This window comes from Agromyces sp. NPDC058126, assembly GCF_042884595.1.
Lineage (GTDB): Bacteria > Actinomycetota > Actinomycetes > Actinomycetales > Microbacteriaceae > Agromyces.
This window is the reverse complement of the sequence record NZ_JBHVTS010000005.1, coordinates 125918-180302: the sequence shown is the minus strand read 5'-3', so window position 1 is coordinate 180302 and position 54385 is coordinate 125918. Positions and strand designations below refer to the sequence as shown.

The 54385-nt window shown below is 72.3% G+C and carries 54 protein-coding genes and 1 riboswitch (1 of these 55 only partly in view); of the genes, 25 read left to right on the top strand and 29 right to left on the bottom strand.

Features of this window, described 5'->3' with window-relative positions; genetic code table 11:
• Window positions 1-114, bottom strand: the start of a protein-coding gene (locus tag ACFVTR_RS15800; RefSeq protein WP_376947432.1) for a sigma-70 family RNA polymerase sigma factor. The gene continues 393 nt to the left of window position 1, outside the view; only the first 114 of its 507 coding nucleotides appear in the window; its start codon is at window positions 112-114; the stop codon falls past the left edge of the window.
• Window positions 115-215: 101 nt separating this feature from the next.
• Here ACFVTR_RS15800 and ACFVTR_RS15795 point away from each other — a divergent pair, with 101 nt between their 5' ends.
• The gene (locus ACFVTR_RS15795) at window positions 216-731 is read left to right on the top strand and encodes a DUF2231 domain-containing protein (RefSeq protein ID WP_387038821.1); all 516 of its coding nucleotides are present in this window, start codon (window positions 216-218) and stop codon (window positions 729-731) included.
• Between the two features lie 24 nt (window positions 732-755).
• Here ACFVTR_RS15795 and gcvP read toward each other — a convergent pair whose 3' ends face one another.
• From gcvP to gcvT, 3 genes are all read right to left on the bottom strand, one after another.
• Window positions 756-3644 (bottom strand): aminomethyl-transferring glycine dehydrogenase, encoded by a 2889-nt coding sequence (gene gcvP, locus ACFVTR_RS15790; protein ID WP_387038820.1) that lies wholly within the window; start codon window positions 3642-3644, stop codon window positions 756-758.
• 12 nt (window positions 3645-3656) lie between these two features.
• Window positions 3657-4028: a glycine cleavage system protein GcvH gene (gcvH, locus tag ACFVTR_RS15785; protein ID WP_376947426.1), complete on the bottom strand. Its 372-nt coding sequence runs from the start codon at window positions 4026-4028 to the stop codon at window positions 3657-3659.
• 70 nt (window positions 4029-4098) lie between these two features.
• A complete protein-coding gene (gcvT, locus tag ACFVTR_RS15780) occupies window positions 4099-5274 on the bottom strand; it encodes a glycine cleavage system aminomethyltransferase GcvT (RefSeq protein ID WP_387038818.1) in 1176 nt (391 codons plus the stop codon).
• A 180-nt stretch (window positions 5275-5454) separates the two neighbouring features.
• Window positions 5455-5558, bottom strand: a riboswitch (glycine riboswitch).
• 167 nt (window positions 5559-5725) lie between these two features.
• On the opposite strand from gcvT, the gene ACFVTR_RS15775 reads away from it, so the two are divergent.
• Window positions 5726-9097 carry a hypothetical protein gene (locus ACFVTR_RS15775; RefSeq protein ID WP_387038817.1) on the top strand — a complete coding sequence of 1124 codons (3372 nt, stop codon included), beginning with the start codon at window positions 5726-5728 and terminating at the stop codon, window positions 9095-9097.
• Between the two features lie 14 nt (window positions 9098-9111).
• Here the strand turns inward: ACFVTR_RS15775 and ACFVTR_RS15770 are convergent, their stop codons facing one another.
• Together ACFVTR_RS15770 and ACFVTR_RS15765 are read right to left on the bottom strand one after the other, a co-directional pair.
• Complete coding sequence (locus ACFVTR_RS15770; protein ID WP_387038815.1) at window positions 9112-11121, bottom strand: multicopper oxidase family protein; 2010 nt, start codon at window positions 11119-11121, stop codon at window positions 9112-9114.
• A gap of 34 nt (window positions 11122-11155) precedes the next feature.
• Window positions 11156-11680: a DUF6220 domain-containing protein gene (locus tag ACFVTR_RS15765; RefSeq protein ID WP_387038813.1), complete on the bottom strand. Its 525-nt coding sequence runs from the start codon at window positions 11678-11680 to the stop codon at window positions 11156-11158.
• Between the two features lie 208 nt (window positions 11681-11888).
• On the opposite strand from ACFVTR_RS15765, the gene ACFVTR_RS15760 reads away from it, so the two are divergent.
• The 7 genes from ACFVTR_RS15760 to ACFVTR_RS15730 all read left to right on the top strand — a co-directional run bounded on the left by ACFVTR_RS15760 (window position 11889) and on the right by ACFVTR_RS15730 (window position 19425).
• On the top strand, window positions 11889-12596 hold the full coding sequence (locus ACFVTR_RS15760; RefSeq protein ID WP_376947416.1) for an NUDIX domain-containing protein: 708 nt from the start codon (window positions 11889-11891) through the stop codon (window positions 12594-12596).
• On the top strand, window positions 12593-13930 hold the full coding sequence (gene nadA / locus ACFVTR_RS15755) for a quinolinate synthase NadA (RefSeq protein WP_387038811.1): 1338 nt from the start codon (window positions 12593-12595) through the stop codon (window positions 13928-13930). Before ACFVTR_RS15760 ends, nadA begins: the two co-directional genes overlap by 4 nt.
• A 1-nt stretch (window position 13931) precedes the next feature.
• Window positions 13932-15512, top strand: a complete 1581-nt coding sequence (gene nadB, locus ACFVTR_RS15750; protein ID WP_387038809.1) for an L-aspartate oxidase — start codon at window positions 13932-13934, stop codon at window positions 15510-15512.
• Complete coding sequence (nadC, locus tag ACFVTR_RS15745) at window positions 15512-16423, top strand: carboxylating nicotinate-nucleotide diphosphorylase (RefSeq protein ID WP_387038808.1); 912 nt, start codon at window positions 15512-15514, stop codon at window positions 16421-16423. Before nadB ends, nadC begins: the two co-directional genes overlap by 1 nt.
• Window positions 16420-17565 carry a cysteine desulfurase family protein gene (locus tag ACFVTR_RS15740; protein WP_387038806.1) on the top strand — a complete coding sequence of 382 codons (1146 nt, stop codon included), beginning with the start codon at window positions 16420-16422 and terminating at the stop codon, window positions 17563-17565. Before nadC ends, ACFVTR_RS15740 begins: the two co-directional genes overlap by 4 nt.
• On the top strand, window positions 17562-17702 hold the full coding sequence (locus ACFVTR_RS15735) for a hypothetical protein (RefSeq protein ID WP_376947406.1): 141 nt from the start codon (window positions 17562-17564) through the stop codon (window positions 17700-17702). Before ACFVTR_RS15740 ends, ACFVTR_RS15735 begins: the two co-directional genes overlap by 4 nt.
• Window positions 17703-17886: 184 nt before the next feature.
• Window positions 17887-19425 carry a DHA2 family efflux MFS transporter permease subunit gene (locus ACFVTR_RS15730; RefSeq protein ID WP_387038804.1) on the top strand — a complete coding sequence of 513 codons (1539 nt, stop codon included), beginning with the start codon at window positions 17887-17889 and terminating at the stop codon, window positions 19423-19425.
• A gap of 151 nt (window positions 19426-19576) precedes the next feature.
• On the opposite strand, the gene ACFVTR_RS15725 is transcribed toward ACFVTR_RS15730, so the two are convergent.
• Window positions 19577-21313 carry a substrate-binding domain-containing protein gene (locus tag ACFVTR_RS15725; protein WP_387038802.1) on the bottom strand — a complete coding sequence of 579 codons (1737 nt, stop codon included), beginning with the start codon at window positions 21311-21313 and terminating at the stop codon, window positions 19577-19579.
• A gap of 233 nt (window positions 21314-21546) precedes the next feature.
• Between ACFVTR_RS15725 and ACFVTR_RS15720 the strand changes: the two genes are divergently transcribed.
• Complete coding sequence (locus ACFVTR_RS15720) at window positions 21547-22203, top strand: phosphoribosyltransferase (protein ID WP_387038800.1); 657 nt, start codon at window positions 21547-21549, stop codon at window positions 22201-22203.
• On the opposite strand, the gene ACFVTR_RS15715 is transcribed toward ACFVTR_RS15720, so the two are convergent.
• Window positions 22195-23022 carry a putative protein N(5)-glutamine methyltransferase gene (locus ACFVTR_RS15715; RefSeq protein ID WP_387038799.1) on the bottom strand — a complete coding sequence of 276 codons (828 nt, stop codon included), beginning with the start codon at window positions 23020-23022 and terminating at the stop codon, window positions 22195-22197. The genes ACFVTR_RS15720 and ACFVTR_RS15715 overlap by 9 nt on opposite strands.
• Before the next feature lie 188 nt (window positions 23023-23210).
• Here ACFVTR_RS15715 and ACFVTR_RS15710 point away from each other — a divergent pair, with 188 nt between their 5' ends.
• Window positions 23211-25139, top strand: a complete 1929-nt coding sequence (locus ACFVTR_RS15710) for an anthranilate synthase family protein (RefSeq protein ID WP_387038797.1) — start codon at window positions 23211-23213, stop codon at window positions 25137-25139.
• On the opposite strand, the gene ACFVTR_RS15705 is transcribed toward ACFVTR_RS15710, so the two are convergent.
• From ACFVTR_RS15705 to ACFVTR_RS15675, 7 genes are all read right to left on the bottom strand, one after another.
• The gene (locus ACFVTR_RS15705; protein ID WP_387038796.1) at window positions 25123-25743 is read right to left on the bottom strand and encodes a GNAT family N-acetyltransferase; all 621 of its coding nucleotides are present in this window, start codon (window positions 25741-25743) and stop codon (window positions 25123-25125) included. The genes ACFVTR_RS15710 and ACFVTR_RS15705 overlap by 17 nt on opposite strands.
• Window positions 25740-26333 (bottom strand): GNAT family N-acetyltransferase, encoded by a 594-nt coding sequence (locus ACFVTR_RS15700; protein WP_387038794.1) that lies wholly within the window; start codon window positions 26331-26333, stop codon window positions 25740-25742. Before ACFVTR_RS15700 ends, ACFVTR_RS15705 begins: the two co-directional genes overlap by 4 nt.
• A 25-nt stretch (window positions 26334-26358) precedes the next feature.
• On the bottom strand, window positions 26359-27219 hold the full coding sequence (locus ACFVTR_RS15695) for an Fpg/Nei family DNA glycosylase (protein ID WP_387038792.1): 861 nt from the start codon (window positions 27217-27219) through the stop codon (window positions 26359-26361).
• 83 nt (window positions 27220-27302) lie between these two features.
• The gene (locus ACFVTR_RS15690) at window positions 27303-28697 is read right to left on the bottom strand and encodes a hypothetical protein (protein WP_387038790.1); all 1395 of its coding nucleotides are present in this window, start codon (window positions 28695-28697) and stop codon (window positions 27303-27305) included.
• An 88-nt stretch (window positions 28698-28785) separates the two neighbouring features.
• Window positions 28786-29325, bottom strand: a complete 540-nt coding sequence (locus ACFVTR_RS15685; RefSeq protein WP_387038788.1) for an RNA polymerase sigma factor — start codon at window positions 29323-29325, stop codon at window positions 28786-28788.
• Between the two features lie 176 nt (window positions 29326-29501).
• Complete coding sequence (locus tag ACFVTR_RS15680) at window positions 29502-29759, bottom strand: DUF6458 family protein (RefSeq protein WP_387038786.1); 258 nt, start codon at window positions 29757-29759, stop codon at window positions 29502-29504.
• A gap of 36 nt (window positions 29760-29795) precedes the next feature.
• A complete protein-coding gene (locus tag ACFVTR_RS15675; protein WP_376947383.1) occupies window positions 29796-29978 on the bottom strand; it encodes a CsbD family protein in 183 nt (60 codons plus the stop codon).
• A 239-nt stretch (window positions 29979-30217) separates the two neighbouring features.
• Between ACFVTR_RS15675 and ACFVTR_RS15670 the strand changes: the two genes are divergently transcribed.
• The 3 genes from ACFVTR_RS15670 (at window position 30218) to ACFVTR_RS15660 (ending at window position 31809) form a co-directional block, all read left to right on the top strand.
• The gene (locus ACFVTR_RS15670; RefSeq protein ID WP_387038784.1) at window positions 30218-30574 is read left to right on the top strand and encodes a DUF4180 domain-containing protein; all 357 of its coding nucleotides are present in this window, start codon (window positions 30218-30220) and stop codon (window positions 30572-30574) included.
• Between the two features lie 62 nt (window positions 30575-30636).
• Complete coding sequence (locus ACFVTR_RS15665) at window positions 30637-30855, top strand: hypothetical protein (RefSeq protein ID WP_387038782.1); 219 nt, start codon at window positions 30637-30639, stop codon at window positions 30853-30855.
• A 45-nt stretch (window positions 30856-30900) separates the two neighbouring features.
• On the top strand, window positions 30901-31809 hold the full coding sequence (locus tag ACFVTR_RS15660) for a hypothetical protein (RefSeq protein WP_387038780.1): 909 nt from the start codon (window positions 30901-30903) through the stop codon (window positions 31807-31809).
• A 28-nt stretch (window positions 31810-31837) separates the two neighbouring features.
• On the opposite strand, the gene ACFVTR_RS15655 is transcribed toward ACFVTR_RS15660, so the two are convergent.
• The 4 genes from ACFVTR_RS15655 to ACFVTR_RS15640 all read right to left on the bottom strand — a co-directional run bounded on the left by ACFVTR_RS15655 (window position 31838) and on the right by ACFVTR_RS15640 (window position 35285).
• Window positions 31838-32719: a DNA-formamidopyrimidine glycosylase family protein gene (locus tag ACFVTR_RS15655; RefSeq protein WP_387038778.1), complete on the bottom strand. Its 882-nt coding sequence runs from the start codon at window positions 32717-32719 to the stop codon at window positions 31838-31840.
• Between the two features lie 62 nt (window positions 32720-32781).
• Window positions 32782-33258 (bottom strand): PPOX class F420-dependent oxidoreductase, encoded by a 477-nt coding sequence (locus ACFVTR_RS15650; protein WP_387038776.1) that lies wholly within the window; start codon window positions 33256-33258, stop codon window positions 32782-32784.
• On the bottom strand, window positions 33255-34934 hold the full coding sequence (locus ACFVTR_RS15645) for an ABC-F family ATP-binding cassette domain-containing protein (RefSeq protein ID WP_387038773.1): 1680 nt from the start codon (window positions 34932-34934) through the stop codon (window positions 33255-33257). The genes ACFVTR_RS15650 and ACFVTR_RS15645 overlap by 4 nt, the downstream gene beginning before the upstream one ends.
• A gap of 36 nt (window positions 34935-34970) precedes the next feature.
• Window positions 34971-35285, bottom strand: a complete 315-nt coding sequence (locus ACFVTR_RS15640) for an NIPSNAP family protein (protein WP_387038771.1) — start codon at window positions 35283-35285, stop codon at window positions 34971-34973.
• Window positions 35286-35373: 88 nt separating this feature from the next.
• Here ACFVTR_RS15640 and ACFVTR_RS15635 point away from each other — a divergent pair, with 88 nt between their 5' ends.
• From ACFVTR_RS15635 to ACFVTR_RS15615, 5 genes are all read left to right on the top strand, one after another.
• Window positions 35374-35952, top strand: coding sequence for a 1-acyl-sn-glycerol-3-phosphate acyltransferase (locus ACFVTR_RS15635; RefSeq protein WP_387038768.1), 579 nt, complete (start codon window positions 35374-35376; stop codon window positions 35950-35952).
• Between the two features lie 85 nt (window positions 35953-36037).
• Window positions 36038-36436 (top strand): hypothetical protein, encoded by a 399-nt coding sequence (locus ACFVTR_RS15630; RefSeq protein WP_387038766.1) that lies wholly within the window; start codon window positions 36038-36040, stop codon window positions 36434-36436.
• 80 nt (window positions 36437-36516) lie between these two features.
• Complete coding sequence (locus tag ACFVTR_RS15625; RefSeq protein ID WP_376947365.1) at window positions 36517-36993, top strand: DUF2975 domain-containing protein; 477 nt, start codon at window positions 36517-36519, stop codon at window positions 36991-36993.
• Window positions 36993-37241, top strand: coding sequence for a helix-turn-helix domain-containing protein (locus tag ACFVTR_RS15620; RefSeq protein WP_387038764.1), 249 nt, complete (start codon window positions 36993-36995; stop codon window positions 37239-37241). The genes ACFVTR_RS15625 and ACFVTR_RS15620 overlap by 1 nt, the downstream gene beginning before the upstream one ends.
• Complete coding sequence (locus ACFVTR_RS15615; RefSeq protein ID WP_387038762.1) at window positions 37238-41065, top strand: SCO7613 C-terminal domain-containing membrane protein; 3828 nt, start codon at window positions 37238-37240, stop codon at window positions 41063-41065. Before ACFVTR_RS15620 ends, ACFVTR_RS15615 begins: the two co-directional genes overlap by 4 nt.
• Before the next feature lie 13 nt (window positions 41066-41078).
• Here ACFVTR_RS15615 and ACFVTR_RS15610 read toward each other — a convergent pair whose 3' ends face one another.
• Window positions 41079-41684, bottom strand: coding sequence for a class I SAM-dependent methyltransferase (locus tag ACFVTR_RS15610; RefSeq protein WP_387038761.1), 606 nt, complete (start codon window positions 41682-41684; stop codon window positions 41079-41081).
• A gap of 142 nt (window positions 41685-41826) precedes the next feature.
• Between ACFVTR_RS15610 and ACFVTR_RS15605 the strand changes: the two genes are divergently transcribed.
• A complete protein-coding gene (locus ACFVTR_RS15605; RefSeq protein ID WP_387038759.1) occupies window positions 41827-42171 on the top strand; it encodes a LysR family transcriptional regulator in 345 nt (114 codons plus the stop codon).
• A 19-nt stretch (window positions 42172-42190) separates the two neighbouring features.
• On the opposite strand, the gene ACFVTR_RS15600 is transcribed toward ACFVTR_RS15605, so the two are convergent.
• On the bottom strand, window positions 42191-43699 hold the full coding sequence (locus tag ACFVTR_RS15600) for a hypothetical protein (protein ID WP_387038758.1): 1509 nt from the start codon (window positions 43697-43699) through the stop codon (window positions 42191-42193).
• Between the two features lie 120 nt (window positions 43700-43819).
• Between ACFVTR_RS15600 and ACFVTR_RS15595 the strand changes: the two genes are divergently transcribed.
• Window positions 43820-44569, top strand: coding sequence for a patatin-like phospholipase family protein (locus tag ACFVTR_RS15595; RefSeq protein ID WP_387038756.1), 750 nt, complete (start codon window positions 43820-43822; stop codon window positions 44567-44569).
• 21 nt (window positions 44570-44590) lie between these two features.
• On the opposite strand, the gene ACFVTR_RS15590 is transcribed toward ACFVTR_RS15595, so the two are convergent.
• Both ACFVTR_RS15590 and ACFVTR_RS15585 read right to left on the bottom strand, forming a co-directional pair.
• Window positions 44591-45139 (bottom strand): GNAT family N-acetyltransferase, encoded by a 549-nt coding sequence (locus tag ACFVTR_RS15590; protein WP_387038755.1) that lies wholly within the window; start codon window positions 45137-45139, stop codon window positions 44591-44593.
• Window positions 45140-45177: 38 nt separating this feature from the next.
• Complete coding sequence (locus ACFVTR_RS15585) at window positions 45178-45747, bottom strand: dienelactone hydrolase family protein (RefSeq protein ID WP_387038753.1); 570 nt, start codon at window positions 45745-45747, stop codon at window positions 45178-45180.
• 67 nt (window positions 45748-45814) lie between these two features.
• On the opposite strand from ACFVTR_RS15585, the gene ACFVTR_RS15580 reads away from it, so the two are divergent.
• On the top strand, window positions 45815-46396 hold the full coding sequence (locus tag ACFVTR_RS15580) for an ArsR/SmtB family transcription factor (RefSeq protein WP_387038751.1): 582 nt from the start codon (window positions 45815-45817) through the stop codon (window positions 46394-46396).
• Here ACFVTR_RS15580 and ACFVTR_RS15575 read toward each other — a convergent pair.
• From ACFVTR_RS15575 to ychF, 5 genes are all read right to left on the bottom strand, one after another.
• Window positions 46351-47067, bottom strand: a complete 717-nt coding sequence (locus ACFVTR_RS15575) for a CHAD domain-containing protein (protein WP_387038750.1) — start codon at window positions 47065-47067, stop codon at window positions 46351-46353. The two genes, ACFVTR_RS15580 and ACFVTR_RS15575, sit on opposite strands and share 46 nt — an antisense overlap.
• Window positions 47068-47270: 203 nt before the next feature.
• Window positions 47271-47723: a hypothetical protein gene (locus ACFVTR_RS15570; protein WP_387038748.1), complete on the bottom strand. Its 453-nt coding sequence runs from the start codon at window positions 47721-47723 to the stop codon at window positions 47271-47273.
• Between the two features lie 293 nt (window positions 47724-48016).
• Window positions 48017-48547, bottom strand: coding sequence for a VOC family protein (locus tag ACFVTR_RS15565; protein WP_387038746.1), 531 nt, complete (start codon window positions 48545-48547; stop codon window positions 48017-48019).
• Window positions 48548-48628: 81 nt separating this feature from the next.
• Window positions 48629-49297: a helix-turn-helix domain-containing protein gene (locus ACFVTR_RS15560; RefSeq protein WP_387038744.1), complete on the bottom strand. Its 669-nt coding sequence runs from the start codon at window positions 49295-49297 to the stop codon at window positions 48629-48631.
• A gap of 7 nt (window positions 49298-49304) precedes the next feature.
• The gene (gene ychF, locus ACFVTR_RS15555; protein WP_387038742.1) at window positions 49305-50378 is read right to left on the bottom strand and encodes a redox-regulated ATPase YchF; all 1074 of its coding nucleotides are present in this window, start codon (window positions 50376-50378) and stop codon (window positions 49305-49307) included.
• 109 nt (window positions 50379-50487) lie between these two features.
• Between ychF and ACFVTR_RS15550 the strand changes: the two genes are divergently transcribed.
• Window positions 50488-51159, top strand: coding sequence for a hypothetical protein (locus ACFVTR_RS15550; protein WP_387038740.1), 672 nt, complete (start codon window positions 50488-50490; stop codon window positions 51157-51159).
• A 16-nt stretch (window positions 51160-51175) separates the two neighbouring features.
• Here the strand turns inward: ACFVTR_RS15550 and ACFVTR_RS15545 are convergent, their stop codons facing one another.
• On the bottom strand, window positions 51176-51961 hold the full coding sequence (locus ACFVTR_RS15545) for a class I SAM-dependent methyltransferase (RefSeq protein ID WP_387038738.1): 786 nt from the start codon (window positions 51959-51961) through the stop codon (window positions 51176-51178).
• A gap of 142 nt (window positions 51962-52103) precedes the next feature.
• Here ACFVTR_RS15545 and ACFVTR_RS15540 point away from each other — a divergent pair, with 142 nt between their 5' ends.
• Both ACFVTR_RS15540 and rmuC read left to right on the top strand, forming a co-directional pair.
• Window positions 52104-52721 carry a 3'-5' exonuclease gene (locus ACFVTR_RS15540; RefSeq protein WP_387038737.1) on the top strand — a complete coding sequence of 206 codons (618 nt, stop codon included), beginning with the start codon at window positions 52104-52106 and terminating at the stop codon, window positions 52719-52721.
• Window positions 52722-52779: 58 nt separating this feature from the next.
• A complete protein-coding gene (rmuC, locus tag ACFVTR_RS15535; RefSeq protein WP_387038735.1) occupies window positions 52780-54243 on the top strand; it encodes a DNA recombination protein RmuC in 1464 nt (487 codons plus the stop codon).
• Window positions 54244-54385 lie beyond the last annotated feature (142 nt).

Genomic DNA, 54385 nt, shown 5'->3' with positions numbered 1-54385 from the left:
CACGATGTCGTCGGCGCCGGCGGCATCGCCGGTGAGGTGCACCACGTACCTCCAGACGGACGGCCCGTGCGCCTCGTAGAGCGCGACCAGCCGACGGTCGTCATCGAGCGGCATCCGCCACCTCCTGTCCTCTGCAGGGAGAACGAGAGGGGGCGGCGATTGGTTCAACTCGCGGCAGCGGTGAACCGGAGGGCCGTGCACGACGTGTTCTCGGCATGGATCCCTCGAAACTCGGGCCGCTCGCCGCGGAGGACCTCTTCCAGGTCGCGGGCCTGCCTCTGCACCCGCTCATCGTGCACGCGGTGGTCGTGCTCACCCCGCTCACGGTACTCGCCCTGCTGCTCGGCGCGTTCTGGCCGCGGGCAAGGCGTCGCCTCGGCATCGTCACGGCGCTCGGCGCGGCCGTCGTGCTCGCGCTCGTGCCGATCACCGTCCTCGCCGGGCGCTCGCTCGCGGAGCGCCTCGGGCCGATTCCCGCCGTGGCGCGGCATCAGCAGTTCGGCGAGATGCTCCTGCCCTGGGTGATCGCCCTCTTCGTCGTCGCCGCCGGACAGTGGGCGTGGTTCCGGTTCGCCGACGAACGGGTGCGCCGCACGTCCCCCGGCGCGGCGAGAGCCGTCCGGGTCGCGCTCGCCGCGGCATCCGTCGTGGTGGCGGCGGGCACGATGGTGCTGCTCGTGCTCATCGGCGACTCGGGAGCCCGCGCCGTGTGGGGCGGGCTCCCGAGCTGACGCGCCTCGAGCGAGCCGGCAGGCCTACGCGAAGGCCTCGACCGGCGGGCAGGCGCACACGAGGTTGCGGTCGCCGTACGCCTGGTCGATGCGCCGCACCGGGGCCCAGTACTTGTTGCGCACGAGCGAGCGCACCGGGTAGACGGCCTGCTCACGGGTGTAGGGGTGCTCCCACTCCCCCGCGATGACCGACTCGGCGGTGTGCGGGGCGTTGCGCAGCGGGTTGTCGTCGGCGGGCCACTCGCCGCGCCCGACGGCGTCGGCCTCGGCCTTGATCGCGACCATCGCCTCGACGAAGCGCTCGAGCTCGGCCAGGTCCTCCGACTCGGTCGGCTCGACCATGAGCGTGCCCGCGACGGGGAACGACATCGTCGGCGCGTGGAAGCCGTAGTCGATGAGGCGCTTGGCCACGTCGTCGACGCTCACGCCCGTCTCGGCCGTCAGCGGGCGCAGGTCGAGGATGCACTCGTGCGCGACCAGCCCGTTGTCGCCCGTGTAGAGCACCGGGAAGTGCTCGCGCAGGCGCGAGGCGACGAAGTTCGCCGCGAGCACCGCCGAGGCGGTCGCCTGCTTGAGGCCCTCCGAGCCCATCATGCGCACGTACGCCCACGAGATCGGCAGGATCGACGGGCTGCCGTACGGTGCAGCCGAGACCGGTCCGCCGCCGTGCACGAAGCCGCCGGCGTGGTCGGCGCGCTGCGCCATCGGGTGTCCGGGCAGGTAGGGCGCGAGGTGCGCCTTCGCCGCCACCGGGCCGACGCCCGGGCCGCCGCCGCCGTGCGGGATGCAGAACGTCTTGTGCAGGTTCAGGTGCGAGACGTCGCCGCCGAAGTCGCCGAAGCGCGAGTAGCCGAGGAGCGCGTTGAGGTTCGCACCGTCGACGTAGACCTGGCCGCCGGCGTCGTGCACGGCCTGCGTGATCTGCTTGACCTCGTGCTCGTACACGCCGTGCGTCGACGGGTACGTGATCATGAGGGCCGAGATGGATGCCGCGTGCTCGGCGATCTTCGCGCGCAGGTCGTCGAGGTCGACGTTGCCGAGCTCATCGGTCGCGACGACGACGACGCGCATGCCGGCGAGCACGGCCGAGGCCGCGTTCGTGCCGTGCGCGCTCGACGGGATGAGGCACACGTCGCGCTCGCCCTCGCCGTTGGCGAGGTGGTAGCCGCGGATCGCGAGCAGGCCCGCGAGCTCGCCCTGGCTGCCCGCGTTCGGCTGCAGCGAGACGGTGTCGTAGCCGGTGACCTCGGCGAGCCACGACTCGAGCTGCTCGACGAGGCCGAGCGAGCCGACGACGTCGGCCTCGGGCGCGAACGGGTGCAGGTTCGCGAAGGCCGGCCAGGTGACGGCCTGCATCTCGGTGGCCGCGTTGAGCTTCATCGTGCAGGAGCCGAGCGGGATCATGCCGCGGTCGAGCGCGTAGTCGCGGTCGGCGAGCTGCTTGAGGTAGCGCATCATCTGCGTCTCGGAGTGGTGCGTGTTGAACACCGGGTGCTCGAGGTACGGGCTCGTGCGGCGGAGCGCCTCGGGGATCGCCGTCTCGGTGATCGGGCCGTCGAGCTCGCGCTCCTCGGGTCCGCCGAAGGCCTGCGCGACCTTGTGCAGCTCGTCGAGCGTCGTCGTCTCGTCGACCGAGACCTGGACAGTCGCCTCGTCGGCCTCCCACAGCAGCACGCCGAGCTCGCGCCCGCGCGCCACGACGTTCTTCGCGAGGCCGGGCACGTGCACGCTCAGCGTGTCGAAGTACGCGTCGTGCGCGACGCGCTGCCCCAGGTCCTCGAGCCAGCCGGCGAGCAGCCTCGCCTTTCCGGCGGTCTGGGTGGCGATGGCGCGGATGCCGCGGGGCCCGTGGTAGACCGCGTACATCGAGGCCATCACGGCGAGGAGCACCTGCGCGGTGCAGATGTTCGAGGTCGCCTTCTCGCGACGGATGTGCTGCTCGCGCGCCTGCAGGCTGAGCCGGTACGCGGGGTGGCCCGCGGCGTCCTGCGAAACGCCGACCAGACGACCCGGCATCTGCCGCTCGAGGCCCTTGCGCACCGCCATGTAGCCGGCGTGCGGACCGCCGAAGCCCATCGGCACGCCGAACCGCTGCGAGGTGCCGACGGCGACGTCGGCGCCGAGCTCGCCGGGGCTCGTGATGAGCGAGAGCGCGAGCAGGTCGGCGGCGACCACGGCGAGGGCGCCCTGCGCCTTCGAGGCCGCGATGACCTCCGCCGGGTTCCAGACCCGCCCCGAGGCGCCCGGGTACTGCACGAAGACGCCGAAGTGCTCGCCGAGGGCGGCGACGTCCGTGCCGTCTGAGAGCGGGGCCTCGACGAGCTCGATGCCGACGGCCTCGGCGCGCGAGACGAGCAGCGCCTTCGTCTGCGGCAGTGCGTCGGCGTCGACGACGAAGCGGTTCGACTTCGACTTCGAGCCGCGGCGGGCCAGGAGCATGCCCTCGACGACCGCGGTGCCCTCGTCGAGCATCGAGGCGTTGGCGATGTCGAGGCCCGTGAGGTTCTCGACCATCGTCTGGAAGTTGATGAGCGCCTCGAGGCGTCCCTGGCTGATCTCGGGCTGGTACGGCGTGTAGGCCGTGTACCAGCTCGGGTTCTCGAGCACGTTGCGCTGGATCACCGCGGGGGTGATCGTGCCGTAGTAGCCGAGGCCGATCATGGGCGTGCGCACGGTGTTCTGCGAGGCCAGCGCGGCGAGCTCGGCGAGCGCCTCGCGCTCGGTCGCCGCAGCGGGGATCGCGGAGTTCAGCACCTCCCCCATGCGGATCGACGACGGGACCGCCGCCGACATGAGCCCTTCGAGCGAGTCGTAGCCGAGCTCGGCGAGCATGAGCGCGTGGTCGCTCGGGGTGGTGCCGATGTGGCGGCGCCCGAAGGCGTCGAGGTCGAAGGCGGAGGAGGGCGTGGTCATCGGGTCGGGTCCTTACTCGCCGGTGAGGGCGGTGTACTCGTCGCGCGTGAGCAGCTTCGGCAGGCTCGAGGTCGAGACCTTCAGCAGCCAACCCTCGCCGAAGGGGTCGCTGTTCACGAGCTCGGGGGTGTCGACGACGGCCTGGTTCGCCTCGACGACCTCGCCGTTGACCGGGGCGAAGAGCTCGCCGACCGACTTCGTCGACTCGATCTCGCCGACGACGGTGCCCTCGGTGATGGCGGTGCCCGCGGCGGGCAGGTCGACGTAGACGACGTCGCCGAGCTTCTCGGCGGCGTAGTCGGTGATGCCGATCGTGGCGACGTCGCCGTCGATCGCGATCCACTCGTGCTCTTCGGTGTAGTGCAGTGCGTTGAGGTCGGTCATGGGGTGCTCCTTGTGGTGTGGATGACTCGGGGTTCGCGCCGCCGGCCGTCGGGGCCGTGCGGCGCCGGGATCAGGAAGTGCGCTTGTAGAACGGCAGCGCCACGACGGCGGCGGGGATGCGGGTGCCGCGGACGTCGACGAACAGCTGGGTGCCGGCCTCGGCGAGCGCGGGGCTCACGAGGGCCATCGCGACGGGGTGGCCGAGCGTCGGCGAGAGCGCGCCGCTCGTCACGACGCCGACGCGGGCCGCGTCGGCCCCGTCGCCGTCGAAGACCTCGTAGTCGGCGCGGGGCGCCCGGCGGCCCTCGGCCGCGAGACCGACGAGCACCGGGGCATCCGCGACGGGGCCCTGCTCGATGGCGGCGCGACCGATGAAGTCGCCCTCCTTCGCGAGGGCGACGACGCGGCCGAGGCCGGCCTGCACGGGCAGGATGTCGCGGCTGAGCTCGTGCCCGTAGAGGGGCATGCCCGCCTCGAGGCGGAGGGTGTCGCGGCTCGCGAGCCCGCACGGCACGACGCGCGGTCCGCCGGTCTCGACGAGCGCCTCCCAGAGGCGCGCCGCGCGCTCGGGGGCGACGTAGAGCTCGAAGCCGTCTTCTCCGGTGTAGCCGGTGCGGGCGACGAGCACCGGCTGGCCCTCGAAGGTGGCGGGGAACGCGCGGTAGTACTTCAGCGCGGCGATCTGCGCGTCGAAGTCCTCCGCGTCGTTGCCGGGGCCGTCGACGCCGAACCCGGGGGTCTCGAGCAGCACGGCGCGGGCGTCGGGGCCCTGCAGCGCGACGAGGGCGACGTCGTCGCTCTCGTCGGAGACGACGGTGTCGAAGCCCTCGGCGCGGGTGCGCAGCTCGTCGGCGACGACCGCCGCGTTCGACGCGTTGGCCACGACCATGTAGCGGTCCTCACCGGTGCGATACACCACGAGGTCGTCGATGATGCCGCCGTCCTCGGCGAGCAGCAGCGAGTACTTCGCCTGGCCGATCTCGATCGCCGAGAGCTTGCCGGCGAGCGCGAAGTCGAGCGCCGCGGCCGCCTGCGGGCCGATCAGCACGATCTCGCCCATGTGGGAGAGGTCGAAGATGCCCGAGGTGGTGCGCACGGCGTGGTGCTCGGCGAGGTCGCTCGAGTAGCGCACCGGCATCTGCCAGCCGGCGAAGTCGGTGAAGCTCGCGCCCGCGGCGCGGTGCACGGCGTCGAGCGGGCTGAGGCGCTCCTCGGCGGGGGCGGTGGTACCGGGGTCGTTCGTCACGAGTTCTCCTTGACTGGCGGCTGCGGGTGCAGTGCGCGCGGTCGCGATTCGTGCGGCGGATGCCGCATGAGAACTCCCCCTCTGTCATGAGCCTGAGAGTTTCACGCGTTGACGCGCTTTCACCGTGGGCGGCCCCGCGGAGATTCGTCGATCTCGTGCGGGAGCACTTTTCAGAGTGGCCTCGTCGTCGCGGTGTGAGACCTGAGAGATTGGCAGGGAGGCTTGCTCCTTCGGTGCCGGCGCTGCTCTTCGAGCAGTGCTGCCGGCTCTCCCGCGACGCGTCGATGGCCCGGTATGAGGTTGTACCGTGATCCTAGCAGCGGCGCAGTCGTGCGGCCGCGACGGTGCGGGCACCGGAGGCTCGGCGATGCCCCGCGTGCGGGGGCTACACCGCCGGTGGAGACGGGGCTAGGCTCGGACCGTCCGGGGGGTTGCTTCGTTGGAGGCCGAAGTGTCGCAGCAGACAGCACCGACGCGCGCGTCGACGCCCGAGCGCGGGGAGTCGGCGGCCCAGGGGCTCGCCGACCCCGCATTCGCACCGTCGAGGCTCGACGCGCGATGGCAGGGCGCGGGCTCGTTGCTGTCATGGCTCGTGGCCGCGTCGCTCGTGGCGGTCGTGCTCGGCGAGCTCGACCGGCTGATCACGAGCGTGCCCGGTTCGGACGGCCGCAGCCACTCCCTCAACGTCCTGCTGACCCCGCTCTCGGTCACGCAGGGCGACAGCTGGTCGCGCTGGGCCGAGGCGCCGCTCCACGTCGAACTGGGGTTCTGGATCATCGCCTCGGCGGTGATCGACTTCGCCCTGGTGCTCGCGATCATCAAGCTCGCTCGGCGTGCCATCGGCGTGGTCGAGGGCCGGCCGCGTCGAGTGCCCGAGGTCGCCCTCGCCGTGTACCTCGTGAGCGAAGTGGCCGAGAACGCGGCGCAGATCGTCGCGGGCGGCGGCGTGATGGCCGGGTCGGCGGCCGTCGCGGCCGGGGCCGGCATGGTGATGATCATCCCGACGCTCTTCAAGGTCGTCGCCCTCGTCGTGCTCGTCGTCGCGATCCTGCGCCTGCCCGACTACCGGGCGGCCCTGCGCCCGCGGTTCGCGCGGCTCATGGAAGCGATCTGGGTGCACCGCCTCGCGACGCTCGCGATCGCCGTGATCGCGGTCCTGTCCTGCATCCCCGCATCCGACCTGCTCGACCAGCTGCCCGATGTCCAACGGCAGTGGGCCGACCGCTTCGGCTGGACCCACGCCATGTGGGCGGGCGTCGCCCTGCTCGCCACGGCGCTCGTGAACTTCGTCCTCGGTCGTCGACGCACCCGGCTCATGGTCGAGGTCCGGGTCCTCCGACTGCACCGGCGTCGGCCCGAGCGCCGCCGGGACGCGGCCGCACCGTGGTGCATCGCGCCCGGGATCGTGCTCGCCGCCGGTCTCGTCGCGCTCGTCGTCGGGCTCGCGACCGGCGGGCCGATCGGCATCCATCTCCCGACCTTCCTCAGCGTGTTCGTCATCACCGGCGCGGTGCCGGTGCTCGCCGCCGTCTTCCACCCGGCGAAGGACGCACCTCGCGAGGATCGGCTGGACTACGACCCGGAGCGTGCCGCGGCGGCCTGGATCGTCGGCGACGCGCTCGCCGTGCTGGTGATCGCCGTCGGCTCGATCGGCGTCGTCCGGTCCTTCTTCATCCCGTTCGTCCTCGGTATCGATCCCGGCGTGCCCTCGACGTTCATCTGGTCGGTGCCGGTCGTGCTGCTCGGCTCGGCGGTCGCCGTCGGAGCGCCGCGCCTCCTGACGCGCATGCGCCGCCTGAACTGGGGCGGAGCCGCCCTCGACCCGGTCTCGGCCGCGACGACGACGGTGAAGGCCGCGAAGTCCCCGGCGAGCGCGGCCGGATCCGACGACGCGGCGGACGGCGCCGGCGCCGTGGAGGTCGACTCCGACGGGCGACCGGTCGTCGAGGTCGCCGACGCCGGCGCCGTCGAGTGGATCGCGTTCATCGTCGGCGCGACCGTGCTCGCGCTCGCCCTCGTCGTGCCGAGCTGGCTCGGGTGGGGCATCGGAAGCGTCGCCGCCGCCCTCCTCGCGATCTCCGCGTGGGTGACGGTGTTCGGCGCGTTCACGCTCATCGTGCAACCGCGCGAGCTCATCGCGCCGTTCCGGTGGCTCGGGCTGAAGGCGCCGCCCGTCCTCACCCTCGGGTTCCTCGTGCCGTTCGTGGTGAACATCGTGGTGTCGTCGATCGCCGCCGACTCGGCGCTGCACGCCGTGCAGGTCTCGAACGACGGAGCGGCGCAGGTCACGAGCGGGCTCCCCACCACGATCGACGAACGGCTCGACGCACTCCAGCACGACGACTGCGCGATCGACATCACCGAGGACCTCGGCCTGTCTCCGAACGAGGGCGACGAGCCGGTCACCGTCCGCCCCGTGTTCCTCATCGCCGCCGAAGGCGGAGGCATCCGCGCCGCCTACTGGACCGCGGCGGCGCTCGCCGAGCTCGACGGCTGCGCCGCGACCTCGGGACTCGTCGCCAACGGCATCAGCGGCGGCTCCCTCGGGCTCGCGATCGCCTCGACGATCGATGCCGACCGGGTGGGATCCCTCGACGACCTCGACGACCCCGCCTCGGCGGCCGAATCGGCCATGGACGACGAGTTCCGTGCAGATGAGCGCTCGGCGATCCTCGAGGCCGCCCGCAAGACCTCCGGACCCGACGTCGTCTCGACCGCGGTGCTCGGACTCACCGTGGGCGACGCGTTCGCCGCGGGCACCGGCGTGCGCATCCCCTCGTTCCTCGAACTCGGCCCCGAGTCCGACGACCCCGTGCAGTGGCGCTGGCGAGACCGTGCCGCGTTCGTCGAGGCGCTCTGGGAGCGCGGCTCGCCGACGCTCGCCGAGCAGTTCTCGCCCGAGATCTCGCCGCTCACGGGATCGCTCATCCTGAGCTCGACCGATGTCGTGTCCCGATGCCGCCTGCTCGTCGACCAGGCGCCCTTCGTGTCCGAGGCGGCGGCCGAGGCCGGGGTCGCGTCCTCGCTGGTCGATCAGGCGTCCGACTGCGAGGCGGTCGGCGGCAACCCCTCGATGCTCGGGTTCCGCGACCTGCAGGTGAACGAGGAGAGCGACCCCGAGGCGATCTCGGAGTGCCTGATGTCGCTCGACTGGTCGACGGCGGTCATGCTGTCGGCGCGATTCGCCATCATCACGCCCACCGGCGGCCTTCCCGGTGCCGGCCGGTGCGACGTCGCCAAGGGCGCCCAGTTCGTCGACGGGGGTTATGTCGAGCCGACCTCGCTCGCCGCGCTCGCCGACCTCTCGCCGCTGATCTCCCAGAAGATCGCCGAGCACAACGGCGAGCGGGTCGAGGGCGAGCCCTGGCTGCTGCCGACGCTCGTGTACCTGCGCAACACCCAGGGCTACGACCTCGCCGAGGACGTCGCGCGGGCGGAGTCGGAGCCCCTCGTGCCCATCACCGGCGGGGCGGCCAAGACCAATCTGACCGCCGAGGACTCGTGGATCCAGCGGATCACGCTGGCGGCGGCCGGGGCATGCCCCGACGGCCCCGAGGGTGAGACCTGCGAGAAATCCCTCGGCTGGCTGCACGGCGACGAGGTGCTGCCCGGCGGCACCGTGGTCGTCGCTCCCGACTCCACGCCGGGTGTCGTGCCTCCGCTCGGCTGGGCCCTCTCCGACCTCAGCCGGGCGCGCTTCGACGCCGCGATCGCGAGCGATGCCGTGTGCCGGTACGACGAACCGACGGTCGTGTCGGGCGGGTACGCCGGCCTCGCGCGCCTCCTCGCCGTGATGCCGAACGGGCGCTGCGCCGGCGACTGAGTCGTGCCCCGGGATCACTCGGGGCGGTTGCCGTGCGCGTCGTGCTCGAAGGGCGTCACGACGCCGCGGTAGGCGAGGCTCATCATCATGCCCGCGGCGGCGTGCTCGAGGTCGTGACAGTGGTCCATCCAGATGCCCGGGTTGTCGGCGACGAGGAGCACCTCCCACACCTCGCCGGGGCGCACGTCGACGGTGTCGAGCCAGAGCGGCGCCCCGCGAGCAGGTTCGCCGTCGCGCGAGAGCACGAGCACGTGGTGGCCGTGCACGTGCATCGGGTGCACCTCGAATCCGCGGTTCGCGATCGTGAGCCGCACGACGTCGCCCTCGTCGACCTCGATGGGCTCGATGTGCGGGAACACGCGGCCGTTCACGGTGTACGCGTAGTTCGGCGCGCCGCCGACGAATCGGGGCATGCGGTCGAGCACGAGTTCTGCGGTGGCGGTGACCTCGCCGAACTCGGCGGGCACCTCGCCCGGCGTCGCCGACGGCCGGCCGTAGGCGAGAAGGTCGAGCTCGGGCAGTTCGGCGGGGGCGAGCGCGGATGCCCCTGGGCCGGCGCCGGGGCCGGCGGATCCCGCGGCCGGAACGACGCCCGTCCTCGGCCGGAACACGAGCGCCGAGTCGCCCGACGCATCGACGCCGAAGCGCACCTCGCCGTCGGGCATGGCGAAGACGAGGTCGGCGCGCGCCCCGGCGCCGAGCCTGACGGACTCGCCCGTCACGTCGCGGCCGCCCGCGAGGTCCCGTCCGTCGACCGCCACGACGCGGAACGGTGCGCCGCCCACCGCGACGCGCAGCGGCGTGCGGTCGGTGTTCGCGACGCGGAGCCGCACGGCGGTGCCGGGTTCGACCACCTGCACCTGTTCGCCGTCGTCGCCGCCGAGGAGGACGGCGCCGCCGATCGTGTGCACCGGGACCGCGAGGTCGAGCGCCTCGGCGACCCCGCCCACGGGTTCGACGACGAGCATGCCGTAGAGCCCTCGCCGCACACCCTCGGACGAGACCTGATGCGTGTGGTACCAGTAGGTGCCCGCGGTGTCGGCGATGAAGCGCGACACGAACTCGCCGCCCGGCATGACCGCGTCCTGGGTGACGCCGGCCACCCCGTCCTCGCCGTTCGGCACGTCGACGCCGTGCCAGTGCAGCGTGACGCCGTCGTCGATGTCGCGGTTGCGCAGCGTCGCCTCGACGAGGTCGCCCTCGGTCACCCTGATCTCGGGACCGGGCAGCCGATCGCCGAACGACCACGCCTCGACCTGGGTGCCGCTCGACAGGGTGAACTCGCGGTGCGCGGCGACGAGTTCGATGCCGAGCACCGGGGCGTCGACCGTGTCGGGGGTGCGGAGTTCGTCGACCGAGACCGCGGCGGATGCCTCGCCGCCCGTCCCGCCCTCGGGGTCGGCCGGGTCGGCGCCGGGCTCGCCGTCGGCGTGGGCGTGCGCGGCCGAGGCCTCGATCGACGGCGCGGCCGTGTCGGCGAGCCACACCCAGCCGATCGATCCGGCGAGCACGATCGCGGCGATGCCGGCGAACCCGGCGATCGCGCGGCGACCGCGGCGGGCGAGCACCGCCCAGGCGAGCCCGGTGCCGAGCAGCACGAGCACCGCGAGGAGTGCGGTGGCGACGGGCGACGGCGGGTATCCGATGATCCAGGACGCGACGGCACCGGCGGTGACGGCGAGTCCGCCGCCGAGGAGGAGCACGCGGGGGCCCGGAGCGACGGGTTCGCGGCGCCAGCGCACGAGGCCGACGATCGCGCAGCCGACGCCGACCGCGGTGAATGGCAGCGCCACGAGGAGTTTCTCGCCGGTGAACCACCACCCGCGCGAGGCGAGGAGCAGCGCGGCGAGCGTCGCGACGAGCACGGCGAGGGCGGCCCCCGCGACGAGCCCGACGACGAGCCGCCGTTCGCGGGCGTTCGGCGGGTGGGCGGCGCCTGCGGCGACGAATCCGGCGGCGAGCTGCGCACCGGCGGCGGCGAGGATTGCGACCGCGTACACGGCGAGGAGGGCGGCGGTGGTCATCGCGCCCTCCTCACCGTGATCGTGATCGGCGCGCTCAGCGGCTCGCCGCGGGGTCCGCGGCGGCGTCGACGGTCGGTTCGGTCGTCACGGCCGAGGTGGGCGCGGAGGCATCCGCACCGCTCTCGACCGCCGTCGAACCGGGGCGGCCTTCGCGGACGAGCTTGCGGGCCCGGCCGACGAGCACGATCGCCGTGATGAGGATGATCGCGCCGTTGAGTCCGTGCAGCGAGACCATGAGCGTCGCGCCGAGCGGCGGCGCGGTGTGGTCGTCGGGGCCGAGGCCGAAGACGACGCCGGTGAGGATGAACAGCAGCGTCTGCACGAGGAGCAGGGCGAGCGGCAGCGCGGACAGCCAGACGGTGCGCTTGCCGGCCTTGGCGAGGGCTGCGGTGATGATCAGCAGCAGGGCGAGGATCGGCAGCACGATGCGGCCGGTGGTGCCGTGGATCGCGAAGAGCTCGTCTTCGGGGTCGGAGAAGACGCCGACCGCGGCCAGGTAGAGCTGCAGCATGACGCCGGCGGCGAAGAGGATCGTGACGGTGAGATAGAGCTTGCGCATTACGGCGCCTCGCTTCCAGGGCGATCGGGTTCGGGATGCCCCATCGTGACCGTCGGCCGTTCGGCGCGGCATCAGTGGCGGCACGGATCCCCGCTCAGCGCGTTCCCCGAGTTCGCCTTCTGGTCATCATGACTGTAAGCTGACGTCGATCGCACTTCGAGTCATGCTGACTCGAAGCGCGGAGGACGCACAGGAGGAAGGATCGGGGATGCCGCACCAGCTCGACGCACCGACCAGGCTCGCCGTCTCGACGGTGATCTTCGCGCTGCGCCCCGACGCCGCCGGCCGGCCCGTGCTCTGGACCCCGCTCGTCCGCCGCACCCGCGAGCCCCAGCTCGGCCTCTGGGCACTGCCCGGCGGCTGGCTCCCCGTCAACGAGGAGCTCGAGGTCGCTGCCGCCCGCACCCTGCGCGCGACCACCGGACTCGCACCCAAGTACCTCGAGCAGCTCTACACCTTCGGCGAGGTCGACCGCTCCCCCGACGCCCGCGTCGTCTCCGTCGTCTACTGGGCGCTCGTGCAGAGCGACGAGGCGGCGCGCGCCGTCGCCGGCCCGAACGTGCGCTGGGTGCCCGCCGACACGCTGCCCGGCCTCGCGTTCGACCACAACCGCATCGTCGAGTACGCGCTCTGGCGGCTGCGCACGAAGGTCGAGTACACCGAGATCGCGCACGCGTTCCTCGGCGGCACGTTCACGCTCGCCGAACTCCGCGAGGTCTACGAGGCGGTCCTCCAGCGACCGCTCGACCCGGCGAACTTCCGCCGCACGATGATCGCCTCCGGACGGCTCCGCGAGACCGGCGAGCTCCTCGCCGGCGCGGCGCACCGCCCCCCGAAGCTGTACCGCTACGACCCCTCGGCCACCCGCACGGCCGAGGCCAGAGAACCGTTCCAGAGCGAGAGGCCCGCCTCATGACCATCACGAGCCCCGACGTCCGCCGCGCGGCATCCGTCGACCGCAGTCTGAAGCTCATCGCCGCGGGCGCGACCGAGGGCGCGAGCTGCGCGCCCGAGCTCGCGGCCGGCCCCTGGGAGTTCGACGCCGGCCCCGCCGGCTACGGCCCGGGCGCCTCGATGGGCGACGTCATCCCGACGGGTTCCCCCCGCCAGGGCGCCCTGCCCGAGGCCTACCGGCTCGCGAGCGACGACGAGCTGCACGCGCGCATCCGCGCCGCGAAGGCGACGCTCGGCGACCGCGTCGTCGTGCTCGGCCACTTCTACCAGCGCGACGAGGTCGTCGAGCACGCCGACTTCGTGGGCGACTCGTTCCAGCTCGCGAACGCGGCGCTCACCCGCCCCGACGCCGAGGCGATCGTGTTCTGCGGCGTGCACTTCATGGCCGAGACCGCCGACCTCCTCTCGGGCCCCGAGCAGGCGGTCATCCTGCCGAACCTCGCCGCCGGCTGCTCGATGGCCGACATGGCCGACGAGAGCTCGGTCGAGGAGTGCTGGGAGCAGCTCGCCGAGGTCTACGGCGACCTCGACGCGGTGGATGCCACGGGGCGGGTGCCGGTCATCCCGGTCACGTACATGAACTCCTCGGCGGCGCTCAAGGGCTTCGTCGGCCGGCACGGCGGCATCGTCTGCACCTCGTCGAACGCGCGCGTCGTGCTCGAGCAGGCGTTCGAGCGGGGGCAGCGGGTGCTCTTCTTCCCCGACCAGCACCTCGGCCGCAACACGGCGAAGGCGATGGGCGTGCCGCTCGAGCAGATGCCCATGTGGAACCCGCGGAAACCGCTCGGCGGCTCCTCGTCCGACGAGCTCGTCGAGGCGAAGGTCATCCTCTGGCACGGCTTCTGCTCGGTGCACAAGCGCTTCACGGTCGACCAGATCGCCGCCGCGCGCGCGTCGCACCCCGACGTGCAGGTCATCGTGCACCCCGAGTGCCCGATGCCCGTCGTCGACGCCGCGGATGCCGCGGGGTCGACCGACTTCATCGTGAAGGCCATCCAGGCCGCCCCCGCCGGGTCGACCTTCGCGATCGGCACCGAGATCAACCTCGTGCAGCGCCTCGCGGCCGAGCACCCCGAGCACGAGATCTTCTGCCTCGACCCCGTCGTGTGCCCGTGCTCCACGATGTACCGGATCCACCCCGGCTACCTCGCCTGGGTGCTCGAGGAGCTCGTCGCCGGACGCGTCGTCAACCGCATCCAGGTGCCGGCCGACGTCGCCGAGCCCGCGCGCCTCGCCCTCGAGCGCATGCTCGCGGCGAAGCCGCCCGCACCGGCGACCGCACCCGTCGGAGCCTGACATGACGCGCGTGCTCGTCATCGGCGGCGGCATCGCGGGCCTCTGGGCGGCGGTGCGCGCGGCCGATGCCGGCTGCTCGGTCGAGCTCGTCACGAAGACCGAGCTCGCCGAGACGAACACGAGGTACGCGCAGGGCGGCATCGCCGCGGCGCTCTTCCCCGACGACTCGGCCGCCCGGCACATCGCCGACACGCTCGCCGCGGGGGCGGGGCTCGCCGACCCCGAGGCCGTGCGGGTGCTCTGCGACGAGGGGCCCGCGCGCGTGCGCGACCTGATCCGGTTCGGCGTCGCCTTCGACCGCGGCGACTCGGGCCTGGAGCGCGGGCTCGAGGCGGCGCACTCGCGCGCCCGCATCGTGCACGCCGGCGGCGACGCGACGGGCGCGGCCATCGAGGCGGCGCTCGTCGGCACCGTGCGACGGCGCGCGGTGCGCATCGACGAGCGCACGATGCTCCTCGACCTCCTCGTCGACCCCGGCCCCGGCGGTCGACCGGCCGTCGTCGGCGCCCGCCTCCTCGACGAGCACGGCGCGATCGGCGAGCGACGCGCCGACGCGGTCGTGCTCGCGACCGGCGGCAGCGGACGCCTCTACCGGCACACCACGAACCCCGACGTGGCGACCGGCGACGGCGTCGCGGCCGCCTCGCGTGCGGGGGCGACGGTCGCCGACCTCGAGTTCACGCAGTTCCACCCGACGGCGCTCGGCGCCCCCGGCACGCCGCTCATCTCCGAGGCCGTGCGCGGCGAGGGCGCGGTGCTCCGCGACGCGTCGGGGCAGCGGTTCATGCCCCATGTGCACCCCGACGCCGAGCTCGCCCCGCGCGACGTGGTCGCCCGCGCGGTCTGGCGGCGCATGGCCGCGCAGGGCGGCGAGCCCGTGCGCCTCGACGCCACCGCGCTCGGCGCGGGGTTCCTCGCCGCGCGCTTTCCGGGGCTCGACCGCGTGGTGCGCGACGCCGGATTCGACTGGAGCCGCGAGCCCATACCCGTGACGCCTGCCGCGCACTATGCGATGGGCGGCATCGCGACCGATCTCGACGGGCGGGCGAGCCTGCCCGGGCTCTACGCCGTCGGCGAGTGCGCGCGCACCGGCGTGCACGGCGCCAACCGGCTCGCCTCGAACTCGCTGCTCGAAGCCGCAGTGTTCGCCGAGCGGGCGGCCCGGGCGATCGCCGCCGAGCCGGCCGCGACCGGCGAACTGGCTGCGGCCGGCCCCGTTCCGTCCGTCGGCAGTCCGGGGCGCCACGCCGAGCCGGCCCCCGCGCACCCCGGTGTGTCACGCCGCGGTGCCGACGGAGCGCACCCGACCGTCGACCGCGCCGCGCTGCAGGAGCTCATGTGGCACCGCGTCGGGCTCGAGCGCGACAAGCGGGGGCTGCGCGAGGCATCCGAGCAGCTCGACGGCTGGCGCGCCCCCGAACCCGTCGACCGCCGCTCGGCCGAGGACCGCAACCTGCTCGACCTCGCCCGGCTCACGGTCGCCGCCGCCCTCGCGCGGCGCGACAGCGTCGGCGCGCACTTCCGCACCGACGTCGCCGTGCCCGTCGCCGTCGAACCCGCGCCCGAACTGGAGGCCGCCTGATGACCGAAGCCCGTGAGATCGACCGCGTCGTGACGATGGCCCTCGACGAGGACGCCCCGTGGGGCGACCTCACCAGTGAGACGCTGATCCCGCAGTCGGCGCGCGCGACGGCCGAGCTCGTCGCCCGCGAACCGGGCGTGCTCAGCGGCATCGAGGTGTTCGCCGCGGCGTTCCGGCTCGTCGACGCCCGCATCGCGGTCGAGCCGCTCGCCGCCGACGGCGAGCCCTTCGCCGCGGGACAGGTGCTCGCGCGCGTGCAGGGTCCGGCCCGGGGCATCCTGCGCGCCGAGCGCGTGGGCCTCAACCTCGTGCAGCGCATGTCGGGCATCGCCACGCTGACGGCGCGCTACGTCGCCGCGGCCGAGGGCACCCGGGCCCGCATCGTCGACACCCGCAAGACGACGCCGGGCCTCCGCAGCCTCGAACGCCAGGCCGTGCGCGACGGCGGCGGGCGCAACCACCGCCGTTCGCTCTCCGACGCGATCATGGCGAAGGACAACCACCTCGCCGTGCTCACCGCGGACGGCACCGACCTCGCGGCGGCGCTGCGCGCGGCGCGCGAGCGGATGCCCCACACCGCGCACCTCGAGGTCGAGGTCGACCGCGTCGACCAGATCGACGCGGTGCTCGCGGGCGGCGCCGACACGATCATGCTCGACAACTTCACGACCGACGAGCTCGTCGACGGCGTCGCCCGCATCGCGGGCCGCGCGATCGTGGAGGCCTCGGGCGGGGTGTCGCTCGACACGGTGGCGGCGATCGCCGCCACCGGGGTCGACGTGATCTCGGTCGGAGCGCTCACGCATTCGGTGCGCTCGCTCGACCTCGGCCTCGACGTCGTCGTCGAGGCGCCGGCCCCGGCGCATGCCGCCGCCCGCGTCCCGGCCCCCGGCCCTGCGGGGACCCCGTGATCTTCCTCGACCACGCGGCGACCACGCCCGTGCGCCGCGAGGCGCTCGAGGCGATGTGGCCGTTCCTGACGGGGGCGTTCGGCAACCCGTCGAGCCGGCACGGACTCGGCGACGAGGCCGCGCGCGCGCTCGCCGCCGCCCGCCTCGCGGTCGCCGAGGTCGTCGGCGCCCGTCCTGGCGACGTCGTGTTCACGAGCGGCGGCACCGAGGCCGACAACCTTGCCGTGAAGGGGCTCTCACTGGCCTCCCCCCGCGGCCGCCATCTCGTGGTCTCCCCCATCGAGCACGAGGCCGTGCTCGAGTCGGCGGCGTACCTCGCGCGCCATCACGGCTTCGAGGTCTCCGAGGTCGCGGTGGACGGCGCCGGGCTCGTCTCGCCCGAGGCCCTCGCCGCCGTGCTGCGCCCCGACACCGCCCTCGTCTCGGTGCAGCTCGCGAACAACGAGATCGGCACCGTGCAGCCCGTCGCGGAACTCGCGGCGCTCGCCCACGAGCACGGCGCCCTGATGCACAGCGACGCAGTGCAGGCCGCCGGGTGGCTGCCGCTCTCGCTCGACGCGCTCGGCGTCGACGCGCTCTCGCTCGCGGGTCACAAGGTCGGCGCCCCGAAGGGCACCGGCGCACTCGTCGTGCGCGGCCGCCTGCCGATCGAGGCGGTGCTGCACGGCGGCGGACAGGAGCGCGGGCGACGGTCGGGCACCGAGAACGTCGCGGGCGCGGTCGCCTTCGCGACGGCGCTCCGGCTCGCCGAGGCCGACCGCGTCGCGTCCTCCGCCCGAGTGGGCGCGCTCGGCACCCGGCTCGCGGCGCGCGTGCTCGCCGAGGTGCCCGACGCCCGGCTCACGGGCGATGCGACCCGGCGGCTGCCCGGCACGGTGTCGTTCGTCTTCCCCGGCACGAGCGGCGAGGCCGTGCTGCTCGAACTCGAACGCGACGGCGTCGTCTGCTCGAGCGGCTCGGCCTGCGCCGCGGGCAGCGACGAACCCTCGCACGTGCTCACGGCGATCGGCGTGCCGGGCGAGCTCGCCCAGACGGCGGTGCGGTTCACGCTCGGTTCGTCGACGACGGCGAGCGAGATCGAGGATGCCGCGACCGCCGTGGTCCGCGCCGTGTCGGCGGTGCGCGGTATCGTGGCGCCATGAGCGATTCCACTCCCGCACCTGCCGACGACGCCGCACGCGACCACCGCGTCGAGAACGAGCTGGCTCCCGAAGAGCAGCTGCTCGAGGGCTGGCTGCCTCGTCCGACGCCGACCGACGGTCCGGCGCCGGCACCGTAACCCGCGACCCCCGCATTCTCGTGAACGCGGTCGTCACGGCGACCGCGTTCCATGCATTCCGATCGATCTCGGCATCTGGGAATAGCGCGTCGCCTCTCGCGGGTTGACCCACCTATTCGATCTTTCTCACGTTTCGACGCTTGACTCCGGCGCGCCCGCGCCGATCTCGATTGGACTCACCGCTGTGACCGAACGCGCCGTATCCGACCTCGATCCCTCGACCGCATCCACCCCGGCCATCAGCGCCGAGGCCGCCGCCCAAGACGCGGCGGTCGTCGCCCACCAGCCCGCGCACGGCGCCCGCAACTCGCGGGTCATCTGGCTGCTGCTCGCCGCGACCTTCGTCGTCTTCCTCAACGAGACGATCATGGGCGTCGCGATCCCGCACCTCGTCACCGACCTCGACATCACGCTCTCGCAGGCGCAGTGGCTCACCACGGCGTTCATGCTGACGATGGCGGTCGTGATCCCGATCACGGGCTTCCTGCTGCAGCGCATCCCGACGCGTCCGGTGTTCATCCTCGCGATGAGCCTGTTCTCGGCGGGCACGCTCATCGCCGCCCTCGCCCCCGGCTTCGAGGTGCTGCTCGGTGCCCGCGTCGTGCAGGCCACCGGCACCGCCATCATGATGCCGCTGCTGATGACGACCCTCATGACCCTCGTCGCGCCCGCCGACCGCGGCCGCTTCATGGGCCGGGTCTCGATCGTCATGTCGGTCGCGCCCGCCATCGGCCCCACGATCTCGGGGGTCATCCTGACGTTCCTGTCGTGGCGGTACATGTTCTGGCTCGTGCTGCCGATCGCGCTCGTCATGCTCGTCATCGGCATCCGTCGCGTCGAGAACGTCAGCGAGACCCGCGAGCTGCCGATCGACGCCTTCTCCGTGGTGCTCTCCGCGCTCGGGTTCGGCGGGCTCGTCTACGGCCTGAGCCTCGTCGGCGGCGTCGTGAGCGGCCGCTCCCCCGCCGACCAGACCGCCATGTGGATCTCGATCGCGGTCGGCGTGGCCGGCGTCGCCGCCTTCATCCTGCGGCAGCTCGTGCTGCAGCGCACCGACCGCGCGCTGCTCGATCTCCGCACGTTCACCTCGCGCAACTTCGCCGTCTCGATCGCCCTCATGACGGTGATGATGGCCGCCCTGTTCGGCACGATCATCCTGCTGCCGATCTACCTGCAGAACGTGCTCGGGCTCGAGCCGCTCATGACCGGCCTCCTGCTGCTGCCGGGCGGGCTCATCATGGGGCTGTTCGGCCCGACCGTCGGCCGGCTCTACGATCGCTTCGGGCCGACGCCGCTGCTCGTGCCCGGCACGATCGGCGTCTCGGCGGTGCTCTGGAGCCTCACGCTCGTGACCGAGTCGACCCCCGCGTGGCTCGTGCTCATCGCGCACATCGTGATGTCGACCGCCCTGGCGTTCACCTTCACGCCGCTGTTCACCTCGGCGCTCGGCTCGGTCGAGCCTCGCTTCTACTCGCACGGTTCGGCGATCCTCGGCACGATCCAGCAGGTCGCCGGCGCGGCGGGCACGGCGCTGTTCATCACCGTGATGACCTCACGTACCGCGACCGTGGCGGCGGGCGGCGCCCCGGCGATCGCCGCCGAGGCGGCAGGCATCCGCGCGGCGTTCCTCGTGGGCGCGATCATCTCGCTCCTCGCGGTGGTCGGCGCGTTCCTCGTGCGCAAGCCCGCCGACATGGAGCAGGGCGCGCCGGTCGGCCACTGACGCGCGCACCGGCCGGCTGCCTCTCATCGGGCGGCCGCCGCGCGGTCCACGAGGCGCCGCACACACCGCAGACACGAAACGGCCCGGGCGTTCGCGCCCGGGCCGTTTCGTCGTCGCGCGGCTCGTCGCCGTCGTCGCGAGGCTCCCGTGCTCAGCCGCAGTTCGGGCGGCAGGAGCGCTGCGAGAGCGCATCCACGAGCACGGTGCTGAGATCCCCGGGCTTCGAGGCGGAGTAGGCGGCTCCCTGCGTCGCCTGGGCGATCTGCTTCATCGCCGCGAGGTCGGTGTCGGGGCCGAAGCCGATCATGATGACGGGCACCGGCTTGGTCGGGTCGTCGAGCTTCTTGAGCTCCGCGAGGAGCGCGTCGAGCGAGATGCCGTTCTCGTCCTCGTTCTTGCCGTCGGTGATGAGCAGCACCGAGTTCACCTTCTCGGGGTCGTACGTCTCGCGCACCCGCTTCACGGCGGCCAGCGTGGTGTCGTACAGACCTGTGGCGCCGCCGAGGCGCGCAGGCAGCGACTGGATGACGCCCGCGATCTGCTGCGTGTGCGCGGCGTCGGCGAGCGGTGCGATCGGCGAGAGGTCCTCGTAGTCGAGCTCGCCGTTGCGGGCGGTCGAGAAGACCCAGACGCCGAGTTCGACCTCGCCCGAGAACTTCTGCATGGCGCCGAGCGCCGCCTGCTGGAAGATGTCGATGCGTCGCAGGCCGTTCTCAGCCGGCTCCTCCATCGACCCCGAGACGTCGATGACGGCGAGCATGCGCGAACGCAGCGTCAGCACGCCCCAGGCCCGCAGGATCTCGAGCTGCGTCGCCGCGTCGGCAGCGGGTTCGGCGGCGGGGCCCTCGGTGCCGACACCCGGCAGGTCGAGGAGCCCGCTGCCGTCGGCGGCACGGAATCCGGCCTTCGCGAACGGCTTGGCGGCGTCGCGCACGGCGGCCTCGAATGCGTCGAGCAGCTCGGACTTCGTCGTGGCCTTCTCGCCGTCGCCGGCCGTGTCCTCGCCGTCGGCGGCGGGTTCGTCGCCCTCGGCGTCGCCCTCGGCGCTCGGGGCGGCGAGTCGGACGAACGGGTAGTCGAGCGCGAGCGTGCCGTCGGCCGGGTACGCGGCGACGAGCGGCTCGGGCGGCTCCTCGCTGTTGTAGGCGGCGACCTGCGCCTCCGTCGTGATGACGACCGAGGGAGTGTCACCGGCACCGAGCGCGCTGAATGCGGCGCTCGTCGACGCGGGGATCGACTTGCCGAGCGCGATCATCGCGCCGGCGAACTGACGGGGGTCCTCTGCCGAGGAGTGCCCGCGCAGTGCGAGCAGCCCGGCGAGGCTCGCTGCGGATGCCTCGGGGTCGGGCAGGATCGTCGGCAGTGCGCCGCCGAGCACGCGCGACCAGCTGACCGGCTCGCTCGCGAGTTCGGTGGCATCCGTGGCGGCCGCGGCGAAGACGACCGGCGTCGAGGCGACCGAGGCACGCGCGTCGACCTCGGGAGCGGCCTGCCCCAGTGAGGCGGAGGTCGCGTTCATGCGATCGAGCCAGACGCTCGACTCGGGCACCCACACGTCGGCGTCGACGCCGCCCGACGCGAGCACGGCGGCCGTGTCGGCGGAGTCCTGTGCGGTGATCTCGGTCGTGACGCACTCCCCCGACTTGCGGTCGAAGGTGTCGGCGATGTCGGCGAGCGCCGGGGCGATCGAACGGTCGGCGACGACGACGAGCTGTTCGGGTTCGGTGCATCCCGGGTCGGCCGTGGCGAGCAGCGGATCGAGATGACCGCCGACCCAGAGGAAGACCCCCGAGCCGACGATGCCGATCACGGCGACCGCGCCGATGATGGACATGACGAGATTGCGGTGCGGCTTCTTCGCCGACGCCGCGACGGTATGACGTCCCACTGGCTCTCCAAGCAAGCGGGATCGGGGGCCCGCTGAATCCTTGTTCGGGTTCCCCGGGGCGGGGAAGGATTTGCCTCAGTGTAGGCGACGTGGCCGCGAACGCGAACTCCGCTCGACTTCTCGCCGTCCGGCGGGCCCGTGCACGGCACGTCCGGCGACGGCTTGACGAGCCCCGTCCGGAGGACTAGTCCGGAAGGAGGAGGGGCGGCCAGGAGGGTCTCCCGACGAGCCACATGGACACGTTCACGAATCGCGACGAAGCCGGTCGGGCGCTCGCCGATCGACTCCTCGCCGAGTTCGGCGGGCCGGCGCCGGCAGCGGTCGTGCTCGGGCTCCCGCGCGGCGGGGTGCCGGTGGCCGCACCGGTCGCGGCGGCGCTCGGCGCCCCGCTCGACGTGCTCGTGGTGCGCAAGCTCGGCGTGCCGGGCCGGGCCGAACTGGCGATGGGGGCGATCGGCGAGGCGGGCGCCCGAGTGCTCAACGACGACGTCCTCGCCGGATTCCGCGCCGCCCGCGCGGAACTCGCCGCCGTCGAACGTCGCGAACGCGCCGAGCTCGAGGCCCGCGTCACGCGATTCCGCGGCGGCGCCGAGCCGATCCCGCTCACGGGCAGGACCGCGGTGCTCGTCGACGACGGCGTCGCCACCGGGGCGACGATGCGGGTCGCGTGCCGCGTCGCGCACGCGCGGGGTGCCGCACGCCTCATCGTCGCGACGCCGGTCGGCGCACCCGAGAGCCTCGCCGAGATCGCGGCGATGCCCGAGGTCGACGAGGTGATCTGCCTGCTCGCGCCGCCCGGCTTCATGGCCGTCGGGATGCACTACCTCGACTTCCGTCAGACGGAGGACGCGGAGGTCGCGCGGATGCTCGCCGCGGCCCGTTCAGACTGAGGGTCGCGACCCGATGACGAGGGTCACGTCGTCGTCCTCGACGACGACGGCGTCGAGCCCGCCGCGCCGAATGAGGGCGGCGGCCGTCTCGGCCTGGCGCTCGCTCGTCTCGATGACGAGGCTGCCGCCGGGCGCCAGCCAATGAGCGGCGGATGCCGCGACCCGCCGATGCACGTCGAGCCCGTCGGTTCCGCCGTCGAGTGCGATGCGCGCCTCGTGGTCGCGAGCCTCGGGCGGCATGAACGCGATCTCCTCGCTCGGCACGTAGGGCGCGTTGGCGGCGAGCACGTCGACCCGACCGGCGAACTCCTGCGGCAGGGCCTCGTAGAGGTCGCCCTCGAAGACCCGTCCGCCGCGCGGTTCGAGGTTGCGCCGGGCGGCGCGGACGGCGGCGGGGTCGAGGTCGGCGGCGAGGAGCACGACCGGCCCTGCGGTCTCGGCCACGACGGCCCCGATCGCACCGACGCCGCAGCAGAGGTCGACGACCACGGCGGGGCGGCCGTGGTCCGCCGAGGCCAGCCGCGCGCGACGCGCGGCCTCGGCGGCGAGCGCCTCGGTGCGGTGCCGCGGCACGAACGCCCCGGGCTCGACGTCGAGCCGGAGCCCCGCGAATTCGGCCCAGCCGAGCAGCGCCTCGAGCGGCTCGCCCGCGACGCGACGCGCCACCAGCTCCTCCACCCGCTCGGGGTCGGCGCTCGCGCCGACGAGCAGCGCCGCCTCGTCCTCGGCGAAGACGCAGCCTGCCGCGCGCAGCCGGGCGACGAGCGCGTCGTCGGCGGAGACGGCGTTCGGGGTCGAGGACGCATCGGCGGGAGGCATCCCCGGATCGTAGCGCGACGGCGCCGTGGCGCGTTCGCTCGGCATGCCGTAGTGTGCTCGGCATGACCACGTCGAACCGCAACTGGTGGCCCGCCTCCTAGGCGGCCACGCGTTTCGACGTACGACGACCGCCCGAGGGCGGTCGTTTCGCGTTTCTGCGGAGGGTCCTTCCGAGGGCCCGACCGGAGATGACCATGACGCTGCTTTCCACGCTGCTCGCCGCGAGCGAGCCGCCGCCCTTCGCCGTGATCCGCCGCGAGCGCGCGGCGACGCTCGACGTCCTCGTGGGCGAGGTCGTCGACGTGGCGAACCTCGCCGACATCCCGCTCGACGGGGCGGAGGTGCTCGCCCTCGTGCCGTTCCGCCAGGTGCGCGAGCGCGGGTTCGACGCCCTCGACGACGGGGCGCCTCTCCGCTGCCTCGTCGTCCGCGAGCGCGAGACGCTTCCGGTCGACGCGGCGATCGGCCTGCTGCCGCGGCATCCCGTCGTGGTCGGCGATCTCGCGGTCGACGTGCCCGACGCCGAGTACGCGGCCACCGTGCGCCGGGTCATCGCCGACGAGATCGGGCGCGGCGAGGGCGCGAACTTCGTGATCCGGCGCGAGTTCACCGGCACGACGACCGCGCCCGCCTCGCACGCCGTGCTCGGCTGGCTTCGCGCCCTCCTCGAGCACGAGCGCGGCGCCTTCTGGACCTTCGCGGTGCACACGCCGGGCCTCTCCGCGGTCGGGGCGACGCCCGAGCGGCACGTCAGCCAGGTGGGCGGGGTCGTCTCGATGAACCCGATCAGCGGTACGTTCCGGCATCTCGACGGTCCGCCCGACGACACCGCGCTCGAGGCGTTCCTCGAGGATGTGAAGGAGCGCGAGGAGCTCGTCATGGTGGTCGACGAGGAGCTCAAGATGATGAGCGCCGTCTGCCCCGACGGCGGGCGCATCCGCGGCCCGTTCCTGAAGCGCATGTCGCGCCTCACCCACACCGAGTACCTGCTCGAGGGGCGCAGCGCCCTCGACCCTCGTGAGGTTCTGCGACGCACGATGTTCGCACCGACCGTCACCGGATCGCCGATGGGCAACGCCTGCACCGTGATCGCCCGGCACGAGGCGACCCCGCGCGGCTACTACGCGGGCGTGCTGGCCCGTTTCACCCCGACCGCCGCGGGCTACGACCTCGATGCGCCCATCCTCATCCGCACGGCCTACCTCGACGGCGCGGGCACGGTGCGCGTGCCGGTGGGCGCGACCCTCGTGCGCCACTCCGATCCCGACGGCGAGGTCGCCGAGACCCACGCGAAGGCGGCCGGAGTGCTCACCGCGATCGGCGCGCTCCCCCGGCAGGATGCCACGGCGCCGACGCCGTCGGGCGGGCCGGGCGCCGAGACATCCGCGTCGCACCCGCTGCTCGACGCGCGCAACGCGCAGCTCGCCTCGTTCTGGAGCACCCCGCAACCGTCGGCCGCACCGCGCGGCGCCCGCGCCCTCGTGGTCGACGCCGGCGACGACTTCACCACGATGCTCGCCCACCAGCTGCGGCATCTCGGGCTCGACGCCCGCATCGTGCCGTGGCACGAGGCGCCGGCGGCCCCCGACGACGAACTCGTCGTCTTCGGCCCCGGCCCCGGCGACCCGCGCGACGCTGCCGACCCGCGCATGGCGCGGCTGCACGAGCTCATCGCCGCCCGGCTCGCGCAACGCGCGCCGATGCTCGCGGTGTGCCTGAGCCATCAGGTGCTCGCACGGCTGTCGGGGCTCGCGATCGCTCCGCTCGCGGTCCCGCAGCAGGGAGTGCAGCGCAGGGTCGAGGTCTTCGGCGAGCAGGCGAGCATCGGGTACTACAACACCTTCACGGCGTTCGACGCGGGTCACCTCACGACGCCGAATCACGGGTTCGAGATCGCCTCCGACCCCGGCACCGGGGCGGTGCACGCCTTGCGGGGCCACGGTGTCGCCTCGGTGCAGGGGCATCTCGAGTCGGTGCTCTCGATCGACGGTCTCGCGACGCTCGAGCGGCTCGTCGACGGCGTGCTCACCGACGGCGTGCTCGCCGGTGAGGCGCTCGGCGCCGAGGCGGGCGACGCCCCGGCACCCGTCGGGCAAGCGGTCAGCCGAGGGCGATGAGCGCGCGCAGCTGCTCGTCGTCGAGGGGGCGGTCGGCGTAGATGCGTCGAGCGAGGGCCGACGACGGGGACGCGGCGCCCGTCGTCACCTCGTCGGCGACCGTGCCGCCGCCGCTCCACCGCAGTTCGAGGTCGAGCCGCTCGAGCACCTTGACCGAGGCGGGGTTGGCGACGAGCACGCGCGCCGTCATCGCGCGATCGGGCGCGGCGACACGGGCGGCGGCGAGCACGGCCGACGCCGCCTCGCTCGCGTAGCCCGTGCCCCACGCCGACGGCGCGAAGCGGTAGCCGAGGTTCAGCATGCCGCCGTCGATCGCGGTCGCCGCGGCCGTGCCGATCACGGTCTCTGCAGGCACCCCGAGACGCCGCGCCTCGGGGTCGCCGCGACGCACCACCCAGGTGCCGACCCCGGCCGTGCGCCAGCTCTCGGCCGAACGCCCGAGCATCGCGGCGGTGGCCGCGAGGTCGCGATGACGCCCGCTCGGGAGATGCAGCCAGGTGCCCGGGTCGCCGTAGATCGCGTGCACCTCGTCGAGGTCGGCCTCGACGAGCGGGGTGAGCCGCAGGCGTTCGGTGGAGAGCGGGTACGGGCGACGGTCGCTCACGGCGCCGTCGGAACCTGCTGCGCCCGCCACTCGTCGGCGAGGATGGCGTAGGTGTAGCCGTCGATCCAGCCGAGCTCGGCGTGCCATGAGTCGCGCACGCCGTGCTGTTCGCGACGCATGCCGAGCTTCTCCATGACCCGCCACGAACCGATGTTGTCGGCGTAGCATCCCGCGGTGACCCGGTGAACGCCGAGTTCGCCGAACGCGAGGTCGAGCAGGGCCCTCGCGATGTCGGTCGCGTAGCCGCGGCCCGCGTGGGCGGGCGCGATGCCGTAGCCGATACCCGCCTCGGCGCGCACGTAGTTCGCGGGGTCGCCGTGGGTCTGCCCCATCGCGTCGGTCAGCCAGAGCGAGCCGGTGCCGACGACCTCGTCGCCGTGCACGGCGATGGCGGAGTGATCGAGCGGGTCGTCGATGCCGTCGAGCCAGGTGGTCGCGAACGCCTCGGGCTCGACCACGGTGCGCAGCAGCCACCGGGTCACCTCGGGACGGTTGCGCCAGACGAGCACCTCGTCGAGCAGTTCGCGCGTCGGCAGCCGGAGCTCGAGCGGGCCTGCAGGGCGCGGCCAGGTCACCTCGGAAGTCGTCATCCCCCCAGCCTCGCAGGCGCCCCCGTCATTTCACGAGTCGGGAGAGCACCCGGTCGGCGAGCGGCTTGCCGCCGGTCTGGCACCCGGGGCAGTACTGGAACGTCGAGTCGGCGAAGATCACCTGCCTGATCGTGTCGCCGCACACCTCGCAGGTCTCGCCGGTGCGCCCGTGCACGCGCATCGCGCGGCGCTTGGCGTCTTTCAGCTCGGCGGGCGGGCGACCGGATGCCACGGCCACCGCGTCGGCGAGGGTGTCGCGCATGGCGCGGTAGAGCCCCTCGAGCTGCTCGGGGGTGAGCTTCGCCGCGAGGAGGTACGGCGAGAGCTTCGCCGCGTGCAGGATCTCGTCGGAGTAGGCGTTGCCGATACCCGCGAACACCGACTGATCGCGCAGCAGGCCCTTGATCTGCGTGCGGCGGCCGGCGAGGATGCCGGCGAAGTCGTCGAGCGTGAAGTCGGCGGCCGTGGGGTCGGGACCGAGTCGTGCGATGCCCGGGACCTCGGCCGGGCTGCGCACGACGTACACGGCGAGCGACTTCTTCGTGCCGGCCTCGGTGAGGTCGAAGCCCGAACCGTCGTCGAGCCTCACCCGGAGTGCGAGCGGCGATCGGCCGGGCTTGACCGGGGTCGCCGGGACCTCGTCGTACCAGCGGAGCCAGCCGGCACGGGCGAGGTGGAACACGAGGTGGAGCCCCGACGACTCGAGGTCGACGAACTTGCCGTGTCGGCGCACCCCCTCGATGCGCGTGCCCTCGAGCGCGGAGAGCGGCGGGTCGAAGGTCTTCAGCGCCGAGATCGCCGCGACCCGCAGCGAGGTGTAGGCGTGACCGGTCGCCCGCTCGGCGAGGAACGCGGCGAGCGCCTGCACTTCGGGAAGCTCGGGCACAGTGGCATCCTGTCACCGACCGCCGACGAACGCACGCGCCGGGTGCCACCGCACCCGGCGCGTGCGCCCTTCCGGCGAGTCCCCTACTCGGCCGAGAAGTCGAGCGCCGAGTCGGCCACCGCGATGACCGACCAGGTTCCGCCCTCTGCGTCGGTGAACTCGTACGCCGGCACGACGAGCACGCTGCCGTCGGGCTGCCACTGCGTGGTGAGGCCGAGTCGGGCGTCGACGATCTCGACGTCGTCGACGGGCCACGACACCGCGGTGCCGTCACCGGGGGTGGCGGGCGGCGCGGTCGGCGGCACCCACTCCTCGGTCGCGACCTCGCCCTCGCGCGCGGCGAGGGGCATCGCCGTCATCTGCGCGCCGAAGCGGATGTCGGAGAGCCGCTCGAAGCCCTCCTGCTCGCTCACGATCGGGTAGTCGCCGATCGCGACGATCGCCGCGAGCGAGCCCGAGGCGTTGACGGTGCCCTCCTCGGCGAGCTCGAGCGACCAGCCCTGGTCGAGCCGCTGCCCGTCGACGACCGGCCACGCCTGGGCGTACCGGGTCGGCGAGCCCTCCCAGGTCTCGGAGGAGTACTCGAAGTCGGCCGGGTCGGCGCCCGAGGCGGCGATGAGCGCGCGCAGTGCGTCGATCGCGGCGGCCTCGCCCGGGGCGGTGCCGGTCGGCTCGCACGGGTCGATGGGGGCGATGGGCTCGGAGCTCTCGGTCGTCTCCCCCGGGAGCGTCCCGACGCCGCAGTTCCACGGGTTCATGGCCGGGTCGTTGAACCAGAAGCTCAGTGCGCCGTCGAGGCCGACCGAGAGCATCGGCCCGGTGCCGTCGGGCGGGCCGACGATCCAGCTGCCGTCGCGCAGTTCGACCTCGCCCTCGACGCCGAGCTCCGCGGCGAGCGCGGCGACGCGCGCTTCGGTGCCCTCGGCACCCGAGTCGTAGGCGTAGCCGGGCGCGTCGCCCTCCTCCTCGGAGAGCCCCGAACTGGTGAAGGCATGGCGCCCCCAGCCGTACGGGACCATCGAGTCGGCGGCGCCGCCGCCCATCATCTTCTGGTCGGCGCCCATGGCGCTCTCGGGGACGCCCGAGTCCTCGGCGGCCCCGGCGGATCCGCCGTTGACCCCCTGGAGCGAGATCGGCGGCGCCGCGCTCGACGCGAGGTTCGCCGAACTCGTCGCGCCGCCGAGCCAGAAGCCCGCGGCGCCGACGATCGCGACCGATGCGGCGGCCGCCGCGATCGGCAGCCAGCGGGGGCGTCGTCGGGCGCGCTCGGCGGCGAGGTCGGTCACCGGAGCGGGATCGTCCGCCGCGGGCGTCGCCGCGGCGACGGGCTCACCTTCGGCCGTCGCCTTGGCGACGACCTCGTCGGCGAATCCCGCCGCGGGTTCGACGCCCGCGGCCGGGTCGGCCGCGCGCAACAGGGCGACGGGATCGGTCTCGTCGGGCCGGTTCTCGTCGTCGTGGTCGTGTTCGCGGGTCATCTCGATCGCCTCCGTGGGTGCTGTGCCGACGCGTGCTTCTGAAGAGGATGTGTCCGGGGCATCCGGAACCTTGCAGTGCCCGAAGGACTCAGAAGGTGAGTCGCTCGCCCCACGCCTCGCGCAGCCGCTTGCGGGCGCGCGAGAGGGCCGCGTCGGCCCCCGATCGGGAGATGCCCAGTACGGCGGCGAGCTCGGCGCCGTCGAGCCCCTCCCAGGCGTGCAGCAGCAGGATGCGCCGGTCGCGTTCGCCGACGCTCTCGAGCGCCCCGCGGAGTTCGGCGTCGAACAGCGCGCTGAGCTCGGGATCTTCGGCGACGCGCGACCCCCCGGACTCGGGCACCTCGTCGACCGGGAGGTCGACGTGCTTGCGCCGGTGGTTCGCGAGGGTGAACCCGGCGGTCCGGTAGAGCCAGGGCAGGACGGCTTCGCGGGGCACGTCATCGCGACGGCGCCACGCGGTCGCGAAGACCTCGGCCGCGAGGTCCTCGGCGTCCTGCCTGGGCCCGCGTCGGGCGAAGTAGCGCACCAGCGCTCCTGCGTGCTCGCGGACGACCTCGGTGAACCACTCGGTCTCGGCGGGGCTCCCGCCGCCGGCCTTCCCCTCGGGCTCGTCGGGGGGCGCGGTCATCGCCACCCCCTCGCTCACGTCGTCATCGGCGGCGGCACTGGCACTCGCGATCCTCACGCCCTGTCTGTGTCACCCGTGCCGCGAGTCTTGCACGCGTCGGCGAGATTCATCGCGAACGCCACGAGAAGGCGGATGCCACGGGGTCTCCCCTGTGGCATCCGCCTGTTTCCCCCGCGTCACACCTCTGGAGGTGCGACGCGATCCTCGGTGCGCGTGACGCGTTCGCCGGAGACGGGGTCGGCGACCGCGCGGGTCTCCGAGACGCTCCGTCGGCGGCGCACTGCGAACACGATGCCGAGGACCGTGACGACCGCCCCCGCGATCATCAGGATCATGCCGACAAGACCGAGATCGATCCAGTCGACCGTGACGTTCAGGGCGTACGTGAGGACGGCCCCGATGGCCACGAGCAGGATTCCGAGCCCGATGCTCATGATGGTTCCTTCCGTAATCTGTCGGGGTGCCGGCGATCAGTTCTTCGCGTCGTCGACGGCGTCCTTGACCTTCTCGCCGGCGTCCTTGACGTCGGCCTTGACCTGGTCGGCCTTTCCCTCGGCTTCGAGCCGCTCGTTGTCGGTCAGCTTGCCGAAGCCTTCCTTCGCCTTGCCGGCCATGCGCTCGGCGGCGTTGCCCATCTTGTCTTCGGTTCCCATGGGGTCCTCCTCGGAAATCGATGTGTCGCTCGGCGCGTGCGGATCGCGACGCGCCCTCGATTCGACGGTAGGCGGGTCGCCCACGCGCCCTCAACGGGTTGACAGCACGCCGTCCGGCTGCCTATCCCGCGCGCGACGGCTGGTGGGAGGAGGGCGCCCGCAGCCGCTGGAGGACGGCCGGGTCTCGCCCGATCTCACGGAACGGGTGCGCCGCCGCCCCACCCGCGTTAGGGTCGACCATGCGCATCGACGAGAAGCACGGCGTCCGGGTGCTGATCCTGGCGGCCGAGGGCCCCCCGGTCTCGACGGCCGACGATGCGGCGGATCTCGTGGGCGGTGCGTGGGCGCACGCCGCCTCGGTGGTCGCGGTCCCCGTCGAACGGCTCGACCCGGCCTTCTTCGACCTCTCGAGCGGTGTCGCCGGCGAGATCGCCCAGACGCTCGTGGCCTACCGCCTGCGGCTCGCGATCGTCGGCGACCTCGCCGAGCAGGTCGAGGCGAGCACCGCGCTGCGCGACTACGTCTGGGAGTCGAATCGTGGGGCGCACATCTGGTTCGTGCCCGATGAGGCGTCGCTCGCCGCCAAGCTCGGCTGAGGGGCGATCGGGCCCCGAGCTCAGCCGTCACGAATGTCGGTGGGTGCTGAGACACTCTCAGTATGGAGGTCATCGAACTGCGGCAGACTCGCGAACTGCGGGTGGGCGATGTGCTCGTCAGCGCAGCCGATCGCGCGTACGAGGTGACCAAGGTCACCCGCGTGGGTCGCGGTATCCGCGTGCAGTACGTCACGCCCGAGGGCCAGGCGGGGCGATTCACCGCGGCGCCCGAGGCGATCAGCCGCGTGCGCGCCGGCGGAGCGCCGCTCGTGGCTGCGTGAGACCCGACACCCTCGTCGGCGGCCGCGCGGCCCTATGATCTCGTCGTGGACCCGATCACCGCCCGCGCCGCCCTGCACCTCCCGCCCGTCGTGCCGCTGACCGTCGAGCAGATCGATGCGGCGCATCGTGCCGAGGTGCAGACCTACCACCCCGCGCGATACGTCGACCGCACCCAGCGGGCCGCGGCGGTCGCCTGGGTGCAGGCGCTCGATGCCGCGCGGGCGACGCTGCTCGCCGAGGCGGCGCGCCCCGCCGCCTCGCCCACGACCCCGACCGCGGCCGCGGCCGCGGCCGAGTGGACCGCACCATCGGGACCCGCGTACCGGGCAGCGGTCGCCCCCGGAGGCGCACCGTCCGACTGGGCGGCCGCGGTGGCCGCCGGGACCGCCGCCGGTGCGACTCAGCCTCCGGCCGGATACGTGCAGGTCACTCCGTACGTCGCGCCGGCGCAGCCCCCGAGACGACGAATCGCACCGGGCTGGATCATCGGGATCGTCGCTGCCTGCGTGGTCCTGCTGGCCCTCGTCGTCGGGATCGGGTTCGGCGCTGTGGCGCTCGGCGAGCGGCTCGCCACCCTCGCCGAGTCGGCGGGCGACACGACGACCGACGACGAGCCCACCGACGAGCCCGTCGACCACTACTCGCCCGCGGAGACGATGTTCACGTTCCCCGCCGCACTCGAGTTCTACTTCGACGGCCGGTACACGGACAAGTGCCCGGCCGAGTACGAGCTCGGCTGCTGGGAGGCCGCGGTCATCCCCGAGGCCCCGTGCGCGATCATGACCGTGTCGTTCGCCTACGCCGCGACCGAGGAACAGCCCGAGCCCGACTTGGTCGACTCCGAGCGGTTCTACGACGTCGCGGCTGGTGAGATCGTCCCGATCGTGTTCGGCAACGACGACTTCGAGTACGGCTGGCCGCTCGATGTGACCTGCCACTCGTCGGCGAGCTGACCGGTCGCCTCGCGACGCGGCCGGGTCATCACCGGTCGGCCCGCAGCGGCAGGTGTTCGCCGCCCGTCTGACACGTCGGGCAGTATTCGGCGGTCGTGCTCGCGAAGGAGAACTCCCGCACGGTGTCGCCGCACACCGGGCACGTCTCTCCGGCCCTGCCGTGCACGCGCATGGCGGCGACCTTCTCGGCCTTGAGCCGGGCGATGGGCACACCGCGGCGCGCGTCGACGGCATCGCGCACGACTCCGACGGTGGCGGCGTAGAGCGCGTCGAGCGCCGGCCCGTCGAGGCTCGACGCGTGCACGACGGGCGACACCTTCGCCGTGTGCAGGATCTCGTCGGAGTAGGCGTTGCCGATGCCGGCGAGCGATTCCTGCTCCTGCAGGATCGCCTTCGCCTGCTTCCGCCGGCCGACCACCGCCGCATCGAAGTCGGCCCGGGTGAACGCCGGAACGGCGGGGTCGGGCCCGAGCTTGGCGACGGCCGGCACCTCGCGCGGCTCGTCGACGACCCAGACGCCGAGCGAGACCCAGTCGCCCGCGTCGGTGAGTTCGAGGTCGAGGCCGTCGCCTCCGGTGCCGTCGAAGGAGAGGATCGCGAGGGTCGGCGGCGGCGGGTCGCCGGCATCGCCCGGAGCAGGGTCGGGGGCGGGACCGTCGCCCGCCGCCCACCGCGCCCAGCCGTGTCGGCCGAGCGACACGACGAGGCGACCGGCATCGCCGAACACGAGGTCGATGAGCTTGCCGTGCCGTTCGACGCCCGTCACCGCCTCGCCGACGAGTGACTCGGGCGGCCGGCCGCGCGTCTTCTCGATGCGGAACTCGACCACGTCGACGCCGGTGAGCGCTCGCCCCGCGAGCCGGGCGTCGAGCTCGTCGGCCAGTGCCTGCACTTCCGGTGACTCGGGCATGCGCACATGCTCGCACACCCCGCCGACGGCGTCAGCCCCCTGCGCGGCCCGGTCGATCGGGTTCAGCCGTGCGGTGCCGCTTGCGCGAGTTCGATCACGAGCGCCGTCGACCGCGAGCCGGGGTCGCGGGCCTCGCGCGCCGTGCGGATCTCGCGGTACCGGTCGCCGTACTTCGCCGTGAGCGCCGCGTCGAGCACGGCGCGCACCTCGACCGCGTCGTCGACGCGGGCGACCCCCTCGACGACGTCCGCGTCGTCGGCGAGCGCCCCGCGCACATCGGATGCCACGAGCTGCACCCGCTCGGTGTGCGCCAGTCGCTTGACCTTGCCGGAGCCCGCCACGGTCGTCACGAGCAGGCGCTCGCCGTCGCGCACGACCCAGACCGGGGTGTGCACGGCGTGACCGGTACGGCGGAAGGTCGTGAGCCGGATGTACTTCGAGTCGCCGAGCGCGAGGAATCCCTCGAGTTCGGCGGCGGCGGTGCCGGGCAGCCGTCGGTGCTCTCCTGCCGGGGTGCCCGGCGCGTGCACGTCGGTCATGCCTCGGTCACCTGCCCGCCGTCGACGCTCCAGCGCCGGTCGAGCTGCACGTGCTCGAGCATGCGCCGATCGTGCGTCACGAGCAGCAGCGTGCCCTCGTAGCTCTCGAGCGCCTGTTCGAGCTGCTCGATCGCGGGCAGGTCGAGGTGGTTCGTCGGCTCGTCGAGCACGAGCACGTTGACGCCGCGAGCCTGCAGGAGGGCCATGCCCGCGCGGGTCCGCTCGCCGGGCGAGAGGTCGTCGACCGGCCGCAGCACGTGGTCGGCCTTCAGGCCGAACTTCGCGAGCAGGGTGCGCACCTCGCCCGAGCTCAGCTCGGGCACGAGCAGCTCGAACGCGTCGGCCAGCGGTGCGCGGCCGGCGAGCTGCGAGCGGGCCTGGTCGATCTCGCCGATCGCCACCGAGGAGCCGAGGCTCGCCCGCCCGCCGTCGGGGGCGATGCGTCCGAGGAGCAGCCCGAGGAGCGTCGACTTGCCGGCCCCGTTCGGCCCGGTGATGCCGATGCGGTCGCCCGCCTGCACCTGCAGCGAGACCGGCCCGAGCGTGAAGTCGCCGCGCGTGACCGATGCCGCGTCGAGGGTCGCGACGACGGCCGACGAACGCGGCGCCTGCCCGATCGTGAACTCGAGCTTCCACTCCTTGCGCGGCTCCTCGACCTCCTCGAGGCGGGCGATGCGGCTCTCCATCTGGCGCACCTTCTGCGCCTGCTTCTCGCTCGACTCGGTCGCGGCCTTGCGCCGGATCTTGTCGTTGTCGGGCGACTTCTTCATGGCGTTGCGCACGCCCTGGCTCGACCACTCGCGCTGCACGCGGGCGCGGGAGACGAGGTCGGCCTTCTTCGACGCGAACTCCTCGTAGTCCTCGCGCGCGTGGCGGCGCACGGTCTCGCGCTCCTCGAGGTACGCGTCGTAGCCGCCGCCGTAGAGACGGTTCGAGTGCTGGGCGAGGTCGAGCTCGAGCACCTTCGTCACCGTGCGGGCGAGGAACTCGCGGTCGTGGCTGACGAGCACGACGCCGCCGCGGAGGCCGGCGACGAACGCCTCGAGCCGGGCGAGCCCGTCGAGGTCGAGGTCGTTGGTGGGCTCGTCGAGCAGCACGAGATCGAAGCGCGAGCAGATGAGGGCGGCGAGGCCGACGCGGGCCGCCTGCCCGCCCGACAGGCCGGTCATGAGCGCGTCGGCAGTGACGGCATGCGCATCTCCGGCGCCGTCGCCGACGGCGAGCCCGAGCTCGGCGAGCACCGCGGGCAGGCGCTCGTCGAGGTCGGCCGCCCCCGAGGCGAGCCAGCGTTCGAGCGCGACCGAGTACTCCTCGCCCGGGTCGACCCCGGCGGGCGGTTCGGCGAGCGCGAGCAGTTCGGCCGCGGCATCCAAGCGGGCGGATGCCTCGGCGCACCCCGTGCGCCGGGCGACGTACTGCGCGATCGTCTCGCCCGCGATCCGCTCGTGCTCCTGCGGCAGCCAGCCGACGAAGGCATCGGCGGGAGCCAGCGACACGGTGCCGGCGAGGGGCGCGATCGCTCCGCCGAGGATGCCGAGCAGCGTCGACTTGCCCGCTCCGTTGGCGCCGACGACGCCGACGACGTCGCCCGGAGCGACCGTGAGGTCGAGGTCGTCGAAGAGGGTGCGGTGGGCGTATCCGCCGGCGAGGCCCTGGGCCACGAGTGTTGCAGTCACCGGACAACCCTAGTCAGCGCAAGCCGGGAGCATCCCCTATTCGAAGACGGGAGCGAGGAAGCGGCGCTCGTAGCGGCGGATGCACTTCGTCTCGACGGCGAAGCGGTACGCCTCGATGCACTCGGCGTCATCGGCCGAGGCGAGGCGGTACTGCTCGTACGCGGCGAGCGACGGGAACGTGAACAGCGCGAAGGCCTCGTCGCTGTCGCCCTCGCTCGGCAGGAAGTAGCCGTGGTGCGTGCCGCCGAGCCGATTCACGAGCCGGATCCAGCGCTGCCCGTACTCGCGGAACTCGGCGAGCCGGTCGGGGTCGATCTCGTAGCGCAGGTGCACGGTGACGGGGTTGCTCATCCGAGACATCCTGCTGCATGCGGCGCCGGCCTCGCGAGCGCGGCTACTCATACCGACACAGACATATGCGATCGCATACGGTTGCCGGATGCTGCGTCGTCTCGTCTCCAGTGTCTACTGGGCTCTCAGCCGGTGGACCCTCACGGGCGAGCCGGCCCCCACCCGCCCCACGGTGCTGGTCGGGGCGCCGCACACCTCGAACTGGGACTTCGTGCTCATGCTCGCCATCGCCTGGCGGCTCGGCATCGACGTGCGCTGGCTCGGCAAGAAGAGCCTGTTCACGGGCTGGCGCGGTCCGATCATGCGCGGGCTCGGCGGCATCCCCGTCGATCGCGCCGACCCGAGCCGCGTCGTCGGCGAGGTCGTCGAGCGCATCCGCGCCGGCGAGGTCTTCGGACTCGTCGTCACCCCCGACGGCACCCGAGGCGCGCACGAGTACTGGAAGTCGGGCTTCTACCGCATCGCCCGGGAGACCGGCATGCCGGTCACCCTCGGCTACGTCGACCGCACGACGATGACCACCGGTCTCGGCCCGACCTTCCAGCTGACCGGCGATGTCGGAGCCGACATGGATCGCATCCGCGAGTTCTACGCCGACAAGGCGGGGGTGCGTCCCGAGCAGCGGGTCGAGCCGCGTCTGCGCGAGGAGTCGGCGCCCGGCGCCTGAGCCGCGACCGGCGTCACGCGGGGATCGCGCGCCCGCCGGGGTTCCGGGGGTTCCTGCGGGGTGATGTCCTGGCCAACATGGAGCCATGACTCGCTACGCCATCGACGCGGAGGTCGCGCTGCGGATCGTCCGCGGTGACCTCTCGCCCGATCCCAGCCATCAGCTCGTGGCTCCTGCGGTGCTCCGCTCGCACGTGCTCGCCATGCTCTACCGCGACGTGCACGAGGGACGCATCGATGAACGGACCGGGCGCGAGCAGCTCGAACGACTCGCCGAGCTGAAGGTCCGGCTGCTCGGCGACCGGGTGTCGCGCTCGGTGGCGTGGAAGCTCGCCGCCCGGCTCGGCTGGACGGAGCTCGGGCCGGCCGAGTATCTCGCCGTCGCGTCGCTCCAGGCCGACGCGCTCGTCACGACCGACGAACTCCTCGCCGCAGCGGCCCTCGAGGTGATCCCGCTCGCGGCGCCCGGCGACCTCGAGCAGTGACGTCGCGTGGGACTATCGCTTTCGGTCGCCAATATGTATCGTTTGTCGATAGCTACATACCGATTACCGATAGGAATCACATGCAACGGCCGACCATCCTCGCGCTCAAGGCGCTCATCGCCGTGATGCTCCTGCTGCTCGTCTCCTGCCAGCTCTTCCTCGTGCCGGGCACGGCGCGCAACCTCGCCGAGGACTACCCCGAGCTCGCTGGACTTCAGGTTCCGGGCATCGTCATCGCCGTGCTGTTCCTCGTGTGCGTCGAGGTCGTGATGCTGTGCGTCTGGCGGCTGCTCTCGATGGTCGGGGCGCAGAGCATCTTCAGCTCCGACGCCTTCCGCTGGGTCGATCTCATCCTCGGCTCGATCATCGCGGCGACCCTCCTGATCGCCGTCGCCGCCGTGCTGTTGTTCACCGCCGGCGTCGCCAACCCGTCGGTGCAGCTGCTCTGCGCCCTCGGCATCGTCGTCGGCTCGGGTCTCGCGCTCCTCGTCGGCGTCATGCGCGGGCTCCTCCAGAACGCGGCCCAACTGCAGCACGATCTCTCCGAGGTCGTCTGATGGCCATCGTCATCGACCTCGACGTCGAACTCGCCCGCCGCAAGATGTCGGTCGCCGAGCTCGCCGCCGCGATCGACATCACGCCGGTCAACGTCTCGGTGCTGAAGAACGGCCGAGCGAAAGCGGTGCGGTTCTCGACGCTCGACGCCATCTGCCGCGTCCTCGAATGCCAGCCCGGCGACATCCTCCGCTGGGTGCCCGACGGCGCGGATGCCCCGGCCCGTCCCGAATCGGAGGTGTCGGCATGACCCTGCCCAGCTACTCCCCCGCCCGAGGCTGGAGCGACGCCGCCATCGCCTACCTGCTCGATGCGACGGCCTGCCCGGTGTGTGCCGGCGATCGACTGCGCGACGGACGCTGTCCGACGTGCGGCGCGGTCATCGATGCCGCACTCGGCGCCGAACTCGCGGCCGCGTCCGAGCAGGCGGCGGCCGCGATCCGTGGACGACAGGCGGTCGTCGACCGAGTCGCGATGCCCGCCGCAGCGGCCGCCCCGGTCGCGTCACCGGATGCCACGGCGGCGCCTCCTGCCGCAGCGGCCGGCCCCGTGGCATCCGCGCCGATCGCGACGCCGCCCGTCTCGCGACCCGAGTCGACCGCGACCGTCCAGTCGGTGCTCGCCGTCGCGGGTGCCGGCCTTCTCGCCGTCGCGGCCGTCGTCTTCACCTTCTTCAACCCCGACCTCACCGACCACGGCGTCCGCAGCGCGATCCTCGCCGCGATCACCCTCGTGTTCCTCGGCGGCGCATGGTGGCTCGCACGGCGCGGCCTGCGCTTCTCGGCCGAGTCGATCGGGGGCCTCGGTCTCGTCTTCGTCGCCCTGGATGTCTCGTCGTTCGTCGAGCTCGCGGTCGATCCGGCGAGCGCGTGGCTGGCCGCCGCCTTCGGCACGCTCGTGGGCGGTGCGGCGATGACGGCACTGGGCCTCGCCGCGCGCATCCGCGTCTGGCTCTGGGCGTCGCTCACGGCGCTCGCCACCGTGCCGGCCATGTTCGGCTACGCCGGAGACACGGCCGGTGCCGCACTCGTCGGACACCTCGCCACGGCCTTCACCGCATTCGCCCTCATCGCCCTCGCCCGCCGTGTCTCGCGGCGCTTCGGTGCACCCCTCCGCGCCGAGGAGCGCACGCTGACCGTGATCCAGGTCGCGGCGGTCCCCCTCACGCTCATGCTCCTGCCGTTCGTCGAGACCCCGACCGACGCGACCCTCTGGCTGCTCGTCGCCGGCGCGTTCGCCGCCGTCGCCGTGCTGGGCACGATCTCCGTACGGCACCCGGCTCGCGGGCTCTGGAGCACGGTCGCCGGGTTCGCCGGAGTCGTCGCGATCGCGGTGCTGCCGTTCGGAACCGGACTCGACGACGTCCCCGACTCCTGGATCCTCGTGGTGTTCGTCGGCAGCGCACAACTCGGCGTCATCGCCGCATGGCTGCTGATGCCGAGACTGCCCCGACTCGTGCCGGGCGCGTTCAGCGCCGGAGCACTGCTCGCGGCCGGGGCATCCGCTGTCCCGGCGACGGTCGCCGGGATGATCGCCGTGCTCGTCACCTTCGTGGGCTCGATCTCGCCGAGACCGTACGGACCGCCGATCGAGTCGCCCGCCGACGTCGTCGGCGTGGCGGCCGCGTGCGCCGCCGCAGCGCTCGGGTCGGCCGCGCTCGCGGTCATCTCCTCGCGCCGGCGTGCACGCGGCGCGGTCTCGGACGACGTCGAACCGGTCTCCGTCGTACGGATCGCCGCCGACGGGGCGTTCGGCACCACCGCGGTGCTGCTCGGCATGCTCGCCTGGCTGCAGCTCGCCTGCATCCCCGCCCTCGCGCTCGGGACGCGCATCGCGATCGTGCTCGCCCTCACGCTGACGGTGGCCGTGCTCCTGCGGTTCGTCGCCGTGCTGCGACCGCGCACGCTCGTCGGCGGTTCGCTCCTCGGCGGCGCGCACCTGACCGTCGTGCTCGGCGCGGTCCTCGCCGCCACGGATGCCTCCATGCAGCCGTGGGCCGGAATCGCGGTGCTCCTCGGGGTCGGCGCGCTCGCGCTCGTGACCCCCGCCAAGCTGCGCTTCCTCTACGTCGGTGCCGGGTTCGCCTATGCGCTGACCGTGGTCGCGACGGTGCTCGGGACGACCGAGCTCGCGGGGATCGCGCAGTGGTGCCTCACGACTGCCGTCGGCCTGCTCGTCGCGATCGTCGCGACGTTCCTGCCGCGCCTCGGCGCCCGCTCGTGGTGGGCGATCCTCGCGGTCGCCGCCGTGCCCTTCGGCATCGGCATCGTGCAGGTGCTGTTCGAACGCAGCGGATGGACCGCACTCTCGACCGGGCTGATGCTGCTGCTCGCCGTCGCCCTCGTGATCACCAGGCGCCCCGGCCTCGGCATCGCCCTGCGCACCACGGCCGCGGCGATCATCGTGCCGAGCGCGGCGGTCGTCATCGTCTGCCTCGGCGCCGAAGTGCTCGCCGGCAGCGCCTCCCCGGTCGTGCTGCCCGTCATCGCCGTGCTCACGGCCGCCGTGCTGCCCGCGAGCGCCGCGATCGGGCGCGCACTCCAACGCCACGGGCTCGGCGCCGCGCCCGCCCGGGCCGCTCGCGTCGCTGTCGAGGTCTCGACCCTCGCGACCGGCGCGATCACCGTACTGCTCTCGCTCCTGCGCAGCGCCGCCGGCCTCGAGACGACCTTCATCGTGTTCGTCATCCTCGGGCTCGGGGCGACGGCGATGGCCGTCGTGCAGCGACGCCGACTGGGCTGGTGGCTCGCGGCCTCGAGCTTCACGGGCGCGCTCTGGAGCGCCTGGGGTCTCGCCGGCATCACCGATGTCGAGGCGTACCTCGTACCGCCGGGACTCGGTGCGGCACTCGTCGGCGCGGTGCTCACGGTGCGCGGTACGCGCGCGGTCGCGCTCGTGGCATCCGGCCTGCTCGTCGCGATCGTGCCGACGATCGCCGTGCTGCTGCTCTCGATCGGAGAGGCCGACGGCGGGAGCCTCGCCGCGGACGTCCGCGGATGGGCGCTGATCGGCGCGGCCTGGCTGCTCGTCGCGCTCGGGCTGCTGCTGGGTCGCTGGGGCGCGAGCGGGGTGTCCGGCACCGCCGGGCCGACCGCCTGCACCGCCCGACTTCGGATGCTGCGACCGGCCGTGTTCTCGGCCGCGATCGTCGCCGCGTCGGGGGCGGCGCTGCAGGGCGCCCGCCTCGGACTCGACGGCATGCCCGGCTCGCCGGCCGCCGGCATCCCGCTGGTGCTCGTCTGCACGGGCGTCGGCCTGCTCGGCGCCGTTGCCGCCTTCGTCGCCGGCCGCGCGATCGCCGCCACGGGTGCGCCCGGCTCAGCACGCACGCGCACGCGCTGGCTGACCGCACCGGCACTCGCGTTCGTCGCCGTCGCGGCGTGGCCCGCGATCCGACCCGAATGGCCCGAGATCTGGTCGATGTGGGCGCTCATGCTCGCGCTGCTCACGATCATGCTGCTCGCGGCCGTACGCTCGGTCACCACCCGCACGAGCCTGCCGCCCGTGTGGTTCGTGTTCGTGCTCGCGTTCGTGACCGCGGTGGTCGCGTGGAGCCCGCGCGAACTGCGCGTCGAGTGGTTCTCGGTGCCGCTCGGGCTCGTCCTGCTCGCGGCGGGTGCGGTCGCACTGCGGCGCGGCGGTGATGCGCCGGCGTCCCCAGCAGCGCAGGGCGGCGGCTCGCTCGCTGCGCGTCTCACGGCGTGGCCGGCCGGGTGGCGAGGTTCGTGGGCGCTGCTCGCACCCGGCCTCGTGGTGCTCCTCTCGGCGTCCATCACGGCGACCTTCACCGACCCGCAGACCTGGCGGGCCATCCTCGTCATCGTGTTCGCCCTCACGGCGATCCTCGTCGGCTCGACCCAGAAGCTCGCGGCGCCGTTCCTCATCGGCATCATCGTGCTGCCGATCGAGAACGTCGTCGTCTTCGCCGTGCAGATCGGCCGCGGCATCGAGTCGATGCCCTGGTGGATCACGCTCGCCGTCGTCGGCGCCGTGCTGCTCATCATCGCCGTGACGGCCGAGCGGCGAACGGGGGCGCAGCAGGGCATCGCGGCTCGGCTCGGCGATCTGCGGTGAACGACGGGGTGGGTCAGACGGCGCTGCGGCGCGCGAGGATCGCACCGTACGGGCGGCTGCCCGGGTCGTGGCGTGCGTGGGTCTCGACGATCTCGAAGCCCGACGCGCGCAGCGCGTGCGACATCTCGCGAACAGGCCAGTGGTACGCGGTCACCACGGCATGGTCGAACGGCTCGAGCCGGGCGCCGTCGAAGAAGCCGAGGAGCAGCGTTCCGCCGGCGCGGAGGCATCGCGCGAACTCGTCGAGGATCGCCGGCACGGCTTCGGGCTCGGTGTGGATGACCGAGTACCACGAGAGCAGGCCTCCGAGCGAGGCATCCTCGGTGGGAAGCGAGCCCAGCTCGCCGACGCGGTAGTCGACCTCGGGAAAGCGGCTGACTGCGATGTCGACGAACTCGGGCACGAGGTCGATGCCGAGCACCTCGAGCCCGCGCCCGTGCAGGAACTCCGTCCAGTGCCCCGGCCCGCAGCCGGCGTCGATGATCCTGCCGTCGATCGTGTCGGCCCAGCGCCCGATCAGGTCGCGGTCCTGCTCGGCCGAGTCGCCGACCGAGCCGAGCAGTTCGGTGTACTCGGCCGCACGTACCCCGTAGCGCTCGCGCACCGCCCGTGTCGTCATCGGTCACCTCCTGCACCCAGTGAAGACCCTGCCACACGGATGGCCTCCACCACTGGGTTCCTGCGCGGCCTGTTCAGGAGCGAACACCGACTCACGTACCCTGAGATCACCGCGATACGCGCGGACTGACGAAGGGCCTCCCGTGAAGATCGCCGATCTCCGACGATTCATCGCCGTCGCCGAGGAGCTGCACTTCCCGCGCGCCGCGGAGCAGCTCGGCATCCCGCTCGCCTCGCTGTACACCTCGATCGAGAAGCTCGAGGCCGAGATCGGGCAGCCGCTCTTCACTCGCCAGGCACCGACCCAGCTGACGCCCGTCGGCAAGGCCTTCCTGCCCGAAGCCGAGGAGCGGATCGCCGCCGCACCGCCGCCCGCCGAGAAGCCCCAGGCGAAGGCCGGCGGCAAGGCGAAGGCCTCGAAGGGTAAGGGGCGCGCCCCCATCGTGAAGGGTCAGCCGAAGCCGTACAAGAAGCGCCAGGGCCGCTGACGACGAGCCGCGTCGCCGCCTAGTCGGCCTGAGCGATCCCGCGGGCGCGCAGCTCGCGGACGTACCGGAAGTCGGCGTCGGCGCGACGGCCGTGCGGATCGACGATGAGCGTGACGTCCTCCCACCCGTACTGGATGAGTTCGTCGAGCCCGACGACCAGCGCCGAGCGCCCCGCGTCGATCGACTCCCAGTCCGATCCGGCCGCCGACTCGGCGGTGACGACGACGTGGAGCTCGGGGTTGCGTCGGATGAACCTGGACGGGTACCCCCGGATCGTGATGTCGCCGGTCGCCTCCCGCAGGTCGAGCATCCATTCGGGGTCGTCGAGACGAGCTCGGTGCCACGCCGCATAGCGCCGGTTCGTCTCCGGGTCGAGATCCGAGATGGTGGCGTTCAGGATGAGGTGCTCGATGCGGCCCCGCAGCGTCACCCGGCGCAGTTCGCACCCGAAGACGAACGACGAGTTCACCGTGGAGGCGATCCCGTCGATGACGACGTCTTCGAGCACGGCCCCGTTCACCGACGCCGGCGAGAGCTCGAGGTCGGTGACGTGGACGCGCGCGATCCTCGGTCGCTCCTCGGCGGTGCTCGCACGCGCGACGCTGCAGTCGACAAGCGTGATGCGCTGCGCCGACACATCGGCGAGTTCGCCGCCCGGGTCGAGTCGGATGCCTCGGACGACCGTCCGGGGCGGGATTCGGCGTCGACGACGTTCGAGGATCGCCGCGGCCGAGTCGCTCGCCCGGGCGGCTAACTGCGCGAGCGTCGGGCCGTCGTGCGCCGGGTCGGGGTCGTCGAAGAGTCCGGTGATCTCGGTGAGGCCACCACCGCGCCCGAGGTGAGGCGCGGCCGCGACGATCCCGTCGTGGACGGGGTGCGCGCTCGCGAGGCCGCACGGAAATTCCACGGAGGTCATGACCTCGGCCGACGCCTCGTCGATGACCACGAGCTGCTGGCGATCGCCCGGATGCGAGCTCGTGGCACCGAGGAGCACACCGTCGTCGCGATGCAGCACGCGCTCGACGCCCGCACGCGCGACGGCTTCGGCGACCGGTTCGACCTCGCCCGTGCGCCGCTTCCGTCGTCGCACGACATCGAATGCTTCGAGCGAGACGAGCGACTCCATGGTCGCGCGCCTGTTGCCCACGACGACGAGGGCGTGGTCGTCGTCGTCGAATCGCAGCAGATCGTTGTACTTGCCGATCTTCGCGCTGAGTCGACGGGTGACCTTCATCGCCTGGAGATCGAACTCGAACAGGCCGTAGTCGCACAGCAGGAGCGCGCGGGAGCCCGGCAGCGCCAGTGCGGCGGCGAGCATGCCGCGAACGCCCTTGCCGACCCGCCACGATCCGTCGCGGAGGTCGAGCACCCCGATCCTCACCGACTCGCGCCCTTCGACCCACGAGGTCACCAGGAATCGATCGTCGAGCACGCACGTCGCAGTGCGGTAGCGGTCGCGTGCGTCCTCGGGTACCGGCAGCGGGAGGTCGAGCACGTCCACGGCGAGGTCTCGGGTCCGAAGGCGCATGCTCGGAGACTACGTCACAGCGCGGACATCCCAGGGCACTCAGGGTTCTCACTGCGGTCGCACAGCATCGCCCCACACGGGCGGGATACGGTCGACCGCAGACAGATCGGAGAACCGGACGTGACTGCGAGCGATCCTGCCCTCGGCCTCACCCTGAGCGGTGGCGCTGCATTCGGCGCCGCACACGTCGGCGTACTCCAGGAACTCGAGGACCGTGGCATCCGGCCCGGCATCGCCGTCGGTACGAGCTCGGGCGCGCTGATCGCCGCCGCCTACGCAGCCGGCTTCGACGCGGCGGAGATCGAACGCGTCGCCCTCGCATTCCGTTGGCGGGAGATCGCCCGATGGTCGTTCGCCCCGCGGCTCGGCCTGCTCGACTCGCGTGCGATCGACGACGCCGTGCGACGCGTGTTCGGCTGCGATCCGCTGATCGAGGAGCTCCCGCGCCGCTTCGGCGCAGTCGCCACCGATCTCCTCACCCGTCGCGCGGTGACCATCGACCACGGGCCGCTGAGCGTCGCGCTGCGGTCGACGATCGCGGTCCCAGGCCTGCTCGCGCCCGTCCGTCGCCACGGAGCGCTCCTCGCCGACGGGGGCATGGTCGACAACGTTCCGTTCACGGCCGCGCGTGAGCTCGGCGCCTCGCGCGTCATCGTCGTGCGCCTCCACGCGAAGTTCGAGAACGTCCGCATGATGCGCACGGTGAGCCGCACCGCCGATCTCGTGCGCGACCCGTCGGTCGTGCTCGTCCAGCCCGAGATGGAGGGCATGGCGCAGTGGACGATGGCGGATGCGCCGCGCCTCATCGCCGAGGGTCGCCGTGCCGCGGCGCTCGCGCTCGACGCGGCATCCGAGCTCGCGTCCGTCTGAGGCCCCTCGGCGTTCGCGCGTTCAGCGCTCCCAGTCACGCCGCAGCAGGCCGTACACCCAGCTGTCGGAGACGTCGCCGTTGACGATGCAGTCCTCGCGCAACGTGCCCTCGCGCTCGAAGCCGAGCTTCTCGAGCACCCGGGCCGAGGCCGCGTTGCGGGTGTCGGTCTCCGACTGGACCCGGTTGAGGTCGAGCGTGTCGAAGGCCCAGCCGAGCACGGCGCGAGCCGACTCCGTCGCGTAGCCGTGCCCCCAAGCCGACTGCGTGAAGCAGTAGCCGAGGGAAGCGCTCTTGAAGTCCGGATCCCAGCTGTTGAAGGTGCACCAGCCGACGAACAGCTGGTCGCTCGTCCGTTCGATCGCGACGCGCGCGCCGGTGCCCTCCTCCTCCATCCGTCGGCATCCGGCCATGAAGCGTTCGATCGATGACCGGTCGGTCCACGGTGGAGAGTCCCAGTAGCGCAGCACGTACGCGTCGCTGTTCAGGGCGAAGAGGGCATCGGCGTCGCCGTCGGCGAAGGGACGCAGTCGGAGTCGTTCGGTTTCCAGAGTGGGAGTGGGGAGGGTCACGTCGACATCGTTGCACGACCGTCCCACCCGCGCCCGGCTCAGACCGTTGCGAGGAACCCCTTCAGCCGCTCCATGAGCAGCGCCGACGCCTCGGGGTCGTAGGCGTCGAGCGAGGAGTCGGCGAAGAGATGCTGGTCGCCGGGATAGACGAACAGCTCGGCGTCGCTCGTCGAGGCGACGAGCTCCCGCGCGGCCGGCAGGTCCTCGTCGAAGAACTCGTCGCCCTCCTTGCCGTGGATCTGCACCGGCACTCCCTCCGGCCACGCTCCCCCGAACTCCGCGACAGGAATGCAGGAGTACATGAGCAGCGCCCCGCGGGCGCCCGGCCGGGTCTGCGCGAGCCGCTGGGCGATCATCACGCCGAAGGAGAACCCGGCGTAGACGAGCTCGGGACCATACGCCTCCGCTGCGGCGGCGCCGCGCTCCCGGATGGCCTCGAACCCCGCCTCGCGCGCGAACGCGAAGCCCTCGTCGATGCTGTCGAACGTGCGACCGTCGAACAGGTCGGGCGTGTGTACGGTGTGGCCGGCCTGCCGCAGCTCGTCGGCGAAGGCACGCACTCCGTCGGTCAGACCCTGGATGTGGTGGTACAGCAGTACTTCGGCCATGTCAGTGGCATCCCCGTTCAATTGATCGACTATTTTGGATCATTCCACGATGCTAGTCTGTTCGGTCATGGCGGACAACCCTCCTGGCTATGAGCTCGCCGATCGGATGGCGCTGACCGAGCCCGCGCAGGTGAAGGCCATCGGCCACCCGCTCCGCACCACGATCCTGCAGTTGCTCCACGAGCGCGCCGCGACCGTCACCGAGCTGGCGGCGGCCGTCGAGCGCCCCAAGAGCACGGTCGCCCACCACGTCGACGTACTCGCCCGCAACGGCCTGCTCCAGGTGGTACGCACGCGGAAGGTGCGGGCGATCGAGGAGCGCTTCTACGGGCGCACGGCGCGTTTGTTCTTCATCGCCGCGGAACCCGCATCCGTCGGCGGCGAGGTGTCGGGCGACTTCAACGACTTCGAAGTCGCCGCACGCGAGTCGGCCACGGCGTTCGAGGAGGGAAGACTCTGGGGCTTCATCCGGCATGCCCGTATCTCGGAGGACCAGGCCTCGGAGTTCTGGGCACGCATGGCCGAACTCGTGGAGGAGTTCGACCGACTGCCGCGCTCGGGTGACACGGTGTACGGGTTCGCGATCGGCGTCTACCCCACCGACTACCCGGCGCTGCCGGCGTCCGAGGCCGCCGATCCTCCGCGCTGAGCCGGACCTCCCGACATCTCCTCCGCTTGCCGTCGCGCGGCATCTCGGACTCCGCGGATCGATTCGTCGGACTCGGCCTCGGCGTCGAGCCACCGAGACAACAGCAGGTGATCGCGTTGGTCGCCGATGGCGTCCTGCAGCGCCGCGCCGGCGGCCGCAGCCTGTTCATCACCGAGCGCTTCGGCGAGGTACCGCAGGGCCCGCGCGTGCTTGCGGATCTCGTGTCGGACCTCCGACGCGTCGAGCACGTCGACGACCCCGCGTACGGCTTCGAGTCGATCGACGAGCTTGCGGTACTTCGACCCGTCGAGGTAGCGCACCACCTCGCGATGGGCGCGTCGCCGCTCTCGCTTGACCGCCTTCACCAGCCGTTGAGGCACGTCGTCCGACCCACCGTCGTCGCCGAACTCTGCCAGCAGCCGTTTCACCAGCTTCTGGCGCACCTCGAGGTCCCGAACCGCACCGAGCACGTCCCCGTAGCGCTCGAGGCCGTGCGCCGCCTTCTCAGCGTCGCGGCCGGGGACGAGCGGAAGGAACGCGCGCAACCGGCGTGTGAGCGTGCGCGCCCGGTGGACGGCGTCGTCGGTGTTCCGTCGAACCTCGGGCTCCGCCGCGATGAGCTCGCTGATCACGTCGCGCACCCGGTCGCCGAGGAGTGACTCGGCAGTCATACTTCGATTCTGTCGGGAACGGCGCCCCCGGGGAATCCCCGACCGTCGCACCCGAGTCAGGCCGCGTCCGTGAACCGACCTTCTTCCCGACGCTCGACATGAGCTGCATCCGTCCGAATCCGAGCACATTCGCGTCGATGTCGTGGTCACCGACGCCGTCGGACCAGATCGAGCGAAACGGTGAGGATGGTCCAGTACTCGCCCTACTTCGGTTCGCATCCCTCGACCGGTACGGCCCCGAAGAACACGCCCGTCCTCGCCCAGACCCATTCCCCGACGACCAGATCCTCGCGCTCGAATGTGCCGTCGAGCGTCCACCCGTGCGAATCGAGGACTCCATCGACAGAGAGGCCAAGGATGCTCCACTCGCCTCCCATTGGAACCTCCGAGAGCCAAATCACGTCTCCCTGCGTGAGTCCACCGGCCGAGTCGGTCAACTCATCTGCGCGCAGTGTCGCGGACAAGTCGTCGTCGAGGTAGACGCGAGCGCCCGAAATCTCGTCGAGCGACTCGCAGGAGAGCACGTCGACGGTCTGGTCCTCGTTGAGGCGGACGGCGATGCGGTCGACATACGAGCACGCGGAGAGCCCGGCGACCGCGCTCGTCGCGATCGCGACGACGACCGCTGCGCGGGCATGCCTCCGGCGACGTGACATGAGTGCAAACATAGCGAGCCGACGACTCGCCGCGGGTAACGTCTCGGATACACCCGCGACCGAGCAGCCGAGTTCGACGGCGTTCCGCCGCGGTACGGGTCGGGCGGACCGAATTCCTAGGGAGGCCCCAGAGTTCTGGCGCCGCATGGCCGATCTGGTCGAGGAGTTCGACCGCCTCCCGAGTCGGGCGAGACCGTCTACGGGTTCGCGATCTGTGTCTACCCGACGGACTACCCGGTACTGCCCGCCGCCGAGTGACGATGGGCCGAGCTCGCCGCAGGCGATGTGCCCTCTCAGCTCTTCGGATCGCGCAAGCCGGTCATCGCGTCGAGCAGCGTGTCGTGGATGTAAGCGAGCTCGGCCGAGACCTCTCCCCACCCTCCGCCGTGCTCCTCGACAGTCCAGTCCTGGTCACCGGAGGCCTCTTCCGATGCAGGCTCGCCGTGCTGCCAGATCCACCAGATGTTCGCGCTCGAATCCTGGATGCGAGCGAACCGGGTCCCGAAGAAGTCGGTGGGCTTCGTGATGAGCCGTGAGTCGCGGGCGAGTGCACGCTCGAGCACCGCGTCGATGTCATCGACGTACACCTGAAGCAGGCTCGGAGTGAAGGGCCAGTCCGGCTTGCGCTCGGCGAACATGATGGTCGTCGTTCCGACGCGAACCTCGGCCTGCAGAAGGAGGCCGTCCTCGTCGACGGTGCGGGCCTCCGCGCGTTCCTCACCATCGAAGACCTCGACGACGAACCGGGCGAGCTCCTCGGCGTCGCTGGTGATGATGAAGGGGTTGACCGTGGCATACCCCTCGGGGGCGGCGGGTGCAGACATCGTGTGCTCCTGTACTCGTGGCGGATGCGATGTCATCAGTCCATCACCGAGCGAATGTCACGGTCTTGAACATTCCCGCCGTCATCGGCCCGACAGCACCTGGGCTGGCGTTCGTCCGTGGAAGGCTCTCAGCGAACGAGTCAGGTGCGCCTGGTCCGCGAAACCGCAGCGTGCAGCGCATTCGACCGGCGGCACGCCCTGCAGCAGCAGAGCGAACGCTTCACGCGCTCGCGACAATTGCTCGATCTGCTTGCGCGTGAGCCCGGTCGCGGCGCGCACCCGGCGCTGCCGGTGCCGCTCCGAGTAGCCTGCGTCATCGCCGGAGAGCATCCGCCGGACGTCGTCGTCGCTCCGCAGTACGTCCAGTTCCAGTAGGCGGTCGGTGAAGGCTTCGAGATCCTCGAACTCCGGAAACGGCACGGCATGCTGCGCGAGTACGACGTGCCCGGCTTCGACCACGAGCTGCCGCTCGCCGCCGAGCAGAAGCTGCTTGCTCACTCCGGGCAGAATGGCGTGAGGCTTCAGCTGGATACCCCAGCTGTGCTGTCCGATCTTCGAGCGGATCCAGCGGTGCCCGAGGGTCGGGCCCGCCAGCCCGGCGAGCACCTCTCCATCCGGCTCGCGGGCGAACCACAGATCCCAGTACTCGACGGCCGGCACGAGGTAGCGCTCATCTCGCGTCGCCCGCGCCTGCCACACGCACTCCAGCACGGGCGAATCAGGATGGTGCTCCTCGTAGATGCGCTCCATCCGCGGATCACACGTTGAAGCGGAACTCCACCACGTCGCCGTCCTGCATGACGTAGTCCTTGCCCTCCATGCGGGCCTTGCCCTTCGCGCGGGCCTCGGCGACCGATCCGGTCTCGACGAGGTCGGCGAACGAGATGACCTCTGCCTTGATGAAGCCGCGCTCGAAGTCGGTGTGGATCACGCCGGCCGCCTGCGGGGCCTTGTCGCCCTTGTGGATCGTCCACGCGCGCGACTCCTTCGGGCCCGCGGTGAGGTAGGTCTGCAGGCCGAGGGTGTCGAAGCCGATGCGGGCGAGCTGGTCGAGACCCGACTCCTCCTGGCCCGTCGAGGCGAGCAGCTCCGCGGCCTCCTCGGGGTCGAGGTCGATGAGCTCCGACTCGATCTTCGCGTCGAGGAACACGGCCTCGGCGGGGGCGACGAGTGCGGCGAGCTCAGCCTTCTTCGCGTCATCCGTGAGCACTGCCTCGTCGACGTTGAACACGTAGATGAAGGGCTTCGCGGTGAGCAGGCCGAGCTCCTTGATGGGCTCCAGATCGACGGATGCTGCGGAGAGGGGCGTGCCCTTCTGCAGCACCTCCTGCGCCTCCTTCGCCGCAGCGAGCACCGAGGGGTCGAGCTTCTTGCCCTTGATCTCCTTCTCGTAGCGCGGGATGGCGCGCTCGAGCGTCTCGAGGTCGGCGAGGATCAGCTCGGTGTTGATCGTCTCCATGTCGGACTTCGGGTCGATCTTGCCGTCGACGTGCACGACATCGCCGTCCTCGAAGCCGCGCACGACCTGCGCGATCGCATCGGCCTCGCGGATGTTCGCGAGGAACTTGTTGCCGAGGCCCTCGCCCTCGGAGGCGCCGCGCACGATGCCGGCGATATCGACGAACGACACGGCCGCGGGCAGGATGCGCTCGGAGCCGAAGATCGAGGCGAGCGTCGCGAGTCGCGGGTCGGGCAGGTTCACCACGCCGACGTTGGGCTCGATCGTCGCGAACGGGTAGTTCGCTGCGAGCACCTGGTTCTTGGTCAGGGCGTTGAAGAGGGTGGACTTGCCGACGTTGGGCAGGCCGACGATGCCGATAGTGAGAGCCACGGGGGCACAGTCTACCGGGGTACGGCTGGTCGCGAGGTCGGCGTGAGCGCCGCCGATTCGTTATCGGAGCGTCACCCACCGTCGCGGCCGGCTCGGCCATGCTGAGCGCATGAGGATGCTTCGCCTGACGCTCATCGCCCTCGCCGCCGTCGCACTCGCCGGCTGCGCCGCCACCGCACCGGCTCCTGCGACCCCTGCACCGAGCGAGACCCCGGCTGCGTCGAGCTCGACACCCGAGCCCGCCGAGCCCGAGACCGCCGAGATCGTGGTCGACGGCAGCGGCTTCAGCCTCGTCGACACCGACGGCTCGACGACGTTCACGCACGTCTGGGCCGACGAGGTCGCTCCGGCGGTCGCGGCCCTCACCGGCGCCTTCGGCGCCGACCCGGTGGTGTCCGTGCGCGACGGATCTGGCGGGCACTACGTCGATTTCGACCTGTACACCTGGGGCGCCTTCACGCTCGGCGACGCCGTCGGTCTCGAGAAGCCCCGCGCCGACTACTTCCTGCCGTCGCTCGTCGAGGTCACCGCGCCCGAGGTCGAGGGGGTCGCGGTGCGCAGCGCGAGCGGCCCGACCGTCGGGTCGCCGGTCAGCGAGGTCGCCGCGGTGACCCCGCTCGTGCACGAGCAGTCCGACTATCGGATCGATCCCGTCGACCCGTCGCTCGTGCCGCCCACGCCCGGCGGCGAGATCACCGACATGGTGGGGCTGCGAGCGGACGAGAGCGACACGAGCATCGTCATGCTCAAGGCGCCGATGCTCTCCTACTACCCGTTCTGAGTCCGGCGGCCACGGTTCAGCCGAGCCGCGTGCGGAAGCACCGGGTGACGTAGGGCACCTCGAGTTCCTCGGCGCCCGCGAGATCGGGATGCGTCGCGAGCAGCGTCTCGAGGGCGGCGAGCGTCGCGGCCTGCTCGGACTCGCTCGCGGTGATGAAGTAGCTCCGCGAGCGCACGAGGTCGAGGAAGCCGGCTCGGGTCATCCGCTTCGACCAGGCGACCGTGTGCTCCTCGATCGGCCCGAACGGCCGGTCCACCTGCACGTAGGTCTCGAACGTCGCGCTCGCATCGTGGCGTTCGTGCATGATCTCGCCGGCCTCGCGCAGCCAGTCGGTGCTCGTGTCGCGCGAGTTCCAGATGAGCCCGAGCACGCCGCCGGGCCGCAGCACGCGGGCGATCTCGGGAACCGCGCGCGCGGGGGTGAACCAGTGCCACGCCTGCCCCGCGACGACGGCGTCGACCGAGGCATCCTCGATGGGGATGTCCTCGGCGGTGCCGAGGATCCGCGGCACGCCGGGCACCGCGATCTCGAGCTCCTCGAGCATCTCCTCGACCGGATCGACCGCGATCACGTCGCGGTCGAGCTCGACGAGCGCCTCGGTCAGCTTGCCGGTGCCGGCGCCGAGGTCGAGCACGCGTCGCGCGTCGCCGATCAGCCATTCGACGGCCTCCGGCGGGTAGCCGGGTCGCGCCCGGTGATAGACGGATGCCGCGGCGCCGAACGATCTCGCCGTGCGCCGTGTCTCGGGGGCGCCGGGATCGGCGACCAGTTCGCCCGCACCTCGTTCGGGGGCGTCGCTCATGGGCTCGTCCTCTCGTCGCGCGGGTCGCGCCTCCATTCCAGTCCGCGGCGGGGCATCCGTCAACCGGCACGCCTCGGTGCCGATCTCGTGACCCGCCCGGCCGCGGTCGGCCGGTGTCGGTGACGCGTGGCACGATGTCCTCGTGCCAGTGGACTTCACCGCGATCGACTTCGAAACCGCCAACTCCTCCGGCGCGTCCGCCTGTTCGGTCGGGCTCGTGAAAGTGCGCGACGGGCAGGTCGTCGACCGGGTGCACTGGTACATCCGGCCGCCGTTCCCGCACGACGAGTTCTCGGAGTGGAACGTCCGCATCCACGGCATCACTCCCGAGATGGTCGCCGACGCGCCGGACTGGCGCACCCACCTGCCCGCACTCCGCGAGTTCGCGGGCGGCGACGTGCTGGTGGCGCACAACGCGACGTTCGACCTCGGCGTCATCGCCAAGACCTCGACCGCGTGGGGCCTCGTGGTGCCCGACTACCGCTCGCTCTGCAGCCTGCAGGTGGCGCGGCGCACCTACCACCTCGACTCGTACCGGCTGCCCGTCGCCGCGATGGCGGCCGGCTTCGAGGGCTTCTCGCACCACGACGCCCTCGCCGACGCCGAGGCCTGCGCGGCGATCATCGTGCACGCCGCCGAGCGCCACGGCGCCGACGACGTCGAGCGCCTCGCGCACATCACGCGGGTGAAGCTCGGGTCGATCGGCCCGGTCGCGGTGGCCGCCGATCGCGCGGCGAACGGCCCGATGGCGCTGCAGTAGCCCGCCCCGCCGACCCGCCCGCCGTGCGATGTCGGCGGCGCCTGCGACACTCGATGGCATGGAGATCCTGCTGCTCGTCATCGGCCTCATCGTGGGCGTCCTGCTCGGCGCGCTCGGCGCCTGGTTCCTCGCCCAGCGACGTGCCGCAGCGGCCGGTCCGGCCGACCTCGCCCCGGTCGAAGACCCCGCCCTCGTCGAGGCGCGGCACCAGCAGGCGCTCATCGAGCTGCGGGCGAGCGGCGAGGCGCAGCTCGCCCGCGCCCTCGCCGACGAGCAGTCGAAGCAGTCGAACCTCGGCGCCGAGCTTGCCGCCGTCGAGGCCACGGCCGCCGGTCTCCGCGAGCAGATCGAGGCGGCGCGCGCCCAACATCGCGAGCTCGTCGAGCGACAGCAGTTCGAGCAGCGCCAGCGCGAGGCGAAGGAGGCGGCCGACAGCAAGGTGCTCCAAGAGCTCGCGCCGGTGAAGAAGACGCTCACCGACATGCAGGCCAAGGTCGCCGAGCTCGAGACGCAGCGCCACCGGCAGCACGGCGAGCTGAGCCAGCAGCTGAAGGCCGCCGCCGAGAGCGAAGAGCGCCTGCGCTCGACGGCCGAGTCGCTCGCCTCCGCCCTTCGATCCAACAGCACCCGCGGCGTCTGGGGCGAGACGCAGCTGCGCAGCGTCGTCGAGGCCGCGGGGCTCATCGAGCGGGTCGACTTCGACACGCAGCACTCGGTCACGACCGACGCGGGCGCAGGTCGCCCCGACATGGTCATCCACCTGCCGGGCGGCAAGCACATCGCGGTCGACGCGAAGGTGCCGTTCAACGCCTACCTCGAGGCCAGCCAGATTCCCGCGACCGCCACCGGCAGCGAAGGCGCCCAGCGCGACGCCCTCCTGAAGAACCACGTCAAGGCGGTGCGCGACCACATCGTCGCGCTCGGCGGCAAGACCTACTGGGAGGGCCTGGGCGCCTCCCCCGAGATGGTGATCGCGTTCATCCCGAGCGAGTCGCTCATCTCGAGCGCCCTCGAAGCCGATCCCTCGCTGCTCGAGTTCGCCTTCTCGAAGCGGGTCGCACTCGCCTCACCCGTGACGCTCTGGTCGGTGCTCAAGACCGTGGCGTTCAGCTGGCAGCAGGACGTCCTGACCAAGGAGGCGAAGACCCTCTTCGACCTCAGCCGCGAGCTCTACGCGCGCCTGTCGACGACCGCCGGGCAGATCGAGAAGCTCGGTCGCACGATCGAACGCACGGTGAAGGACTACAACACCTTCGTCGGCTCGCTCGAGTCGCGCGTGCTGCCCACCGCCCGCAAGCTCAAGGCGCTCGACGAGACCAAGGTGCTCGCCACGATCGAGGGCATCGACGAGAGCCCCCGCGAACTGACCGCGTACGAGTTCACGACGGCCGCCGCCGTCGAGCAGCCGATGCTCGACGCACCCGCCGAGACCGGGGCCGAAGCCGGGGTCGACGCCGAGGCTTCGACGGCGCACGACGACCTCCTCGCCGACATCGACCCCGAGATCCGACGCAGCATCTGACCCTCGGGCGTCCAGACGGCGAAGCGGGGGTAGGGGGCGCAGCTGGGGTCCCGGGGGCCGCGAGGGGGTGGACAGAAGACAGTGGTGGGTGGGTGGGCCCGCATAGCGTTGTTTTTCCGGGTGGGGTAAGGGGGGGCGTGGG

What these genes read in the sequence shown, in the direction of transcription:
- ACFVTR_RS15795 (WP_387038821.1), top strand. Translation starts at nt 216, where the DNA reads ATGGATCCCTCGAAACTCGGGCCGCTCGCCGCGGAGGACCTCTTCCAG.
- gcvP (WP_387038820.1), bottom strand. Translation starts at nt 3,644, where the DNA reads ATGACCACGCCCTCCTCCGCCTTCGACCTCGACGCCTTCGGGCGCCGC.
- gcvH (WP_376947426.1), bottom strand. Translation starts at nt 4,028, where the DNA reads ATGACCGACCTCAACGCACTGCACTACACCGAAGAGCACGAGTGGATC.
- ACFVTR_RS15770 (WP_387038815.1), bottom strand. Translation starts at nt 11,121, where the DNA reads ATGACCACCGCCGCCCTCCTCGCCGTGTACGCGGTCGCAATCCTCGCC.
- ACFVTR_RS15765 (WP_387038813.1), bottom strand. Translation starts at nt 11,680, where the DNA reads ATGCGCAAGCTCTATCTCACCGTCACGATCCTCTTCGCCGCCGGCGTC.
- ACFVTR_RS15760 (WP_376947416.1), top strand. Translation starts at nt 11,889, where the DNA reads ATGCCGCACCAGCTCGACGCACCGACCAGGCTCGCCGTCTCGACGGTG.
- nadA (WP_387038811.1), top strand. Translation starts at nt 12,593, where the DNA reads ATGACCATCACGAGCCCCGACGTCCGCCGCGCGGCATCCGTCGACCGC.
- nadB (WP_387038809.1), top strand. Translation starts at nt 13,932, where the DNA reads ATGACGCGCGTGCTCGTCATCGGCGGCGGCATCGCGGGCCTCTGGGCG.
- nadC (WP_387038808.1), top strand. Translation starts at nt 15,512, where the DNA reads ATGACCGAAGCCCGTGAGATCGACCGCGTCGTGACGATGGCCCTCGAC.
- ACFVTR_RS15735 (WP_376947406.1), top strand. Translation starts at nt 17,562, where the DNA reads ATGAGCGATTCCACTCCCGCACCTGCCGACGACGCCGCACGCGACCAC.
- ACFVTR_RS15720 (WP_387038800.1), top strand. Translation starts at nt 21,547, where the DNA reads ATGGACACGTTCACGAATCGCGACGAAGCCGGTCGGGCGCTCGCCGAT.
- ACFVTR_RS15715 (WP_387038799.1), bottom strand. Translation starts at nt 23,022, where the DNA reads ATGCCTCCCGCCGATGCGTCCTCGACCCCGAACGCCGTCTCCGCCGAC.
- ACFVTR_RS15710 (WP_387038797.1), top strand. Translation starts at nt 23,211, where the DNA reads ATGACCATGACGCTGCTTTCCACGCTGCTCGCCGCGAGCGAGCCGCCG.
- ACFVTR_RS15700 (WP_387038794.1), bottom strand. Translation starts at nt 26,333, where the DNA reads ATGACGACTTCCGAGGTGACCTGGCCGCGCCCTGCAGGCCCGCTCGAG.
- ACFVTR_RS15690 (WP_387038790.1), bottom strand. Translation starts at nt 28,697, where the DNA reads ATGACCCGCGAACACGACCACGACGACGAGAACCGGCCCGACGAGACC.
- ACFVTR_RS15685 (WP_387038788.1), bottom strand. Translation starts at nt 29,325, where the DNA reads ATGACCGCGCCCCCCGACGAGCCCGAGGGGAAGGCCGGCGGCGGGAGC.
- ACFVTR_RS15680 (WP_387038786.1), bottom strand. Translation starts at nt 29,759, where the DNA reads ATGAGCATCGGGCTCGGAATCCTGCTCGTGGCCATCGGGGCCGTCCTC.
- ACFVTR_RS15675 (WP_376947383.1), bottom strand. Translation starts at nt 29,978, where the DNA reads ATGGGAACCGAAGACAAGATGGGCAACGCCGCCGAGCGCATGGCCGGC.
- ACFVTR_RS15670 (WP_387038784.1), top strand. Translation starts at nt 30,218, where the DNA reads ATGCGCATCGACGAGAAGCACGGCGTCCGGGTGCTGATCCTGGCGGCC.
- ACFVTR_RS15665 (WP_387038782.1), top strand. Translation starts at nt 30,637, where the DNA reads ATGGAGGTCATCGAACTGCGGCAGACTCGCGAACTGCGGGTGGGCGAT.
- ACFVTR_RS15655 (WP_387038778.1), bottom strand. Translation starts at nt 32,719, where the DNA reads ATGCCCGAGTCACCGGAAGTGCAGGCACTGGCCGACGAGCTCGACGCC.
- ACFVTR_RS15650 (WP_387038776.1), bottom strand. Translation starts at nt 33,258, where the DNA reads ATGACCGACGTGCACGCGCCGGGCACCCCGGCAGGAGAGCACCGACGG.
- ACFVTR_RS15640 (WP_387038771.1), bottom strand. Translation starts at nt 35,285, where the DNA reads ATGAGCAACCCCGTCACCGTGCACCTGCGCTACGAGATCGACCCCGAC.
- ACFVTR_RS15635 (WP_387038768.1), top strand. Translation starts at nt 35,374, where the DNA reads ATGCTGCGTCGTCTCGTCTCCAGTGTCTACTGGGCTCTCAGCCGGTGG.
- ACFVTR_RS15630 (WP_387038766.1), top strand. Translation starts at nt 36,038, where the DNA reads ATGACTCGCTACGCCATCGACGCGGAGGTCGCGCTGCGGATCGTCCGC.
- ACFVTR_RS15625 (WP_376947365.1), top strand. Translation starts at nt 36,517, where the DNA reads ATGCAACGGCCGACCATCCTCGCGCTCAAGGCGCTCATCGCCGTGATG.
- ACFVTR_RS15620 (WP_387038764.1), top strand. Translation starts at nt 36,993, where the DNA reads ATGGCCATCGTCATCGACCTCGACGTCGAACTCGCCCGCCGCAAGATG.
- ACFVTR_RS15615 (WP_387038762.1), top strand. Translation starts at nt 37,238, where the DNA reads ATGACCCTGCCCAGCTACTCCCCCGCCCGAGGCTGGAGCGACGCCGCC.
- ACFVTR_RS15610 (WP_387038761.1), bottom strand. Translation starts at nt 41,684, where the DNA reads ATGACGACACGGGCGGTGCGCGAGCGCTACGGGGTACGTGCGGCCGAG.
- ACFVTR_RS15600 (WP_387038758.1), bottom strand. Translation starts at nt 43,699, where the DNA reads ATGCGCCTTCGGACCCGAGACCTCGCCGTGGACGTGCTCGACCTCCCG.
- ACFVTR_RS15585 (WP_387038753.1), bottom strand. Translation starts at nt 45,747, where the DNA reads ATGGCCGAAGTACTGCTGTACCACCACATCCAGGGTCTGACCGACGGA.
- ACFVTR_RS15580 (WP_387038751.1), top strand. Translation starts at nt 45,815, where the DNA reads ATGGCGGACAACCCTCCTGGCTATGAGCTCGCCGATCGGATGGCGCTG.
- ACFVTR_RS15575 (WP_387038750.1), bottom strand. Translation starts at nt 47,067, where the DNA reads ATGACTGCCGAGTCACTCCTCGGCGACCGGGTGCGCGACGTGATCAGC.
- ACFVTR_RS15570 (WP_387038748.1), bottom strand. Translation starts at nt 47,723, where the DNA reads ATGTCACGTCGCCGGAGGCATGCCCGCGCAGCGGTCGTCGTCGCGATC.
- ACFVTR_RS15565 (WP_387038746.1), bottom strand. Translation starts at nt 48,547, where the DNA reads ATGTCTGCACCCGCCGCCCCCGAGGGGTATGCCACGGTCAACCCCTTC.
- ACFVTR_RS15560 (WP_387038744.1), bottom strand. Translation starts at nt 49,297, where the DNA reads ATGGAGCGCATCTACGAGGAGCACCATCCTGATTCGCCCGTGCTGGAG.
- ACFVTR_RS15550 (WP_387038740.1), top strand. Translation starts at nt 50,488, where the DNA reads ATGAGGATGCTTCGCCTGACGCTCATCGCCCTCGCCGCCGTCGCACTC.
- ACFVTR_RS15545 (WP_387038738.1), bottom strand. Translation starts at nt 51,961, where the DNA reads ATGAGCGACGCCCCCGAACGAGGTGCGGGCGAACTGGTCGCCGATCCC.
- rmuC (WP_387038735.1), top strand. Translation starts at nt 52,780, where the DNA reads ATGGAGATCCTGCTGCTCGTCATCGGCCTCATCGTGGGCGTCCTGCTC.